This window comes from Burkholderia sp. Bp9143 (assembly GCF_003853645.1).
GTDB lineage: Bacteria > Pseudomonadota > Gammaproteobacteria > Burkholderiales > Burkholderiaceae > Burkholderia.
The window spans coordinates 112,174-168,749 of the sequence record NZ_QTPO01000007.1 but is presented as its reverse complement, the minus strand read 5'-3'; the positions used below and the strand labels follow the sequence as shown (position 1 = coordinate 168,749).

The 56,576-nt window shown below is 66.8% G+C and carries 52 protein-coding genes and 1 pseudogene (2 of these 53 only partly in view); 27 read left to right on the top strand and 26 right to left on the bottom strand.

What is annotated here, in order from left to right:
• From DIE23_RS07470 to DIE23_RS39435, 4 genes are all read right to left on the bottom strand, one after another.
• Window positions 1-490, bottom strand: the 5' end (the start) of a protein-coding gene (locus DIE23_RS07470; protein ID WP_124611517.1) for a methionine ABC transporter ATP-binding protein. 704 nt of this gene lie to the left of the window's left edge; only the first 490 of its 1,194 coding nucleotides appear in the window; it begins with the start codon at window positions 488-490; its stop codon lies beyond the left edge, outside the window.
• A gap of 18 nt (window positions 491-508) precedes the next feature.
• Window positions 509-1,927 carry an LLM class flavin-dependent oxidoreductase gene (locus DIE23_RS07465; protein ID WP_124611516.1) on the bottom strand — a complete coding sequence of 473 codons (1,419 nt, stop codon included), beginning with the start codon at window positions 1,925-1,927 and terminating at the stop codon, window positions 509-511.
• 10 nt (window positions 1,928-1,937) lie between these two features.
• Window positions 1,938-2,768 (bottom strand): MetQ/NlpA family ABC transporter substrate-binding protein, encoded by an 831-nt coding sequence (locus DIE23_RS07460; RefSeq protein WP_124611515.1) that lies wholly within the window; start codon window positions 2,766-2,768, stop codon window positions 1,938-1,940.
• 143 nt (window positions 2,769-2,911) lie between these two features.
• Window positions 2,912-3,169 (bottom strand): hypothetical protein, encoded by a 258-nt coding sequence (locus DIE23_RS39435; protein WP_185646401.1) that lies wholly within the window; start codon window positions 3,167-3,169, stop codon window positions 2,912-2,914.
• A gap of 21 nt (window positions 3,170-3,190) precedes the next feature.
• Between DIE23_RS39435 and DIE23_RS07455 the strand changes: the two genes are divergently transcribed.
• From DIE23_RS07455 to DIE23_RS07435, 5 genes are all read left to right on the top strand, one after another.
• Complete coding sequence (locus DIE23_RS07455) at window positions 3,191-4,555, top strand: 2-hydroxycarboxylate transporter family protein (protein ID WP_124611514.1); 1,365 nt, start codon at window positions 3,191-3,193, stop codon at window positions 4,553-4,555.
• A 131-nt stretch (window positions 4,556-4,686) separates the two neighbouring features.
• The gene (locus DIE23_RS07450) at window positions 4,687-6,582 is read left to right on the top strand and encodes an ATP-binding protein (RefSeq protein WP_124611513.1); all 1,896 of its coding nucleotides are present in this window, start codon (window positions 4,687-4,689) and stop codon (window positions 6,580-6,582) included.
• Window positions 6,572-7,933: a sigma-54 dependent transcriptional regulator gene (locus DIE23_RS07445; RefSeq protein ID WP_124611512.1), complete on the top strand. Its 1,362-nt coding sequence runs from the start codon at window positions 6,572-6,574 to the stop codon at window positions 7,931-7,933. Before DIE23_RS07450 ends, DIE23_RS07445 begins: the two co-directional genes overlap by 11 nt.
• 25 nt (window positions 7,934-7,958) lie before the next feature.
• The gene (locus DIE23_RS07440; RefSeq protein ID WP_124611511.1) at window positions 7,959-8,288 is read left to right on the top strand and encodes a DUF3579 domain-containing protein; all 330 of its coding nucleotides are present in this window, start codon (window positions 7,959-7,961) and stop codon (window positions 8,286-8,288) included.
• Between the two features lie 259 nt (window positions 8,289-8,547).
• Window positions 8,548-9,399: an alpha/beta fold hydrolase gene (locus DIE23_RS07435; RefSeq protein ID WP_124611510.1), complete on the top strand. Its 852-nt coding sequence runs from the start codon at window positions 8,548-8,550 to the stop codon at window positions 9,397-9,399.
• Window positions 9,400-9,493: 94 nt separating this feature from the next.
• On the opposite strand, the gene DIE23_RS07430 is transcribed toward DIE23_RS07435, so the two are convergent.
• Window positions 9,494-9,934 (bottom strand): PACE efflux transporter, encoded by a 441-nt coding sequence (locus DIE23_RS07430; RefSeq protein ID WP_124611509.1) that lies wholly within the window; start codon window positions 9,932-9,934, stop codon window positions 9,494-9,496.
• A gap of 98 nt (window positions 9,935-10,032) precedes the next feature.
• On the opposite strand from DIE23_RS07430, the gene DIE23_RS07425 reads away from it, so the two are divergent.
• From DIE23_RS07425 to DIE23_RS07405, 4 genes are all read left to right on the top strand, one after another.
• Window positions 10,033-10,923, top strand: coding sequence for a LysR family transcriptional regulator (locus tag DIE23_RS07425; RefSeq protein WP_124611508.1), 891 nt, complete (start codon window positions 10,033-10,035; stop codon window positions 10,921-10,923).
• 177 nt (window positions 10,924-11,100) lie between these two features.
• A complete protein-coding gene (locus tag DIE23_RS07420; protein WP_124611507.1) occupies window positions 11,101-11,346 on the top strand; it encodes an AbrB/MazE/SpoVT family DNA-binding domain-containing protein in 246 nt (81 codons plus the stop codon).
• A complete protein-coding gene (locus tag DIE23_RS07415) occupies window positions 11,343-11,741 on the top strand; it encodes a PIN domain-containing protein (protein ID WP_124611506.1) in 399 nt (132 codons plus the stop codon). Before DIE23_RS07420 ends, DIE23_RS07415 begins: the two co-directional genes overlap by 4 nt.
• Before the next feature lie 256 nt (window positions 11,742-11,997).
• Window positions 11,998-12,162, top strand: coding sequence for a hypothetical protein (locus DIE23_RS07405; protein ID WP_260435988.1), 165 nt, complete (start codon window positions 11,998-12,000; stop codon window positions 12,160-12,162).
• 91 nt (window positions 12,163-12,253) lie between these two features.
• Here DIE23_RS07405 and opcM read toward each other — a convergent pair whose 3' ends face one another.
• From opcM to DIE23_RS07385, 4 genes are read right to left on the bottom strand one after another with little or no spacing between them, the layout of a single operon-like run.
• Window positions 12,254-13,789 carry a multidrug efflux transporter outer membrane subunit OpcM gene (gene opcM / locus DIE23_RS07400; protein WP_124611505.1) on the bottom strand — a complete coding sequence of 512 codons (1,536 nt, stop codon included), beginning with the start codon at window positions 13,787-13,789 and terminating at the stop codon, window positions 12,254-12,256.
• Window positions 13,790-13,799: 10 nt separating this feature from the next.
• Window positions 13,800-17,015: a multidrug efflux RND transporter permease subunit CeoB gene (ceoB, locus tag DIE23_RS07395; protein ID WP_124611504.1), complete on the bottom strand. Its 3,216-nt coding sequence runs from the start codon at window positions 17,013-17,015 to the stop codon at window positions 13,800-13,802.
• A gap of 46 nt (window positions 17,016-17,061) precedes the next feature.
• Window positions 17,062-18,279 (bottom strand): multidrug efflux RND transporter periplasmic adaptor subunit CeoA, encoded by a 1,218-nt coding sequence (ceoA, locus tag DIE23_RS07390; protein WP_124611503.1) that lies wholly within the window; start codon window positions 18,277-18,279, stop codon window positions 17,062-17,064.
• Window positions 18,280-18,310: 31 nt separating this feature from the next.
• The gene (locus tag DIE23_RS07385; RefSeq protein WP_124611502.1) at window positions 18,311-19,171 is read right to left on the bottom strand and encodes an alpha/beta hydrolase; all 861 of its coding nucleotides are present in this window, start codon (window positions 19,169-19,171) and stop codon (window positions 18,311-18,313) included.
• Window positions 19,172-19,344: 173 nt separating this feature from the next.
• Between DIE23_RS07385 and ceoR the strand changes: the two genes are divergently transcribed.
• The 4 genes from ceoR (at window position 19,345) to DIE23_RS07365 (ending at window position 23,123) form a co-directional block, all read left to right on the top strand.
• Window positions 19,345-20,349 (top strand): putative multidrug efflux transcriptional regulator CeoR, encoded by a 1,005-nt coding sequence (gene ceoR, locus DIE23_RS07380; RefSeq protein WP_124611501.1) that lies wholly within the window; start codon window positions 19,345-19,347, stop codon window positions 20,347-20,349.
• 418 nt (window positions 20,350-20,767) lie between these two features.
• Window positions 20,768-21,064, top strand: a complete 297-nt coding sequence (locus DIE23_RS07375; protein ID WP_124611500.1) for a DUF4148 domain-containing protein — start codon at window positions 20,768-20,770, stop codon at window positions 21,062-21,064.
• 675 nt (window positions 21,065-21,739) lie between these two features.
• Window positions 21,740-22,351: a M35 family metallo-endopeptidase gene (locus DIE23_RS07370; RefSeq protein WP_260435987.1), complete on the top strand. Its 612-nt coding sequence runs from the start codon at window positions 21,740-21,742 to the stop codon at window positions 22,349-22,351.
• Between the two features lie 13 nt (window positions 22,352-22,364).
• The gene (locus tag DIE23_RS07365) at window positions 22,365-23,123 is read left to right on the top strand and encodes a hypothetical protein (RefSeq protein WP_124611499.1); all 759 of its coding nucleotides are present in this window, start codon (window positions 22,365-22,367) and stop codon (window positions 23,121-23,123) included.
• A gap of 111 nt (window positions 23,124-23,234) precedes the next feature.
• Here DIE23_RS07365 and DIE23_RS07360 read toward each other — a convergent pair whose 3' ends face one another.
• The 3 genes from DIE23_RS07360 to selD form a co-directional block, all read right to left on the bottom strand.
• Entirely contained in the window at window positions 23,235-24,314 is a 1,080-nt protein-coding gene (locus DIE23_RS07360; RefSeq protein ID WP_059599083.1) for a purine nucleoside permease, read from the bottom strand.
• A gap of 246 nt (window positions 24,315-24,560) precedes the next feature.
• Entirely contained in the window at window positions 24,561-25,151 is a 591-nt protein-coding gene (locus DIE23_RS07355) for a LysE family translocator (protein ID WP_124611498.1), read from the bottom strand.
• A gap of 71 nt (window positions 25,152-25,222) precedes the next feature.
• Window positions 25,223-26,287, bottom strand: coding sequence for a selenide, water dikinase SelD (gene selD / locus DIE23_RS07350; RefSeq protein ID WP_082750537.1), 1,065 nt, complete (start codon window positions 26,285-26,287; stop codon window positions 25,223-25,225).
• 115 nt (window positions 26,288-26,402) lie between these two features.
• Between selD and DIE23_RS07345 the strand changes: the two genes are divergently transcribed.
• Window positions 26,403-27,239 (top strand): DMT family transporter, encoded by an 837-nt coding sequence (locus tag DIE23_RS07345; protein ID WP_124611497.1) that lies wholly within the window; start codon window positions 26,403-26,405, stop codon window positions 27,237-27,239.
• A 96-nt stretch (window positions 27,240-27,335) separates the two neighbouring features.
• On the opposite strand, the gene DIE23_RS07340 is transcribed toward DIE23_RS07345, so the two are convergent.
• Complete coding sequence (locus tag DIE23_RS07340; protein ID WP_124611496.1) at window positions 27,336-28,844, bottom strand: PLP-dependent aminotransferase family protein; 1,509 nt, start codon at window positions 28,842-28,844, stop codon at window positions 27,336-27,338.
• 126 nt (window positions 28,845-28,970) lie between these two features.
• On the opposite strand from DIE23_RS07340, the gene DIE23_RS07335 reads away from it, so the two are divergent.
• Entirely contained in the window at window positions 28,971-30,254 is a 1,284-nt protein-coding gene (locus tag DIE23_RS07335) for a 4-aminobutyrate--2-oxoglutarate transaminase (RefSeq protein ID WP_124611495.1), read from the top strand.
• A gap of 99 nt (window positions 30,255-30,353) precedes the next feature.
• Entirely contained in the window at window positions 30,354-31,823 is a 1,470-nt protein-coding gene (gene gabD, locus DIE23_RS07330) for an NADP-dependent succinate-semialdehyde dehydrogenase (RefSeq protein WP_124611494.1), read from the top strand.
• A 116-nt stretch (window positions 31,824-31,939) separates the two neighbouring features.
• Here gabD and DIE23_RS07325 read toward each other — a convergent pair whose 3' ends face one another.
• Both DIE23_RS07325 and DIE23_RS07320 read right to left on the bottom strand, forming a co-directional pair.
• On the bottom strand, window positions 31,940-33,484 hold the full coding sequence (locus DIE23_RS07325; protein WP_124611493.1) for a PAS domain-containing methyl-accepting chemotaxis protein: 1,545 nt from the start codon (window positions 33,482-33,484) through the stop codon (window positions 31,940-31,942).
• Between the two features lie 403 nt (window positions 33,485-33,887).
• Window positions 33,888-35,432, bottom strand: a complete 1,545-nt coding sequence (locus tag DIE23_RS07320) for a PAS domain-containing methyl-accepting chemotaxis protein (protein ID WP_124611492.1) — start codon at window positions 35,430-35,432, stop codon at window positions 33,888-33,890.
• Between the two features lie 537 nt (window positions 35,433-35,969).
• Between DIE23_RS07320 and DIE23_RS07315 the strand changes: the two genes are divergently transcribed.
• Window positions 35,970-36,530, top strand: a complete 561-nt coding sequence (locus DIE23_RS07315; RefSeq protein WP_124611491.1) for a GNAT family N-acetyltransferase — start codon at window positions 35,970-35,972, stop codon at window positions 36,528-36,530.
• A gap of 93 nt (window positions 36,531-36,623) precedes the next feature.
• Window positions 36,624-37,124 (top strand): DUF523 domain-containing protein, encoded by a 501-nt coding sequence (locus DIE23_RS07310; RefSeq protein WP_409364224.1) that lies wholly within the window; start codon window positions 36,624-36,626, stop codon window positions 37,122-37,124.
• A gap of 101 nt (window positions 37,125-37,225) precedes the next feature.
• Here DIE23_RS07310 and pcaF read toward each other — a convergent pair whose 3' ends face one another.
• On the bottom strand, window positions 37,226-38,428 hold the full coding sequence (pcaF, locus tag DIE23_RS07305; protein WP_124611489.1) for a 3-oxoadipyl-CoA thiolase: 1,203 nt from the start codon (window positions 38,426-38,428) through the stop codon (window positions 37,226-37,228).
• Between the two features lie 227 nt (window positions 38,429-38,655).
• On the opposite strand from pcaF, the gene DIE23_RS07300 reads away from it, so the two are divergent.
• A complete protein-coding gene (locus DIE23_RS07300; protein WP_185646400.1) occupies window positions 38,656-39,444 on the top strand; it encodes an IclR family transcriptional regulator in 789 nt (262 codons plus the stop codon).
• Between the two features lie 273 nt (window positions 39,445-39,717).
• On the opposite strand, the gene DIE23_RS07295 is transcribed toward DIE23_RS07300, so the two are convergent.
• Entirely contained in the window at window positions 39,718-40,833 is a 1,116-nt protein-coding gene (locus DIE23_RS07295) for a succinylglutamate desuccinylase/aspartoacylase family protein (protein ID WP_124611487.1), read from the bottom strand.
• A gap of 45 nt (window positions 40,834-40,878) precedes the next feature.
• Window positions 40,879-41,661 carry a transporter substrate-binding domain-containing protein gene (locus tag DIE23_RS07290; protein ID WP_124611486.1) on the bottom strand — a complete coding sequence of 261 codons (783 nt, stop codon included), beginning with the start codon at window positions 41,659-41,661 and terminating at the stop codon, window positions 40,879-40,881.
• 136 nt (window positions 41,662-41,797) lie between these two features.
• Here DIE23_RS07290 and DIE23_RS07285 point away from each other — a divergent pair, with 136 nt between their 5' ends.
• Window positions 41,798-42,718, top strand: a complete 921-nt coding sequence (locus tag DIE23_RS07285; RefSeq protein ID WP_124611485.1) for a LysR family transcriptional regulator — start codon at window positions 41,798-41,800, stop codon at window positions 42,716-42,718.
• Between the two features lie 35 nt (window positions 42,719-42,753).
• Here DIE23_RS07285 and DIE23_RS07280 read toward each other — a convergent pair whose 3' ends face one another.
• The 5 genes and pseudogenes from DIE23_RS07280 to DIE23_RS07260 form a co-directional block, all read right to left on the bottom strand.
• Window positions 42,754-44,085 carry an MFS transporter gene (locus DIE23_RS07280; RefSeq protein ID WP_124611484.1) on the bottom strand — a complete coding sequence of 444 codons (1,332 nt, stop codon included), beginning with the start codon at window positions 44,083-44,085 and terminating at the stop codon, window positions 42,754-42,756.
• A gap of 57 nt (window positions 44,086-44,142) precedes the next feature.
• A complete protein-coding gene (locus DIE23_RS07275) occupies window positions 44,143-45,333 on the bottom strand; it encodes a M20 aminoacylase family protein (RefSeq protein WP_124611483.1) in 1,191 nt (396 codons plus the stop codon).
• Between the two features lie 690 nt (window positions 45,334-46,023).
• Window positions 46,024-46,343, bottom strand: a pseudogene (locus tag DIE23_RS40025) (hypothetical protein); the annotation flags it as partial.
• Window positions 46,344-46,389: 46 nt separating this feature from the next.
• Window positions 46,390-46,905 (bottom strand): YMGG-like glycine zipper-containing protein, encoded by a 516-nt coding sequence (locus DIE23_RS07265; RefSeq protein ID WP_124611482.1) that lies wholly within the window; start codon window positions 46,903-46,905, stop codon window positions 46,390-46,392.
• Between the two features lie 23 nt (window positions 46,906-46,928).
• The gene (locus DIE23_RS07260) at window positions 46,929-47,294 is read right to left on the bottom strand and encodes a hypothetical protein (RefSeq protein WP_124611481.1); all 366 of its coding nucleotides are present in this window, start codon (window positions 47,292-47,294) and stop codon (window positions 46,929-46,931) included.
• A gap of 809 nt (window positions 47,295-48,103) precedes the next feature.
• On the opposite strand from DIE23_RS07260, the gene DIE23_RS07255 reads away from it, so the two are divergent.
• The 5 genes from DIE23_RS07255 to DIE23_RS07235 all read left to right on the top strand — a co-directional run bounded on the left by DIE23_RS07255 (window position 48,104) and on the right by DIE23_RS07235 (window position 51,713).
• Complete coding sequence (locus DIE23_RS07255; RefSeq protein ID WP_124611557.1) at window positions 48,104-48,853, top strand: hypothetical protein; 750 nt, start codon at window positions 48,104-48,106, stop codon at window positions 48,851-48,853.
• Window positions 48,854-49,095: 242 nt separating this feature from the next.
• Window positions 49,096-49,734 (top strand): TetR/AcrR family transcriptional regulator, encoded by a 639-nt coding sequence (locus tag DIE23_RS07250; RefSeq protein ID WP_124611480.1) that lies wholly within the window; start codon window positions 49,096-49,098, stop codon window positions 49,732-49,734.
• Between the two features lie 45 nt (window positions 49,735-49,779).
• The gene (locus tag DIE23_RS07245; protein ID WP_124611479.1) at window positions 49,780-50,763 is read left to right on the top strand and encodes an MDR family oxidoreductase; all 984 of its coding nucleotides are present in this window, start codon (window positions 49,780-49,782) and stop codon (window positions 50,761-50,763) included.
• A gap of 85 nt (window positions 50,764-50,848) precedes the next feature.
• Window positions 50,849-51,427, top strand: coding sequence for a peroxidase-related enzyme (locus tag DIE23_RS07240; RefSeq protein ID WP_124611478.1), 579 nt, complete (start codon window positions 50,849-50,851; stop codon window positions 51,425-51,427).
• A 118-nt stretch (window positions 51,428-51,545) separates the two neighbouring features.
• Complete coding sequence (locus tag DIE23_RS07235; RefSeq protein ID WP_185646403.1) at window positions 51,546-51,713, top strand: hypothetical protein; 168 nt, start codon at window positions 51,546-51,548, stop codon at window positions 51,711-51,713.
• A gap of 117 nt (window positions 51,714-51,830) precedes the next feature.
• On the opposite strand, the gene DIE23_RS07230 is transcribed toward DIE23_RS07235, so the two are convergent.
• Together DIE23_RS07230 and DIE23_RS07225 are read right to left on the bottom strand one after the other, a co-directional pair.
• Complete coding sequence (locus tag DIE23_RS07230) at window positions 51,831-52,700, bottom strand: SDR family NAD(P)-dependent oxidoreductase (RefSeq protein ID WP_124611476.1); 870 nt, start codon at window positions 52,698-52,700, stop codon at window positions 51,831-51,833.
• Between the two features lie 188 nt (window positions 52,701-52,888).
• Window positions 52,889-53,467, bottom strand: coding sequence for a TetR/AcrR family transcriptional regulator (locus DIE23_RS07225; RefSeq protein WP_124611475.1), 579 nt, complete (start codon window positions 53,465-53,467; stop codon window positions 52,889-52,891).
• Window positions 53,468-53,670: 203 nt separating this feature from the next.
• On the opposite strand from DIE23_RS07225, the gene zwf reads away from it, so the two are divergent.
• Window positions 53,671-55,146, top strand: a complete 1,476-nt coding sequence (zwf, locus tag DIE23_RS07220) for a glucose-6-phosphate dehydrogenase (RefSeq protein WP_124611474.1) — start codon at window positions 53,671-53,673, stop codon at window positions 55,144-55,146.
• Window positions 55,147-55,248: 102 nt separating this feature from the next.
• Here the strand turns inward: zwf and DIE23_RS07215 are convergent, their stop codons facing one another.
• A complete protein-coding gene (locus tag DIE23_RS07215; protein ID WP_124611473.1) occupies window positions 55,249-56,190 on the bottom strand; it encodes a LysR family transcriptional regulator in 942 nt (313 codons plus the stop codon).
• Between the two features lie 109 nt (window positions 56,191-56,299).
• Between DIE23_RS07215 and DIE23_RS07210 the strand changes: the two genes are divergently transcribed.
• Window positions 56,300-56,576, top strand: partial view of an MFS transporter gene (locus DIE23_RS07210; protein ID WP_124611472.1) — the 5' end (the start) only. Its footprint extends 926 nt past the window's final position; the window shows 277 of its 1,203 coding nt (coding positions 1-277); the start codon lies at window positions 56,300-56,302; its stop codon lies beyond the right edge, outside the window.

Below are 56,576 nucleotides of genomic sequence, written 5' to 3'. Positions count from 1 at the left end.
GCGCCTCGGCCCTGCGCGTACGCTCGGCCTTCGGCACACCAGCGATCTTCAGCGGTAGCGCGACGTTCTCGAACACCGTCTTCGCCGACAGCAGGTTGAAATGCTGGAACACCATGCCAGTGCGACGCCGCAGCGCGACGAGCCCGTCCTCGTCGAGCGCGCCGACGTCGACGCCCTGCACGCGCACGGTGCCGGAACTCGGGCGTTCGAGGCCATTGACGAGCCTCAGCAGGGTCGACTTGCCGGCACCGCTGCGGCCGATGATGCCGAACACCTCGCCGCGCCGCACGTCGAGCGTCACGTCGCGCAGCGCGGCAGCCTGGCCGCGCGGCGTCGCGAACACCTTGCCGACGTGCGCGAGCGACACGGCGGTGCCGTCGGCGCGTGCGGCCGATTCGTCATGCGACTCATGCGCCTCTGCGCCAACACCGGCGCCGGCCCGCACGGCGGACGTCTCGATGAAACCCAGCGTATCGAACAATTGCGTCATCGCTTCGCTCCGTCACGTTCATGCATGCGCGGGATGCGCGGCTTCCGTCGCCGGCACGGCAGCCGGCCGGTGCCGCGCGCCCGTGTGCCAGGCCGGCAGCCGCGCGCCGGCGCCGAACAGCTTCTCGCGCAGCGTCGGTGCGGGGTCGTAGTCTTCCTTGTAGATGCCGCGGTTCTGCAGTTCGGGCACGACCCAGTCGACGAAATCCTCGAACGACTCGGGCATCACGGTGCGCGTCAGGTTGAAACCGTCGATGCCCGTCTCGTCGATCCACGACTGCAGTTCATCCGCGACCTGCGACGGCGAACCGACGATCGGCGCATAACGGCCGCCGAGCGACATCTGTTCGAGCATCCGGCGCACGGTCCACGTGCCGGTCGTGCTCTTGCGCGAGATCGCGTCGACGGCCGACTGGATCGAATCGGTCTTCACGTACGAGATCGGCTCGTCGAGGCCGTACTTCGCGAAGTCGATCCCGGTCGAACTCGCGAAATGCGCGAGGCCGGCTTCCGGGCTCGCGTAGCGCCGGTATTCGTCGAACTTCGCGCGCGCGAGCCGCTCGGTCTCGGCGGTCACGACGCTCACGCCCGCGAAGATCCTGATCGATGCCGGGTCGCGCCCCTGCCGTGCGGCGGCCGCGCGAATATCCAGCGCCGCCGCGCGCGCGGCGGTCTTGCTCTGTCCGTTCACGAACACGCACTCCGCATGCCGCCCCGCGAACTCGACGCCGCGCGCGGACGAACCGGCCTGGTACAGCACTGGCGTGCGCTGCAGCGACGGTTCGCTCAGGTGAATCGCGTCGACCGAATAGAACGGCCCGTCGTGCTTCACGCGCCGCACCTTGCCCGGCTGCGCGAACACGCGCGCCTGCGCGTCGCGGATCACCGCGTCGTCGTCCCAGCTCTGTTCCCACAGCTTGTAGACGACGTCCATGTAGTCGTCCGCGCGTTCGTAGCGGTCGTCGTGGCCGATCTGCTGTGCGAGGCCCATGCCGCGCGCGGCGCTGTCGAGATAGCCGGTCACGATGTTCCAGCCGACGCGCCCCTTCGTCAGGTGATCGAGCGTCGACATGCGGCGCGCGAACAGGTAAGGCGGCTCGTAGGTCAGGTTCGCGGTCACGCCGAAGCCCAGATGTTGCGTGACCTGCGCCATCGCGGGCACGAGCAGCAGCGGATCGTTGACGGGCACCTGCACCGATTCGCGCAGCGCGGCGTCCGGGCCGCCGCCGAACACGTCGTACACGCCGACGATGTCCGCGAGAAAGATCCCGTCGAACTTGCCGCGTTCGAGCGTCTTCGCGAGGTCGGCCCAGTAGTCGAGATCGGTGTAGTGCGCGGAGCGGTCGCGCGGATGCGTCCACAGCCCGTGGTTGATGTGCCCGACGCAGTTCATGTTGAACGCGTTGAGCAGGATCTTCTTGCGGTTCGCCGTCGTCATGTCGCCCCCGTCACCACGCGATCGCGTACAGCGAGCCGAACGCGTTGTCGAGCGCCTTGCGCACGGCCGGCGAGTGCTGGTAGATCGCGATGAACTTGCGGATGCGCGGATCGTTCACGCTCTCGGGCCGCACGACCCACTGGATCGCGAAGTTCTTGTTCTCGGTGCCGTCGAACAGCAGCGCGCTGTTCGGGTCGGTCGTGCCCGCGAGCTTGATGAAGCTCGGGTAGCCCTGCGCGAGGTCGACGTCGTCGAGCGAGCGCGCGAGCTGCGACGCCTCGAGCGGGATGATCTTCAGATGCTTCGGGTTGGACACGATGTCATGCGTCGTCGCGCGGTAATCGGTGCCCGGCTTCAGCGTGATGAGGCCCGCGCGCTGCAGCAGCAACAGCCCGCGTCCGCCGTTCACCGGATCGTTCGCGATCGCGACGCGCGCGCCGTCCTTCAACTCGTCGAAGCGCTTCACCTTCTTCGAATAGAGGCCGATCTTCATGATCGTGCCCGGCGCGATCGAGACGAAGTCGTAGCCGCCCTGCTTCTTCGCGTTCTCGAGAAACGGGATGTGCTGGAAGTAGTTGACGTCGATGTCCTTGTTCGCGAGCGCCGCGTTCGGCGTATTCCAGTCGGTGAACTCGACGATCCGCACGTCGAGGCCCTGCGCCTTCGCCTCCTTCGCGGCGATCTTCAGCGCGTCGATCTGCGGGCTCGTCGAGAGGCCGACCTTCAATGGCGCGGTGTCGGCGCGGGCGTCATTCAGCATCACGACGCCGAGCAGCGCCGCTGCCAGCAGGCGGGCCACGCGGCCGGAGCAAAAGCGGGCGGAAAAAACGGCATGCAGCATGGGAACCACTCTCCTGTCCAAAGACGGTATCGACGGATGAGCGACGCCGCGGCGAACGCGCGGGCGTTCTCCGGACAGTCGTCGTCGCATCGGAAAAGGTCAGCCGATGATAGAGAGCGGCGGGAGGGCGGTCTACGAAGCGATTATGCGAAGAAAATCGCGTGCGGCGATATGGCGCGCGATCCGATGCCCGGGCCGGTGCCGGCCGGCCGTTTGGCCGAAATCTCGGCCTGACCGACGGGCGGATTCCGAAATCTCGGCCAGCCGATCGCGGCAACCCTTTCCGCAGACGAAACAAATCCCTTATAAATCAATGCGTTGAAAATATTCCGCCAGGCCGGCTTCCTGGCACGGGGGTTGCGTAATAGACGGCACACGATGCCGCGAAGCCATGCAGGCATTCCAACATCAGGAGACACGTCTTGCAGACCTCTATCCATACCCAATCCCGTCCTGAGGCCATTGCCGAAGCCGGTCCCGCCACGCGCGAACGCTTCTGGCCGGAAGGCTGGTGGAAGCTCATGGAAATCCGTATCGGCATCATCCCGCTGCCGGTCTACGTGATCCTGTTCGGGCTGATCGTCGGTTTCGCGGTCACGGGCAAGGTGCCCGGCGAAATCTCGATGGCGATCGCCGTGCTCGCGTTCTTCGGCTTCACCTGCGCCGAACTCGGCAAGCGGCTGCCGCTGCTGCGCAACATCGGCGCGGCCGCGATCTTCGCGACCTTCGTGCCGTCGGCGCTCACCTACTACCACGTGCTGCCGAAGCCGGTGCTGAACCTGACGGTCGAGTTCACGAAGTCGACGAACTTCCTGTACCTGTTCATCGCGTCGATCATCGTCGGCAGCATTCTGAGCATGGACCGGCGCGTGCTGATCCAGGGCTTCGTGAAGATCTTCATTCCGCTCGCCGCCGGCTCGGTCGCGGCCGCGATCGTCGGCACGGCGGTCGGCACCGCGCTCGGCCTCGGCGCGCGCCACACGCTGCTGTACATCGTCGTGCCGATCATGGCGGGCGGCGTCGGCGAAGGCGCGATTCCGCTGTCGATCGGCTATTCGGAACTGATGCACCTGCCGCAGGGCGAGATGTTCGCGATGGTGCTGCCGCCGGTGATGCTGGGCAGCCTGACCGCGATCATCCTGTCGGGCGCGCTCGACATGCTCGGCAAGCGCCTGCCGCACCTGACCGGCAACGGCCGCCTGCAGGTCGGCGAAAGCGGCGACATGACGCCGGAAAACGAGGAAATCCGCGGCCACGTCGACGTCACGCACATCGCGGGCGCCGGCATCACGGCGATCACGCTGTACCTCGTCGGCCTGATGGCGCACAAGCTGTTCGGCCTGCCCGCACCGGTCGCAATGCTGTTCCTCGCGGTGCTGGTGAAGCTCGCGCGCGCGGTGTCGCCGCCGCTGCAGGAAGGCGCGTTCGTCGTCTACAAGTTCTTCTCGACCGCCGTCACGTATCCGCTGCTGTTTGCGATTGGCGTCGCGATGACGCCGTGGGACAAGCTGACCGCCGCCTTCACGATCGTCAACGTCGTCACGATCGTGTCGACCGTCGCGACACTGATGGGCACCGGTTTCGTGGTCGGACGCCTGCTGAAGATGTACCCTATCGACACCGCAATCGTGAACGCCTGCCACAGCGGGCAAGGCGGCACCGGCGACGTCGCGATCCTGACCGCCGCGAACCGGATGCAGCTGATGCCGTTCGCGCAGATCGCGACGCGCATCGGCGGCGCGATCGTCGTCACGGTGACGCTGATCCTGGTCGCGCACTTCGGATGACGCGCCGCTGCGCGCACCGTCGCGCAGGCTGCTTCGCACGCGCCGCCGCCGGCTCTGCCGGCGCGCGGCGCGCGTCGTTCCAGCGGGGCGGTCGCGGAGGGCCGGTTGCTGACGACCGGTTGCGGGCTTCGATGAGGGCGAACGTGCAGAAGAGCTTCAAGGGAATCCCGTGGTGGGGCTGGGCGTCGGCCGCCGTGCTGTATGTCGGCGTGGCGGGCGCGGCCGTCGATTTCGCGTGGGAACGCGCGATCGACGCGCTCGAGGAAACCGGCGCGCACCGGCTCGACCTGTATGCGTCGAGCCTGAAGAGCGAGCTCGGCCGCTTCGAGATCCTGCCCGGCCTGGTCGCGCGGCAGGACAGCGTCCGCGCGATGCTGAAGGCCGCACCGCACGACGCGCCCGATCTCGTCCATTCGGTCAACACCTATCTCGAAGCCGTGAACCGCGACGCGGGCAGCGGTGCCGTCGACGTGATCGACCTGCGCGGAGAAGTGATCGCCGCCAGCAACTGGAACGAGACGATCAGCTTCGTCGGCACCAACGTGTCGTACCGGCCGTACTTCAAGGATGCCCTGGCACACGGCAGCGGCCGCTTCTTCGGGATCGGCACCAATACCGGCGTGCCGGGCGTCTATTTCGCGAGCGCGGTGCGCGACGACGGCGTGCCGATCGGCGCGGCGGCGGTGAAGATCAGCGTCGACCCGCTCGAATCCGCGTGGCGCGCGCCGGGCGTCGCGGCGATGGTGGTCGACGGCAACGGCGTGGTCGTGATCTCGACCGAGCCGGCGTGGAAATTCACCGCGCTGCGCCCGATCACCGCGCAGCAGCAGCGCGACATCCAGGCGTCGCGGCAATACGCGGGCCGCACGGTCGACGTGCTGCCGTACCGCCACATCGGCGATCGCAGCGCCGCCGCGTGGTTCGGCACGTTCCCCGACCCGCGTCACGCCGGCCGCAACACGCGCTATCTCGTGATGTCGCGCCCCGCGCCGCAGGCCGGCGATTCGCTGATGGTGCTGCTCGACATCGCCAGCGCGCGGCGCCAGCAGCAGACCGCGTTCGTGTTCGTCACCGGCGCGTTCCTGATTGCCGCGCTGCTGGTCGGCTACGCGATCCAGCGCCGCCGGGCGATCGTCGCGCGGCTGAACGCGCAGGACGCGCTGCGCCGCGCGAACGACCAGCTCGAGCTGACCGTCGCGCAGCGCACGGCCGCGTTGACGGCCGCGAACGAGCGGATGCAGCGCGAGATCGCCGAACGCGAACGCACCGAGCAGCGGCTACGCGATTCGCAGCAGGAAGTCGTGCACGCCGGCAAGCTCGCGGTGCTCGGGCAGATGGCCGCCGGCCTCACGCACGAGCTGAACCAGCCGCTCGTCGCGATCCGCACGCTGTGCGACAACGCGCGCACGTTCTTCGAGCGCGGCCAGCCGGCACCGGCCTACGCCAATCTCGAACGGATCGGCAAGCTGGTCGACAGCATGGCCGTGCTCACCGGCGAGCTGAAGACCTTCGCGCGCAAGCCCGACGTCGAGCGCGTCGCCGTGTCGCTGAACGAGGCCGTCGCGCATGCGCGGCTCATCTACGACGCGCGGATCCGCGACGAAGGCGTGCAGCTCGACGTGAACATCGCGCCCGGCACCACGGTGTCCGCGGAATCGAGCCAGTTGCAGCAGGTGATCGTGAACCTGCTCGGCAACGCGCTCGACGCGGTGCACGGCGCGCCCGTGCGGCGCATCGTCATCGAAGCCGCCAATGCGGACGAGGCGGACGAGGCTGGCCGCGTGCGCTTCACGGTGGCCGACAGCGGCGCCGGCATCGCGCCCGAGGTGCTGCCGCACCTGTTCGAGCCGTTCGTCACCACCAAGCCGCGCGGCCAGGGTCTCGGGCTCGGCCTCGCGATCACGTCGCGCATCGTCGAGGCGTTCGGCGCGAAGATCGCCGCGACGAACCGCGACGCAGGCGGCGCGCAGTTCACCATCGAATTCGCGGCGGCGACGCCGCAACAAAGGACAGAGCATGGAAGATGAGATTCGCGTGCTGGTCGTCGAGGACGATGAAAACGTCCGGATCGGCGTCGAGCAGGCCGTCGCGCTCGCCGGGTTCCCGGTCGACGCATTCGCGTCGGCCGCCGACGCGCTCGCGCACGTCGCGCCCGGCGCCCCCATCGTGATCGTGTCGGACGTGCGGATGCCGGGCATCGACGGGCTGCAGCTGCTCGCACGCGTGATGGCCGTCGATGCGCAGATCCCGGTCGTGCTGATCAGCGGCCACGCCGACATTTCGACGGCCGTCGGCGCGATGCGGGACGGCGCGTACGACTTCATCGAGAAGCCGTTTTCGTCGGATGTGATCGCGGGCCGCGTCGCGCGCGCGGTCGAAAAGCGCCGGCTCACGCTCGAGGTGCAGGGGCTGCGCGCGGCGCTCAACAACTGGCAGGGCATCGAGGCGTTCGTGCTCGGCAAGTCGCCCGCGATGGCCGACGTGCGCAAGAAGATCCTGCGCCTCGCCGATACGTCGGTGTCGGTGCTGATCACCGGCGAGACGGGCACCGGCAAGGAACTGATCGCACGCAGCCTGCACGACTTCGGCGGCCGGCGCGACGCGCATTTCGTCGCGCTGAACTGCGGCGGCCTGCCCGAGCAGGTGTTCGAGAGCGAGCTGTTCGGCCATGAGGCCGGCGCGTTTACCGGCGCGATCAAGAAGCGCATCGGCAAGATCGAATGGGCGCACGGCGGCACGCTGTTCCTCGACGAAATCGAGACGATGCCGATTCCGCTCCAGATCAAGATGCTGCGCGTGCTGCAGGAGCGCGTGGTCGAACGGCTCGGCGCGAACGAGCTGATTCCGGTCGACTGCCGCATCGTCGCCGCGTCGAAGGCCGATCTCGCCGAACTCGCGGCCGAAGGGCGCTTCCGCGCGGATTTGCTGTATCGGCTCAACGTCGCGCAGATCGAGCTGCCGCCGCTGCGCGAGCGGCGCGAGGACGTACCGCTGCTGTTCGAGCATTTCGTGCTCGCGGCCGCGCGGCGCTTCGGCCAGCCGGCGCCGGTCGTCACGGCTGCGCAGGTGTCCGAACTGATGACGCATGCGTGGCCCGGCAACGTGCGCGAACTGCAGAACGTGGCCGATCGCTTCGTGCTCGGCCTGACCGGCGACAGCCTGCTGTCGTCCGGCGGCGAACCGGCGGCCGGCGGCACGCTTGCCGAGCAGATGGCGTATTTCGAGCGGATGCTGATCGAGGACATGCTGCGACGTCACAACGGCAACGTGGCGGACGCCAGCGTTGCACTCGGCATGCCGAAGAAGACGCTTTATCACAAGCTGCGCAACCTGCGGATTCCCGCGCGCGGCGACGCGGCGGCCGACGGCGGCGAATGACGCGAACGAGGATACGCACCCCAGCATGGATCGCATCGACATCACCGAACGCGGCCGTATCGACGGCCACCTGATCCGCGGCGTGACCCGCGCGCAGAAAACCTTCCGCCCGAGCGACTGGCCCGAACGGCTCGCGGGCGTCATCACGCTGTTCGTCGGCGAGCGGCGGCCCGGCTATCCGTGCGCGCTGTCGCGGCTCGCGATGCCGATCGTCGACGACGGCGCCAAATGCCTGTTCGTGTCGGACGAACTGCGCGACGTGTGCGCCGACGCGTTCGACTTCGCAATGCAGTTCGCCGCCGACAACGATCTTCCCGTCGAGCTTCAGACCGCGCCCGCGCTGGCGGTGCGGTGACGCGTGGGCCGCGTTCGGCAGCCTTTTCCCCTTTTCCCTCGCTCCCCGATGCGTGCGTGCGCAGGCATTTGCACGCGCTTTCAACTGCTGAATCAATCATCAGATGATTGAAGGGTGCGCCTCATCCCCACGCTGCGACAAGGGTTCTCAGCCGAGCCATCAATAAAATTGATCGTCACGATGAAAATTATGCGTTTTCCTTGCAGGTCGCCGTGATGCATAGTTGCGACGTGATGACGCACCCAACGAGTTTTCAGTCATGAACATGCGAATCGAGCCTTCGGTGCTCGCGAACCCCGACCTGCAATTTGCGACGCTTTCGTCAGGCATCAGCCTGCCGTATGTCGAGCGGGGCAGCGGCGCGCCGATGGTGTTCGTGCACGGATCGTTGTGCGACTACCGTTACTGGGATCCGCAACTCGCCTCGCTGTCGGCACACTACCGCTGCATCGCGCCCAGCCTGAGCCACTACTGGCCGGCAGTCGAAGCGGGCATCCAGGACGAGTTCGGCTGGCAGAACCACGTCGACGAGCTCGCCGAATTCATCGACGCGCTCGATCTCGGCCCCGTGCATCTCGTCGGCCACTCGCGTGGCGGCAGCGTCGCGTTCAACGTCGCGCGCCAGCATCCGCAACTCGTCGACACGCTGACGCTCGCCGATCCGGGCGGCCCGCTGCAACAGCCGGGCGTGCGCGAAGCCGCGCTGCCGGCCGCCGCGATCGCGCTGCGCACGAAAGCCGTGAACCTGATCGGGCAAGGCGAAGTGGAAGCCGGCCTCGAGATGTTCGTCGACTCGGTGAGCCTGCCCGGCGCATGGAAGAAGAGCACGTCGCGCTTTCGCACGATGGCGATCGACAACGCGAGCACGCTGCCGAAGCAACTGCAAGATCCGCTGCCCGCGTATTCGCAGCACACGGCGTCGGATATCGCGTGCCGCACGCTGCTGATCGACGGCCAGCGCAGCCCGAAGATGTTCCGCAACAACGTCGACACGCTGTCGCAGTGGATCGGCGATGCACAACGGCAGACCGTCGCCGGTGCGTCGCACGGGATGAACGCGGCGAGCCCCGCGGTGTTCAACCGTTACGTGCACGAGTTCGTCGCCGCGTAACGCTCGCGGGCGGCATGCGTTCCGCCCGTTACTCCCCTTTTCTTTCCTGGCGAAACGATGCGGGCTGTCCCGCATCGCTTCGTCTTCCTATGCGTTACGCGACTGGTTCGGGCTTGCGCGTCACCGCATCCGGCAATCCGAACACGCTGTCGAACGACCAGTTGTACGCGAACGTGAAGATCGGGAAGAACACGATCAGCACCGCGTCGTACAGGAACGCCTGCAGCAGCGACACGTCGAGCCACCACGCGATCAGCGGGATCAGGAACGTCACGAGCGCGACCTGGAATCCGATCGCATGCACGACGCGCCGCCCGACGGTGCGCGTGGTTTCCGCACGCCGCCGCTCCCACGCCTCGAACGCGAGGTTGTACAGGAAATTGACGGTGACGCCCGTCGTCGAGATCATCACACCCAATAGGCCGCTCGTCTCCGCGCTCGCGCCGCTCAGCATGCCAAGCACCGTCGACGCGATCAGGATGCCGAGCACCTCGAACATCACGACGTAAACTACGCGTCTCTTCCACCCCTGCATGAACCGCTCCCTTCGAATCGAACAAGGTGGCGAGACTAGCTGTGGGTACCCAATCCGCAAAAGTCAGGTCCTTTCAATTTTTCTGACAGGAGGCCGCGATGCTGACCAGCGACCACATCGACATGCTGCTGACTGTCATCGACCAAGGCTCGTTCTCGGCAGCCGCGCGTGCGCTCGGCCGCACGCCGTCGGCGGTCAGCATGGCGATCGCGAACCTCGAGGCCGAGCTGGACCTCGTGCTGTTCGACCGCGGCACGCGCGAGCCGACACCGACTGCCGCGATGGCCGCACTGCTGCCCGATGCGCGGTCGATCGCCGAACGGCTGCAGGCGCTGCGCGCGCATGCGCAGCATCTGTCGGAAGGCGTCGAGGACACGCTGCGGCTCGGACTCGCGGCGGAGCTCGACGGCGCACCCGTTGCGCGTGCACTGACGGCCGTCGCCGTGACGTATCCGGCGCTCGCGATCAGCATCGTCACCGCGCCGCAGGACGCGATCGTCGACGCGCTGCATCGCGGTGCCGTCGATCTCTGCATCGCGTACGGCGGGCTCGATCTTCATCCGCAGGAACAGATCCACGCACTGTGGACCGAGACGCTGATCGCCGTCGCCGCGCCCGGTCATCCGTCGATCGCCGAAGCCGCGCATCCCGAGGCGATCGAGCGCTTGTCGGGGTTCCGGCAGATCGTGATCGCCGATCCGGAACGGCCGCTCTCCGACGTGCGCCCCGTGATCGGCAACCGCACGTGGAAGGTGACCGACATGGCCACCGCGATCGCGCTCGTGAAGGCCGGGCACGGCTGGGCGAACCTGCCCGAATCGCTGATCGGCCGGCATGTCGCCGCCGGCGAGCTCGCGCCGCTCGTGTTCGCGAACATCCGCAACGGGCTGCCGCTGCCCGTGTATCTGCGCCGGCCGAAGCACGCGGGGCTCGGCAAGGCAGCCAGCGAACTGGTGCGGGCACTGCGGGCTGGAGGCGATGAAAATTAGAGGTATCCGTACTTGGCGACGGTGTCCGAACGCGAGCAGCTAGACGCTGTCGCCACTATCGACCTCGGCAAGTGACGCCTGCCAATCTCGGGGTTCATTGGACGACGATGCGTCTACGGCTCGACCTTGTCTTTTTTATCTCCTTACCTTAAAGTAAGGCATATTGGAGGTATTACTATGACCGCAGCAACTATCACTTCGAAGGGTCAGGTCACGATCCCCGTGGACGTGCGCAATCAGCTCGGCTTGCGGTCCGGCGACCGGATCGAATTCAGCTTCAACGAGACCACGGGCCGGTATGAGGTCTATCCGGCCACGCACTCGCTCGCGTCGCTCAAGGGCATCGTGAGGAAGCCCGCGAAACCGGTGTCGCTCGAGGACATGAACCGGGCCATTGCCGAGCAGGGGGCATCCGCACGATGATCGGACTGGATACGAACGTGCTGGTTCGTTACTTCGCCCAGGACGACGCCGTGCAGTCGAAGAAGGCGACGGCACTGATGGAGACCCTGTCGACCGAACGGCCGGGGTACGTTTCGCAGGTCGCTCTGGTCGAGGTCGTGTGGGTGCTCGGTCGCTGCTACGACGTCGAGCGTGAGCAGATGAAGGACATTATCGATTCGATGATCGCGACCAAGGAATTGGTCGTTGAAGGTGCGGACACGGTGCGAAAAGCGCTTCGCGCCTTCGTGGCATCTGCGAAGGCCGATTTCGCGGACTGCCTGATCGAGCGGTCGGGGCACGCCGCCGAGTGCGAGTACACGGCAACTTTCGACGTGATGGCCTCGAAGGTCGCCGGGATGCGTTTGATCAAGTGATCTTGGCGCGAGCCGACAAGCGCAACGTCGGTTGAACCGCGCCTGACTAGACGTGGCACAGCACCGTTCATCCACCGCATAGTACTGATCTTCCACGTTAACCGGCGTGGCGGCGACTGCCGCCACGCCGTCGGTCAATGCATGGCCGTTTGACCGTTAGTTGCGATTAGCGCGTCACCACCGCCCCCTTGATCGAATCGACCAGCGATGCGTTGTCGTAACGGCGTCCGGCAATGCCCCATCCGCCGTCAACCGCGTGAACGACGTTCACCCAGATCTGCTGCTGTCCGGCGGCGTCAGGCTCGCCCGCGCGGTGCGCGATCCCGTGCCGGCGGAGCGGATCGCTGCCGCGGTCGGCCGATACGCGGTGGTGATCGCCGAGCGCACGGATGTGCAGTCGGACCCGGAGCCGCGCGCATGAAAAACCCCGATCCGCGTCGCCACGGATCGGGGTTCTTCAATCAAGCACCGGTTTCGGTGACGCATGGCGAACCACGACGCGCACCGACGCCTCAACGCACGGCGACTTCCTGCTTGCCCGTCGCCGCATCGCCGACGGCGGCCGGCGCCGCGCCCCACCCGCCGCCGAGCGCGCGGATCAGGTTCACGGTCGACACCGCCTGCGCACCAGTCAACTGATTCGCCTGCAATTGCGACTGCAGCACCGACCGCTCGCTGTCGATCACGTCGAGATAGGCCACTTCACCTTCCTGATATTGCGTACGCGACAGCGTCGCCGCACGGCGCGACGCATTGACGGCCGCATCCTGCGCGCGAATCTGATCGTCGAGCAGGCGCAGATCGGCGAGATTGTCCTCGACCTCGCGGAACGCGACGAGCACCTGCTGCCGGTAGTTCGCAACCTGCTCGTCGTACTGCGCGCGCGCCTGCTGCACGCCGGCCGCACGCCGCCCGCCGTCGAACAGCGGCAGCGTCAGCGCGGTGCCGGCGAACGGCCCGAGCAGGAACGTGCGGCTCGACCACAGGAACAGGTTGCCGAGCGTCGACGCCTCATAGCCGAACGCGCCCGTGATATCGAGCTTCGGGAAATACGCCGACTTCGCGAGGCCGATCCGCGCGTTCGCGGCCGCCATCGCGCGCTCGGCCGCCGACACGTCCGGGCGGCGTTCGAGCAGCGCGGACGGCAGGCCCGCCGGGACCTTCACCGCGACCGGCACGATCGGCGTTTCCTTGAACGCGAAGTCCGCGGGCGCCTTGCCGAGCAGGATCGCAAGCGCATGCTCGGACGCCGCGCGCCGGCGCGCGACGCCGACCGCATCGGCCTGCGCGGTCGCCAGTTCGTTCTTCGCGCGCGACACGTCGAGCTCGCTGATGTCGCCTTCGTTGAAGCGACGTTGCACGAGCTTCAGCGCCTGGTCACGCAGTTCGACCGTGCGGCGGTACAGGTCCTGGTCCGAGTCGAGCTGGCGCAGTTCGAAGTAGTTCTGCGCGACGTCCGCCTGCAGCGCAAGCTGCACCGAACGGAACAGCGCTTCGCTCTGCGCCTGGTCGGCGCGCGACGCCTCGACGTTGCGGCTCACGCGGCCGAACAGGTCGGCCTCGTACGACACCGTGCCCTGCGCGCGCCACAGCGTCGCGGTGGTCGGGCCCGTGCCCTGCGGCTGGAACTGTGACGCCGACGACAGCCCCTCGCGGGTCGGCCCGAACCCGGCGCCGACCTGCGGGAACCACTGCGAACGCGCGGTACGCGTCGCCGCCCGCGCTTCCTCGACGCGCGCCGCCGCGGCCTTCAGGTTCTGGTTCGCGGCCAGCGCCTGCGACTCGAGCGAGTCGAGCACCGGATCGCCGAACACCTTCCACCATTCGCCGCGATGCTCGCCGTCCGCCGGTTCGGCGGTCTTCCATGTGCCGGCCTGTTCGCCGGCCGCGAGGGTCGGCGCTTCCTTGAACGCCGCGGGTGTCGACACATCCGGGCGCTTGTAGTCGGGCCCTACCGCGCACGCGGCGAGCAGCGTCGCGAGCAGGGTGCTCGCGGCCGCCACCTTCGCGAAACGCATCAGGCCATTCGAGTTGTGCATGTTGTCCATCTTGTTTTCCTCAAGCATCCGTAGCCGGCACGCCGGAAGCCGGCACGCCTGACGGCGACACGCCATAGCCTGCCGAGTCCTTGCCGGCGACGTGGATCTTGCCGCCCGCCAGCGTACGCAGCACGACGTAGAACACCGGCGTCAGCATCAGCCCGAACAGCGTCACGCCGAGCATCCCGAAGAACACCGCGATACCCATCGCATGCCGCATCTCCGAGCCCGCGCCCGTCGACGTGACGAGCGGCACGACGCCCATGATGAATGCGATCGACGTCATCAGGATCGGGCGCAGCCGCAGCCGGCTCGCCTCGATCGCGGCCTCGAGCGGCGTCCTGCCGTCATGCTCGAGTTCGCGTGCGAATTCGACGATCAGGATCGCGTTCTTCGCGGACAGCCCCACCAGCACCATCAAGCCGATCTGCGTGAAGATGTTGTTGTCGCCCTGCGTGAGCCACACGCCCGTCAGCGCCGACAAAATGCTCATCGGCACGATCAGGATCACCGCGAGCGGCAGCGTCAGGCTTTCATACAGCGCGGCGAGCACGAGGAACACGAGCAGCACGCTGATCGGGAACACCCACATCGCCGAATCGCCCGCGAGGATCTGCTGGTACGTGAGGTCGGTCCATTCGAACCGCACGCCGCGCGGCAGCGTTTCATGCGCGATGCGTTCGATCGCGGCCTGCGCCTGCCCCGACGAGAAGCCCGGTGCCGGGCCGCCGTTGATGTCGGCCGCCGTGTAGCCGTTGTAGCGCACGACCATTTCCGGGCCGAACGTCGGCGTCACCGTGACGAGCGACGACAGCGGCACCATCTCGCCACGGTCGTTGCGCGTCTTCAGCTGCAGGATGTCGTCCGCGCGCTGACGGAACGGCGCATCGGCCTGCACGCGCACCTGATACACGCGTCCGAAGCGGTTGAAGTCGTTCACGTACAACGAGCCGAGATACACCTGCATCGTGTTGAACACGTCGGTGACCGGCACGCCAAGCTGCTTCGCCTTCACGCGGTCGAGATCGACGTTCAACTGCGGCACGTTGATCTGGTAGCTCGTAAACAACGGGCCCAGTTCCGGCGCCTGCTGCGCGCGCTTGATGAAGTCGTTGGTCGCATCCGACAGCTTCGCGTAGCCGACCGCGCCGCGATCCTCGATCTGCATCTTGAACCCGCCGAGCGTGCCGAGGCCGAGCACCGGCGGCGGCGGGAACACCGCGACGAACGAATCCTTGATCGCACCGTACTGCTGGTTCAGCGCACCGGCGATCGCACCGGCCGACAGCGCCTTGCCGTGCCGTTCCGAGAACGGCTTCAGCGTGACGAACACGATGCCCGCGCTCGAGCTGTTGGTGAAGCCGTTCACCGACAGCCCCGGGAACGCGACCGCGCTCTCGACACCCGGCTGCTTCAGCGCGATCGAGCCCATGTCGCGAATCACCTTCTCGGTGCGGTCGAGCGACGCGCCGTTCGGCAGCTGCGCGAACGCGATCAGGTATTCCTTGTCCTGCGCGGGCACGAAGCCGCCCGGCACGACCTTCGACACGAGCACGGTCGCGCCCACCAGCACGAGGTACACGCCGAGCATCAGCGTCTTGCGCGACAGCACGCCGCGCACGCCGCGGCCGTAGTTCTCCGCGCCGCGATGGAACACCTTGTTGAAGCGCCTGAAGAAGCCGCCGAGCACGCGGTTCATCACGCGCGTGAGCCAGTCCTCCTTGTCGCCATGCCCCTTCAGCAGGATCGCGGACAGCGCCGGCGACAGCGTCAGCGAGTTGAACGCCGAGATCACCGTCGAGATCGCGATCGTCATCGCGAACTGCTTGTAGAACTGGCCGGTCAGGCCCGACATGAACGCGAGCGGCACGAACACGGCGACGAGCGTCAGCGCGATCGCGATGATCGGCCCGCTCACTTCCTGCATCGCCTTGTAGGTCGCCTGCCGTGCGTTCATCCCGCTTTCGATGTTGCGCTCGACGTTCTCGACGACCACGATCGCATCGTCGACCACGATACCGATCGCGAGCACCATCCCGAACAGCGACAACGCATTGATCGAATAACCAAAGCCGAGCAGCAGCGAGAACGTGCCGATGATCGACACCGGCACCGCGATCAGCGGAATCAGCGACGCGCGCCAGGTCTGCAGGAACACGATCACGACGATCACGACCAGCGCGATCGCCTCGAGCAGCGTGTGCACCACGGCCTTGATCGACGAACGCACGAACTGCGTCGGGTCATAGACGATCTTGTAGTCGACGCCGGCCGGCATGTCCTGCTTCAGCTCGGCCATCGTCTTGCGCACTTCGTCGGAGATCTGCAGCGAGTTCGCGCCCGGCGACTGGTTGATCGCCATCGCGACGGCCGGCTTGTTGTCGAGCAGCGAGCGCAGCCCGTACTCGGACGCGTCGAGCTCGATCCGCGCGATGTCGCGCAGGCGCGTGACGCCGCCGTCCGGCGTCGTCTTCACGACGATGTCGCCGAACTCGTCTTCCGTCTGCAGGCGGCCGCGCGCGTTCACCGACAGCTGCAGCGGCGTGCCGGGCAGCGACGGCGACGCGCCGATCACGCCGGCCGCGACCTGCACGTTCTGCTCGCGGATCGCCTGCACGACGTCCTCGGCGGACAGTCCGCGCTGCGCGACCTTCTGCGGATCGAGCCACACGCGCATCGCGTAGTCGCCCGAACCCCACAGCTGCACCTGGCCGACGCCCTGGATCCGCGACAGGCGATCCTTCACGTTGATCAGCGCGTAGTTGCGCAGGTAGGTCATGTCGTAGCGGTTGTCCGGCGAGATCAGGTGGACCACCATCGTCAGCGTCGGCGAGCTCTTCACCGTGGTGATGCCGAGCCGCTGAACGTCCTCCGGCAGGCGCGGCAGCGCCTGGTTCACGCGGTTCTGCACGAGCTGCGTGGCCTTGTCCGGATCGGTGCCGAGCTTGAACGTGACGGTGATCGTCATGTTGCCGTCGCTGTTCGCCTGCGACTGCATGTAGAGCATGTCCTCGACGCCGTTGATCTGCTCTTCAAGCGGCGACGCGACCGTCTCGGCGATCACTTTCGGGTTCGCGCCCGGGTACTGCGCCTTCACGATCACCGAAGGCGGCACGACCTCCGGATACTCCGAAATCGGCAGCAGGAACATCGCGATCACCCCGCCGAGCAGGATGATCACCGATAGGACTCCTGCAAAGATCGGCCGGTCGATAAAGAATTTGGAAATGTTCATGTGTGGCTCTGTCTGGTTGAACGCGGAAAACGTCGCGGCGTGCCGCTTACGATTCCGCCTTCGCCGGTGCGGCCGGCTTCGCGTTATCCGCGAGCGGCGCTGACGGCGCATCGCCGCCCGTCATCGGGACCATGTGCGGCTTCACCTGCTCGCCCGGCCGCACGCGCTGCGTGCCGTTCACGATCACGCGGTCGCCGGCGGAAAGGCCGCTCACGATCACGCGCCGGTTGCCGTGCTGCATGCCCTGCTGCACTTCGCGATACGACACGCGGCCCTGCTGGTCGACGACGAACACGAACTTCTTGTCCTGGTCGGTGTTGATCGCCGCATCGTCGACGAGCAGCGCCTGGTGCGGTGCGCTACCGCCCACCTTCACGCGGGCGTAGAGGCCGGGGACGAGCGTGCCGTCCGCATTGTCGAAGCGCGCACGCACGCGGATCGTGCCCGACGACGTGTCGAGCCGGTTGTCGACCGAATCGATCTCGCCGCTGCGCGAGTAGCCGGACTCGTTCGCGAGGCCGAGTTCGACCGGCACCTTGCGACCGTTGCGCGCGCCGTTGATGTATTGCAGGTAGGTCTGCTCGTCCGCGTCGAACGACGCGTAGATCGGCGACACCGACACCAGCGTGGTCAGCGGCGCGGCCGACGCGCCGGCCGACACGACGTTGCCGAGCGTGATCTCCGCGCGCGACACGCGGCCCGAGACCGGCGCCGTGATCCGCGTATAGCCGAGGTTGATGCGGGCCGTTTCCAGCGCGGCGTCGGCCGCCTTCAGGTTCGCATTCGCCTCGCGCGCGGCGTTCTGCTTCTCGTCGTAGTCGCGCTTCGCGATCGCGTTGTCGCCGATCAGCCGCTGCGCGCGCTGCCAGTCGCTCTGCGCGTAGCCGTTGCGGGCCTGCGCGGCGGCGAGTTGCGCGGCCGCGCGATCGACTTCCGCCTGGTACGGGCGCGGGTCGATCACGAACAGCACGTCGCCTTTCTTCACGAGCGCGCCGTCCTTGAAGTTCACCGCGACGATCGTGCCCGACACCTGCGGGCGCACGTCGACTTTCTCGACCGCTTCGAGGCGGCCCGAATAGCCTTGCCAGTCGGTGACGGTCTGCGGCACGACGGTCGCGACGTCGACTTCGGGCAGCGGCGCCGCCGCTTTCTCGGGCGCGTTCGCGTTCACGCGCATCGCGCCGAACGTGCCGAGGCCGACGACGGCGAGCGTCACGATCGCCGCGGTCGCGATTCGGGAACGGGAGGTGCGTAGGATGGCCATGTGGATCTCCAATAAGCGTGGATTGGTCTGGTTATTCGGAACGGTTCGGCAGGCGCGCCTGGAAGCGGCACTGGAAGAAGCGCACGGCTTCCTCGAGCGCGGCTTCGTGCGTCGCGAGCGCCGCGTGCGTGACGTCCGGGTAGCGGATCACCTGCGTGAGCACGCCCGACGAAATCAGGCAGCCCGCATATTTCTCCGCTTCGACGTGCAGCACGTCGTTCTGCGCGGTGACGACGAGCGTCGGCGGCAGGCCCGCGAGGCGCACCGATTCGAGCGGCGCCGCATACGGGTGCATGCGCTGCGCCGCCTGCGGCAGATAGGCGCGATAACAGGCCGCGCATTCGCGCGCGGTGATGTCCGACGACAGGCGTTCGGCGTCGCCGATGCGCGTCATGCTCGGGTCGAGCATCGGCCCGAACAGTGCCTGTGCGGCAATCGACACTTCGCCGCGATCGCGCGCGATGAACGCGAGGCAGTTCGCGAGCTGGCCGCCCGCATCGTGCCCCGCGACGCCGATCTTCTTCGGATTGCCGCCGAACGCGCGGGCGCGCGTCGCGGCCCATACGGCGGCGCGATACGCATCCTCCGGCGCGGCCGGAAAAGGAAAGGCCGGCGCGAGCGAATAATCGACCGACACTACGAGAGCTGGTAAGCGTTCTGCTAAAAAGCGCGCGGCGAAGTCCGCGTCGTCGAGCGTGCCGCGCACGAAACCGCCGCCGTGGAAGTAAAGCACTACCGGCAATCCGGTCTTGTCCGCGCGCCGGTAGAGACGCAGCGCGATGTCCTGCGCGTAGCCGGGGATTTCCACCTCCGCGACCGTCAGTGCCGCGCCGGCTCTGGCTTCGGCGGGCAACGCGGCTTGCAGGAATTTGCTGAATTCAGAAGCGTCCATGACGATGCAGCATCCATTTCGAGATGGAACGAATTCTGGGTCCGGCAGACATCGGGATAAATGCCTATAATCCGGCAACACAATTCAACGCCCCCGAACAATCCCAGGCTGCGTCGCCTACAAAGCGGCGCAGCCTCTTTGTTCCTGAGGCTCATTAGATCGTGGAGGTTGTGATGGACCGGCTTCAGGCCATGCAGGTGTTTACTCGCGTCGTCGATACAAGCAGCTTCACCAAGGCAGCAGAAACGCTCAGCCTGCCGCGGGCGTCCGTCACGACGATCATCCAGAATCTCGAAGCATTCCTCGGCGTGCGCCTGATGCACCGGACCACGCGCCGGCTGTCGCTCACGCCGGACGGTGCCGCGTACTACGAACGCTGCGTGCGGATCCTCGCCGATGTCGAGGAAACCGAAGCAAGCTTCCAGAACAACAACCGGAAGCCGCACGGAAAGTTGCGTATCGACATGCCGGGCTCGATCGGGCGGCTGCTCGTGATTCCGTCGCTGTGCGAATTCCACACGCGCTATCCGGACATCGACCTGCAGCTCGGCCTGTCGGACCGACCGGTCGACCTGCTGCAGGAAGGCGTCGACTGCGTGATCCGCGTCGGTGCGCTGCAGGACTCGTCGCTCGTCGCGCGCCGCGTCGGCCTGTTCGAAGGTGTGACGGTGGCCGCGCCGTCGTATCTCGAACATCACGGCGAGCCGCAGACGATCGAGGACCTGAGCGACCACAAGGCCGTCAATTATTTCTCGAGCCGCACGGGCCGCACGATCGACTGGTCGTTCCTGATCGACGGCAAGGAAACCGAGATCAAGATGAACAGCATCGTGTCGGTCAACGATGCGGATGCGTACGTGACCTGCGGCGTCGAGGGCTTCGGGCTGATCCAGCCGCCGCTGTTCATGGTGCTGCCGCACCTGCGCGAAGGCCGACTCAAGGAAGTGCTGCCGGGCATCAAGCCGCTGCCGATGCCGATCTCGGTCGTGTATCCGCACAGCCGGCACCTGTCGCCCAAGGTGCGCGTGTTCGTCGACTGGATCGCCGAAGTGTTCGACCGCTGCCCGCTGCTGAGCGGCAAGGGCAGCCTCGACGCGACGTGCAGCAAGCGCACGTTCGAGGAAGCCGAGCGCGCGCCGGCACTCGACACGCCGGTCATCAACGAGTGGGTCGCGTGATCGTCTGAATCGCGGCGCGCGGGCTGTCAGGCTCGCGCGCCGTCCCGTCTGCGTGCCGCATTGGCGTCACCTGTGTGCCACCTTCCCCGCCGCGCACAGCGTCTTTCCCGAATCCGCATCACACCTTTGCGCCGCGTGCGGCAATCGGTTATGCGCGTGATCGCGCGTGCCGTGTCGTATCGCCGCGAGCCCCGCTGCAGGCGGCTGTGCACGATTTTCGAGTACCCCTGCCGACGGTGCGGATCGCGATTGTTCCTCCATCACGACAAATCAATTCGCGTCTGCCGCATTTATCGCGCCCGGACAGATACCTAGAGTAAACCCTGTCGCGCACCTCGTTGCGCATCGAACAGATCCCGCTTGATGGGACCGGAGCAAGCGCTGAAGCGCTAACTCATATCGACACAGGAGTCATGCCATGAACAGCCGCCACCTTCTCTCCGCCGTTGCCCTCGCACTCGCCGTGTCCGCACCGGCCTTCGCCGATACGAACACCCCGCACGCCGGCGACTACGGCAACACGTCGTGGTACACGCAGCACAACAACGGCCCGCGCACCCGCGCCGAAGTCAGCGCGGAAGTCGAGCAGGCCCGCCGCGACGGCACGCTGGCCTGGCTGCGCAAGGCGAATTCGTATCCGCAAGGGCTCGAACTCGCGCAAGGCCCGTATCGCCCGACGCCGGAAGGCAACCAACTCGCCGGCGCGGGCCGGTAAACGTGCAACGCCGCGCAGCGGATGATCCGCCGCGCGGCGTCGTGATACCGCCGTCGAACACTCGATTAGTCAGTTAGTTGCAGGAGCCTGTGATGAACGATCAACTTCCTTCGCCGCTCGATCATTGGGACGACACCACGCCGGTGTGGACGCCGTTCCGTTCCATGCCGCAATCGCACTGACCCGTGCGTTGACCCGTCGACGGGATCGTCCGGCCATCAACGGCGCGGCACCCCGTCGCGCCATTCGCTCCAGTGCGTGACGATGTCCTGTGCCAGAGGCGATGCCGCCGGCCAGTACGGCGTATCGTGCGTTAGTTGCAGCAATGGGCGTAGCGACACAATTGTCAACGTTCTCCGAAGTAAATCCGGTGGACGAGTCCCATCAGGGACGGTCACATCGATTGACACCGGCCAATAACTCTGGCGCGTCGCGCTCGCCATCATTCCCGATGTTTCATTGGCCGCCGTGGCCCAAGCTGTTTCAATCCCGATCGTCACGCCGGTTGAGCAGGCGCAAGAACAGGTGTGCGCCACGAGAAACCGCGGCCTTTCCCACCTCTCCTTCACACTTCCCAATATTTGCTCGTTCCGTCGACCGCAATTGGGTGCATCATCGGTCCGCTTCGGACACTTAGCATCGGCACTCCAAATGATGTCCTTATGGAGCGTGCCTATGAATGCGTCGCCACAGCTCGATGTATCGCTCGACGAACCGCCAATCTGCCCGAACATGACGGATTCTGCGTTCAGGAAACGGATGCTTGAATTACGGGACGAAGCCGTCGAGATCACAGTGCAACGGCGCCGGGAACTGATGCGATGGAATCCGGCCACCGAAGCTCGAGTCGTCGAGTGGTTCGGCTCGGCAAACATGGATACACGACGCAAACTCACGACGGGGCTCGACGCCCTTGCCAGAATAATGGCTCGCCTCGACCCAAGGAACTTCGTCCGCGTCGGTTCCGATGCCGACCGGGCAACAGAATGTCTGCCGAACATGGAAAATGTCGACATCGAGGTTGCGCACGTCTGTCGCCCCGACACTGCAACTCATACGATCGCCATCAATCTCCCGTTCTGCTCGCTACCAGAGCGATCGGCTGGAAGCCTCTCCTCGCAGCAACTAACGATTGTTCACGGATGCGCTCATTTTGCGGACACCTTCGACGCCGGAGATCACCCGGCGGCATACGGTCGCCGGGCCTGCGCCCAGTTCGCCAAACGCTATCCGAGCATGGCAATCGGCAACGCGGACAACATCGCGTGGTTCATTCTGGCGCGGTGAACTGGAGCGACCGATGAGACATGCCCTCGCCGTCATGCTCGGCGCCTTCCTGTCACTTCCGATCCAGGCCGATGCGTGCAAGGTCTTGTTGACCGACAGCGTCGAACTGCCACTGAATTCGACCGAGATCGCCAATAGCGACAGGCTCGCCATCGCCAGGCACTACCTGACCGCCCGAGAATGGACTCGCGAAGGGGCGACGGCCTCGATCGACGCGGCCGCCTACGATTGGGAAAACCGGCCCAAGCATCTCGCGCGACAACGCGGTGCGCAGATGAAATCCTTTCTCGTGCAACTCGGCATGTCGCCCGATGACATTTATGTCGACGAGCGAATCGTATCGGGCAGGAACGGCAGGCTCGATCCCGACGACAAAAAGCCGCTTTGGATCCAGTTCGTCCCGAAATGCTCGCCAGCAGGCTGTCAATATCTCTGCGACTCGGCAGGTACACCGGGTGTCGCGAGTCATGCACTGACACCCGCAACGCCCGGGCCTGAGCCCGACTCGATCCGCTTTTCGTGCGGCGACATCCGAGAGCCCGCACCGGCACGTTTTGTGACGATAGAACGCTGGACTGCACGCACACGCAATCAGACGTTGCTTTTTCGTGATCGAGACCGGAAGCCGTTGATGCACACCTGCTACCGGATCAGCACCAGTGCAACGCAATACATCGGCATGACGGACGAGCACGGCGAAACGGCGACCATGCAGTTATTGGGCCCCGAATACACGCGCATCGAACTCAAGCTGGCCCAACCCGGGCCGTGATCCTCAGCACGGTTCCCACAAGCCTCAATCCGATCGCTCCGGGCAATATCGACGCGCCCGGAGCCCCGCTATGCGTGGATGACGGAATAACTTCGGCGCGTCGCCACACCGTTACCGGCGCGGCACGCCGTCGCGCCATTCGCCCCAGTGCGTGACGATGTCCTGCACGAGCGGATTGCCCGCGCGGTACAGGTTTTCGGTCGCCGGGGCGAAGCCGCCCTGGTCCGCGTAGTTCAGCAGGTTGTCGGCACTCGTCTGCCCCGCATACGGCCGGTCGAAATCGGAGCCCGTGCGCAGCACCGCGACGCGCGACAGGTCGACCCGCTTCACGCTCGCCGCGCGCTTGAGCGCTTCATACGTCGCGTTGTCTTCCTGCGCGGTCATGCAGTAGGTGCCCTTGCCGTCGGTCAGGATCTTCGTCCACTGGCGCGCGCGCTCGCCGATCAGCGTGCCGGAGAACCACGTATTGCCCGATGACGTGTCGCACTGGATCACCGTCGGCGGCCGGTTCGCCGGCGCATACGTGAACTTCGCGCGTGCGGCCTGTGCCTGCGCGCTGTCGGCGAGCACGACGTTGCGCGACAGCGCATACGCGGCATCGGTCAGCTGCGGGTTGAGCTGGAACACTTCGGTGCGGTAGTCGAGCGGCGGCTTGTCGTTCGGGCTCTTCGTATTGATGCCGAGAAAACCGGTGTTCCAGCCGGCCGGAATCTCGCGCGCATCGAGCTCCCACTGCAGGCTGAAGTCGACCAGGTATTTCGACCAGGCGGCGGAACCGACCGTGCCTTGCGCGGGGTCGACGCCCGCGATGCCCGACACGAGGAAGTACGTGCGGCGCAGGTCGAAGCGCTGCGAGAACGTGAGCGCCATGATCGTCGCGGAGGCGTTCGCGTAACCCATGCCGGTCGTCACCACGCACACGTCCTGCTTGTTGCAGTGAACGGCCGGATAATCCGGCGACAGGCCGGGCACGGTGATGTCGCGCCACGGGCCGAGCCGGTCGAGCCATGCCTGGCCCTCCGGACCGAACATCGTGATGATCATGACCTTGACCGGGCGGCCCTGTGCACCGGTCTCGGCGAATGCAGCGTTGCCCGCGTCGTTGCCCTGGTTGTCCTGCGCGATCGACGGCGCGGTCGCACAGGCGGCAAGCGAGAATGCAGCTGCGGAAAGGATGGAGCGAGTCAGCATCGGCGTTCCTTGTTTCGGTGATGTTGGGTGAGAACGGCTCTCGGAGACTGCGCGAGGGAGTATAGAACGCGCGTCCGCGATGCGGAACCCGACTACGAAACGGCCGGCGGTGTTCGGTAGCGCGATTTTTGTGGGCCGGGTTCGCACGCCGCGTGACGCAAAAGATCAGGAATGCTACTCGGTTGATCGGTACGACATCGCCACATCTGGCGTCACTGATCGCGACCGACGACGGTGCCTGAACCGCTAAACACGGAGCATCCCCGCCACGCCATAACCGAGCACGACCAGCGCGGTCACGACATGACTCGCCACGAGCCATCGCGGCGACTTCACGATGCGCCCGATCGCGCTGCCGCCGAACGCGAACACGAGCTGCCCGGTGAGGCTGCCGGCAAACACGCACGCGGCGCCGAGCAGCCAGTGCCGATGCGCACCGGCCGCGGCTGTGGCGTAGCCATAGAACAGCAGGATGGTCAGCGGATTCGCGAGCGTGACGAAGAACATCGACGTGAACGGGCTTGTGCCCGGCGGCGGCGCGGCGCCATCCAGCGTGCGGCGCCGGTCCTTCAGCGCCTGCCACAGCATGCGTGCGCCCATTGCGAGCAACACGAGTGCGCCGACGAAACGGAACAGCGGCAGGTGCGACGCGAGCGTGCTCGCGAGCATCGCACCGATCGTGAACGCGACGACCGCATAGCAGCCGTCGGCCGACGCCACGCCCACCGCCGCGCGCACGCCGCTGGCGGTACCGGCGCGCATCCCGTAGTTCGCGATCATCAGCGCGACGGGCCCGACCGACAGCGCGATCATCAGCCCGAACAGGAAATCGTTCATCGGTCGTCGATACCTTCGAAGGAAGGCATCGATTCTAGCGACCGACAGCGATCCGCCGTAAAAAAACCGCGTCAGGCGACGTCGACGCGCGCGGGCCCGTCCACCATCTCGCCGATCACGGCCGCGCGGTCGAAACCATCGGCGCGGAAGCACGCGAGCACGTCGTCGACTGCATCCGGCGCGCATGCGACCAGCAGGCCGCCGGACGTCTGCGGATCGGTCAGCAGGGCCTGCGCGACCGTCGGCAGCCCGTCGGCAAGCCGTACGTCGGCGCCATATGCGGCCCAGTTGCGGCCCGATGCGCCGGTGAACACGCCGTCGGCGACGAACGCCTCGACGCCCGCCAGCCACGGCAGCGACGCGTAATGCACGCGTGCGGTGAGGTTCGCGCCGCGTGCGAGCTCGAGCGTATGGCCGAGCAGCCCGAAGCCCGTGACGTCGGTCAGCGCATGCACGCCCGGCAGCGCGGCGAGTTCGGCGCCCGGCCGGTTCAGTTTGGTGGTCGTCGCGACCATCTGTGCGTAGCCCGCGTCATCGAGCTGGTTCTTCTTCAGCGCGGCCGACAGCACGCCGACGCCGAGCGGCTTGCCGAGCACGAGCACGTCGCCCGCCCGCGCAGCCGCGTTGCGCTTCACGCGCGACGGATGCACGACGCCGATCGCCGCGAGCCCGTAGATCGGCTCGACCGAATCGATCGAGTGGCCGCCCGCGACCGGAATGCCGGCATCCGCGCACACCGATTCGCCGCCGCGCAGCACGGCCGCGATCGTCTCGTGCGGCAGCACGTTGATCGGCATCCCGACCAGCGCGAGCGCGAGGATCGGCTTGCCGCCCATCGCGTAGACGTCGGACAGCGCGTTGGTTGCCGCGATGCGGCCGAAGTCGAACGGGTCGTCGACGATCGGCATGAAGAAGTCGGTCGTCGCGACGATCGCCTGCTCGTCGTTCAGCCGGTAGACGGCCGCGTCGTCGGAGGTCTCGGTGCCGACCAGCAGGTCCGGAAACAGCGCCGGCGGCGTCGCCCGCTTCAGCAGCTCGGACAACACGCCCGGCGCGATCTTGCAGCCGCAGCCGCCGCCGTGCGACAGGCTCGTGAGGCGCGGAACGGCGGGCGGGGTGAGGGTGGCTTCGGTCATCGTCGGCATCCGGTGAATAACAACGTTCTATTATCGACAATTCCGCTCGAGCGCGCCCGATACCCACATAATTGACCGCGCTTGCCCGTTCCAGCCTTCGTCCGCGCCTTCATTGATGGATCACCTCTTCATCGGCCTCGTGCTGTGCTCCGCGCTGCTGCACGCGATCTGGAACGCGTTCCTGCATGTCAGCGAGGACCGGCTCGTCCAGCTCGGCACGATGTCGCTGCCGTATCTCGCGTTCGGCATCGCGAGCGTCGCGCTGCTGCCCGCGCCGGCGCCCGCGGCCTGGCCGTACGTCGCGGCGTCGGCAGTGCTCGAGGTCGCGTACTGCTTCACGCTCGCACGCGCCTACCGCAGCGGCGAGTTCGGGCAGATCTACCCGATCGCGCGCGGGATGTCGCCGCTGCTCGTGTCGGTGCTCGCATTCGCCGTGCTGCACGAGCGGCCGACGCCGTTCGGTTTTGCCGGCATCGCGCTCGTGTCGTTCGGCATCATGTCGCTCGCGCTGCGGCGCGGCTTCCGGTTCTCCGGCGAAGGCGTGCCGTACGCGCTGCTCACCGGCGTGTTCATCGCCGCGTATTCGATCTGCGACGGGATCGGCTCGCGCGTGTCCGGCAGCGCGCTCGGCTACATCGCGTGGGTGTACCTGCTGTGGAGCGTGCCGCAGCTCGTGCTCGTCTGCGCGTTGCGCGGGGGCCCGCGCGCGGTGCTCGCCTCGCGCACCGCACTCGCGCAAGGCGCGATCGCCGGCACGATCTCGCTCGCTGCGTACGGAATCGTGATCCTCGCGTACCGGCACCTGCCGGTCGCGACCGTGTCGGCGCTGCGCGAGACGAGCTCGATCTTCGCGGTCGCGATCGGCTGGTTCGTGATGCGCGAGCGGCCCGGCGCGCAGCGGCTCGCCGCGTGCGCGCTGGTGGTCGCGGGCGCGGTGTTGATCCGGCTGTAACGCACGCGAGCATTGAGGCCATAAGGGGAAAACGATCATTCGCCCCCTCTGCGGCGGCCTGCCTCGCCGAGCGTACATGCTGCCGCCCCGTTCCCGTCAAACCGTCGCGACGACCTTGTCGAATGCGCGCTCGTCGATCGCCTCGGCCAGCGTCGCGAACGCCGTCGGAATCTCGTCCTCCGGCACGCACGCATAGCCGAGCAGCAAGCCCGACGCCGCGCGTTCACGCTCCGCGTAATAACCGGACAGCGGCCGAACGACGATGTTGCGTTCGAGCGCGGCCTGCGCGACCGCTCGATCGTCGACACCATTCGGCAGCCGCGTGACGAGATGCAGCCCCGCATCGCTGCCGAGCGCGTGCAGCGTGTCGCCATAGCGGCGCGCGACTGCATCGAGCAGTACCTCGCGGCGCTGCCCGTACAGCGTGCGCATCTTGCGGATATGCGACACGAAGTGGCCTTCCGCGATGAACTCGGCGAGCACCGCCTGCTGCAGCAGCTGACCCTCGCGATACAGCTCGGCGCTCGCGGTCGCGAAGCTCTCCGCGAGCGGTTCCGGCGCGACGAGATATCCGACCCGCAACCCCGGGAACAGCGTCTTGCCGAAGCTGCCGACATAGATCACCTGCCCGGCCGTATCGAGCCCCTGCAGCGACGCGAGCGGCCGGCTGCCGTAGCGGAATTCGCTGTCGTAGTCGTCCTCGATGATCCAGCAGCCGTGCTGGCGCGCGTACTCGAGCAGCATCCGGCGCCGCGCGAGGCTCATCACCATCCCGAGCGGATACTGGTGCGACGGCGTGACGAGCATCAGCTTCGGCGGCTCCGCGAGATCGGCGGCCGACGGCGCGATCCCTTCGTCGTCGACCGGGATCGGCCGCGTGGTCAGCCCCGACACGTTCAGCACGCTGCGCACGCCCCAGTAGCACGGGTCCTCGGTCCAGATCGCGTCGCCCGGATCGGTCAGGAGCCGCACCGCGAGGTCGATCGACTGGTGGATCCCGGTCGTGATGACGATCTGCTCGGGCGTGCAGCGCACCGAACGCGACGTGCGCAGGTAGTCGGCCAGCGCCTCGCGCAACAGCGCGAGCCCGCCGCCCGGCGCGTAGGTCAGCAGGTCCGGGCGCAGGCGCCGCCAGTACTTGTTGTGCAGCCGCGTCCACACGCGCGCCGGAAAGCGCGACACATCGGGCACGCCGGGCATGAACGCGCCGCCCTGGCGCTTCGACACGCCCGCACCCTCGACGAGCCGCGTGCCGCGCGTGGACAGCCGCCGCGCGGACGATGGCACCACCGCCGGGCCGGCGGCCGGGTCGGGCGGCACGCCGACGATCTCGTCCGGCGCGCTGTCGGCGACGAACGTGCCCCGCCCCGTCGCCGAGTTCACATAGCCTTCGAGCGCAAGCTGTTCGTAAACCTGCGTGACCGTGTTGCGGGCGATCCCGAGCTCGGCCGCCAGCAGCCGCGACGACGGCACGCGCGTGCCGGCCGGCAGTTCGCGCGACAGGATCGCCTGCTGCAGCAGCCGGTGCAGCTGCCGGTAGATCGGCTGCTCGCCGCCGCGCACGAGGCGCTGCGCCAGCCAGTCCGACAACACGCTTGCGCGCATGATTGGCTCCTGATTATTTATTGAAATGGCTCTGATTGTCAGAGCCAAATGTGATTATAGTCGCCTCCATGGGCTGCCAATGCGGCCGATTTTTATCCCACCGGACAGAACATCAAGGAGATGACCGTGAAGAATGCCGACCTGCAGGCCCGCAAGAACGCCGCCACCCCGCGCGGCGTCGGCGTGATGTGCGATTTCTACGCAGCCCGCGCCGAGAACGCGGAGCTGTGGGATGTCGAAGGCCGCCGCTTCATCGATTTCGCCGCCGGCATCGCGGTGCTGAACACGGGCCACCGCCACCCGAAGATCGTCAAGGCGATCGCGGACCAGCTGAACAACTTCACGCACACCGCGTACCAGATCGTCCCGTACGCGTCGTACGTCGAGCTGGCGGAAAAGATCAACGAACGCGCGCCGGGCGACTTCCCGAAGAAGACCGCGTTCTTCACGACCGGCGCCGAAGCCGTCGAAAACGCGATCAAGATCGCCCGCGCCGCGACCGGCCGTCCGGGCGTCATCGCGTTCTCGGGCGGCTTCCACGGCCGCACGATGATGGGCATGGCGCTGACCGGCAAGGTCGCCCCGTACAAGCTGAACTTCGGCCCGTTCCCGGGCGACGTGTTCCACGCTCCGTACCCGAACGCGCTGCACGGCGTGACGACGGCCGACTCGATCAAGGCGATCGAGATGCTGTTCAAGGCCGACATCGATCCGAAGCGCGTCGCCGCGATCATCTTCGAACCGGTCCAGGGCGAAGGCGGCTTCAACCCGGCGCCGGCCGAATTCGTGCGCGCGCTGCGCAAGATCTGTAACGAGCACGGCATCCTGCTGATCGCCGACGAAGTGCAGACGGGCTTCGCGCGTACCGGCAAGCTGTTCGCGATGCAGCACTACGACGTGCTGGCCGACCTGATCACGATGGCGAAGAGCCTCGCGGGCGGCATGCCGCTGTCGGGCGTCGTCGGCCGTGCGGACGTGATGGACGCGGCGGCGCCCGGCGGCCTCGGCGGCACCTACGCGGGCAACCCGCTGGCCGTCGCGTCGGCGCACGCGGTGCTCGAGATCATCGACGAAGAGAAGCTGTGCGAGCGCGCGACGCAACTCGGCGACGTGCTGAAGGCGAAGCTGAATTCGCTGCAGGCCGACGTGCCGCAGATCGCCGACGTGCGCGGCCCGGGCGCGATGATCGCGGTCGAGTTCCTGAAGCCGGGTTCGGGCGAGCCGGACGCGGAATTCACGAAGCGCGTGCAGACGCGTGCACTCGAGCGCGGGCTGCTGCTGCTCGTATGCGGCGTGTACTCGAACGTCGTGCGCTTCCTGTTCCCGCTGACGATTCCCCAGGCCGTGTTCGACGAAGCGCTCGTGATCCTCGAGGAAGTGCTGAAGGAAACGGTCGGCGTGCCGGCCTGAGTTCCCGTCCACTTCAACTGAATGCGCCGCCGCCGTCTTCATGACGGCGGCGGCCGTTTCATCCGTCCTTACCCGTCCTTTTCAAAGCAGGCGATTCATATGAGCACCGTTCAGGAAACCCTGGCACTGAAAGATCCGTCGCTGTTCCGCCAGCAGGCGTACGTCAACGGCGAATGGCAAGGCGCGGCGAACGGCGAGTCGTTCGAAGTCCGCAACCCGGCAACCGGCGGCCTGCTCGGCACCGTGCCGGCGATGGGCACGGCCGAGACGCGTCACGCGATCGAGGCCGCGAACGCCGCATGGCCGGCGTGGCGCAAGAAGACCGCGAAGGAACGCGCGGCGATCCTGCGCAAGTGGCACGACCTGATGATGGAAAACGCCGACGACCTCGCGCTGATCCTGACCACCGAGCAGGGCAAGTCGCTGGCCGAGGCGAAGGGCGAGATCGGCTACGCGGCGTCGTTCCTCGAGTGGTTCGCGGAGGAAGGCAAGCGCGTGTACGGCGACACGATCCCGACGCCGGCGAGCGACAAGCGCATCGTCGTGACGAAGGAAGCGATCGGCGTGTGCGCGGCGATCACGCCGTGGAACTTCCCGGCGGCGATGATCACCCGCAAGGTCGGCCCGGCGCTCGCGGCAGGCTGCCCGATCGTCGTGAAGCCGGCTGAAGCCACGCCGTTCTCGGCACTCGCGATGGCCGTGCTGGCCGAGCGCGCGGGCGTGCCGGCCGGCGTGTTCAGCGTCGTCACGGGCGACCCGAAGGCGATCGGCGGCGAACTGACGTCGAACCCGATCGTGCGCAAGCTGTCGTTCACCGGCTCGACGCCGATCGGCCGCCTGCTGATGTCGCAATGCGCGGCGACGGTCAAGAAGGTGTCGCTGGAACTCGGCGGCAACGCGCCGTTCATCGTGTTCGACGACGCCGATCTCGATGCGGCCGTGCAGGGCGCGATCGCATCGAAGTACCGCAACAGCGGCCAGACGTGCGTGTGCACGAACCGCTTCTACGTGCACGAAGCCGTCTACGACCAGTTCGCGCAGAAGCTCGCGGCGGCGGTCGGCCAGCTGAAGGTCGGCCGCGGCACGGAGCCGGGCGTCACGCAGGGTCCGCTGATCAACGAAGCGGCCGTGCTGAAGGTCGAGGCGCACATCGAGGACGCGCTCGCGAAGGGCGCGACCGTCGTGACGGGCGGCAAGCGCCACGCGCTCGGCCACGGCTTCTTCGAGCCGACCGTGCTGACCGGCGTCACGCCGGCGATGAAGGTCGCGAAGGAAGAGACGTTCGGGCCGCTCGCGCCGCTGTTCAAGTTCAGCAGCGACGACGAGGTGATCCGCCTCGCGAACGACACCGAGTTCGGTCTCGCCGCGTACTTCTACAGCCGCGACATCGGCCGCGTGTGGAAGGTTGCCGAGGCGCTCGAGTACGGGATGGTCGGCGTGAACACGGGCCTGATCTCGAACGAAGTCGCGCCGTTCGGCGGCGTCAAGCAGTCGGGCCTCGGCCGCGAAGGCTCGCACTACGGCATCGACGACTACGTCGTGATCAAGTACCTCTGTCTCGCCGTCTGACGGTTCGGGGCCCGTCGCTTCAGTGACAGGCCCTGACCGCCCGGCCGGAACCGGGCGGTCACGACGCGGGCCGGTGCCCCTCTCCGCCGTGCCCGCGTCACCTCCCCTCCCCGCCTTCAACGAAACACATTCACCGCATCCACGAGCCGCGTCGCCTGCTGCTTCAGGCTTTCCGACGCCGCCGCGCTCTGCTCGACCAGCGCGGCATTCTGCTGCGTGATGTTGTCCAGATGCACGACCGCCTGGTCGACCTGCGCGACCCCGGTGCTCTGCTCGGCCGTCGACGAGCTGATCTCCGCGATCAGGTCCGACACGCGCTTCACCTGCGCGACGATGTCCTCCATCGTCTTGCCCGCGCCGTCGACGATCCGTGCGCCCGATTCGACCCGGTCGACACTTGCGCCGATCAGCGTCTTGATTTCCTTCGCGGCATTCGCGCTGCGCTGCGCGAGCGCCCGCACCTCGCCCGCGACCACCGCGAAACCGCGACCCTGATCGCCCGCGCGCGCCGCTTCGACCGCCGCGTTCAGTGCGAGGATGTTGGTCTGGAACGCGATCCCGTCGATCACGCCGATGATGTCGGAAATCTTGCGCGAACTCGCCGTGATGTCGTTCATCGTCGTGACGACTTCGCTCACCGCCTGTCCGCCACGTTCGGCCGCCTCGCTCGCCGAAACCGACAACTGGTTCGCCTGCAGCGCCGTCTCCGCATTGCTCGACACGGTAGCCGTCATCTCGGCCATCGACGCAGCCGTCTGCTGCACGCTGGTCGACGCCTGTTCGGTCCGCGCGCTCAGGTCGTTGTTGCCTTGCGCGATCTCGTTGCTCGCGCGCTGCACGTTGTGCACCTGTTCGCTGACGTCGTCGACGAGCCAGCGGAACATCAGCCCGAGCTGGTTGATCGTGCGCAACGTCATGCCGATCTCGTCGACCCGGTTCATTGCCACGCCGGTGCGGCTCTCGTCGGTGGCAACGCGCAACGCCTGGTCACGTAACTGAATCAGCGGACGCACGATCTGCGCATCGAGCCACAGGCCGGCCGCCACCGACACGCCGGCCGCCACGGCGGCAAACGCCGCGAGCCCACCGCCTGTCAGCCCGCACGCCCACCCCGCGCCGACGACGGCCGGCACCAGCACGCACAGCGTCGAATGAACGCGCGCGCGCACCGACATCGTCTGGAACAGCGACGCGACACGCATCAGCCCCGTACGGACGATCAGCCCCTTGTGAAAACGGCGGTTGCCGGCCTTGCCTTCGCGGAACGCGCGGTACAGCGCGTCGGCCGCCGCGATCTCGTCGCGCGACGCCTTCGTGCGCACCGACATGTAGCCCGTCGGCTGCCCGTTGCGCATCACCGGCACCGTATTCGAACGGACCCAGTAGTGATCGCCGTTCTTGCGGCGGTTCTTCACGAGCGCAGTCCACGGTTCACCGTTCTTCAGCGTCGCCCACATATCGGCGAATGCCTCCTTCGGCATGTCCGGATGCCGCACGACGTTGTGCGGCTGGCCTTCGATCTCCTCGGGAGAAAATCCGCTGACCTGGATAAACGCGGCATTCGCGTACTTGATGTAACTGTCCGCGTCGGTGGTCGACATCAGCGTCGCGTCGTCGGGAAATTCGAATTCGCGTTGCGTGACAGGCTGGTTATTGCGCATGGTGTGGAGTTCCGGGTTGCGGATCTTGCGCCCGCTTGTGGATTGGATCGAGACCGTACGCATCGCGGCCGTCCCGCATGCGTTCGATCACACTCCTGCGCTTTCGGCAGATTTGGCGAAAACATTATGCCGACGTCGCGCAAATATGCATTAATTTTGCATCATCTTGATTCAGCCGAATATTTTGTTTATATGTGAATCAAGAATCCAGTTTTATCCAATACTCGAGCTTCGATTACCTGATTATTCGAAGCATTCATTCCGACGGGATTGGCGGATAAAACCGGAATCATGAATGCGAATCCCTCTCGTTTAATCCATTAGAACCGAATCGGAAATCGGAGATTTCGCCGCCTCGCCTCGCAGCAACGGGACGGGACGCGCAAACGCGCGCCCCCGCCGATTACCGAAACACATTCACCGCATCGACGAGCCGCGTCGCCTGCTGCTTCAGGCTTTCCGACGCCGCCGCGCTCTGCTCGACCAGCGCGGCATTCTGCTGCGTGATGTTGTCCAGATGCACGACCGCCTGGTCGACCTGCTCGACCCCGGTGCTCTGCTCGGCCGTCGACGAGCTGATCTCCGCGATCAGGTCCGACACGCGCTTCACCTGCGCGACGATGTCCTCCATCGTCCTGCCGGCATCGTCGACCCGTCGCGCGCCCGACTCGACCCGGTCGACGCTCGCGCCGATCAGCGTCTTGATTTCCTTCGCCGCGTTCGCGCTGCGCTGCGCGAGCGCCCGCACCTCGCCGGCGACCACCGCGAAACCGCGCCCCTGTTCGCCCGCACGCGCCGCTTCGACCGCCGCGTTCAGCGCGAGGATGTTGGTCTGGAACGCGATCCCGTCGATCACGCCGATGATGTCGGCAATCTTGCGCGAACTCGCCGTGATGTCGTTCATCGTCGTGACGACTTCGCTCACCGCCTGCCCACCGCGCTCGGCCGCTTCGCTCGCGGACACGGCGAGCCGGTTCGCCTGCAGCGCGGTCTCCGCATTGCTGTCGACCGTGGCCGTCATCTCGGCCATCGACGCGGCGGTTTCCTGCACGCTCGACGCGGCCTGTTCGGTGCGTGCGCTCAGGTCGTTGTTGCCCTGCGCGATCTCGTTGCTCGCGCGCTGCACGTTGTGCACCTGTTCGCTGACGTCGTCGACGAGCCAGCGGAACATCAGCCCGAGCTGGTTGATCGTGCGCAGCGTCATGCCGATCTCGTCGACGCGATTCATCCGTACGCCGCGGCGGCTTTCTCCGGTCGCGACGTTCAGCGCCTGGTCGTGCAGCCGTTTCAGCGGGCGCACGATCTGCGCATCGAGCCACAGGCCGGCGGCCACCGACACGCCGGCCGTCATGGCGGCAAACGCCGCGAGCCCGCCGCCTGTCAGCCCGCACGCCCACCCCGCGCCGACGACGGCCGGCACCAGCGCGCACAGCGCCGAATGAACGCGCGCGCGCACCGACATCGTCTGCGGCAGCGACGCGATGCGCAGCAGCCCGGTTCGGATGATCAATCCCTTGTGGAAACGGCGCTGGCCGGCGTTGCCTTCGCGGAACGCGCGATACAGTGCATCGGCGGCCGGGATCTCGTCGCGCGGCGCCTTGGTGCGCACCGACATGTAGCCGTGCGGCACGCCGTTGCGCACCACCGGCACCGCGTTCGCGCGCACCCAGTAGTGATCGCCGTTCTTGCGGCGGTTCTTCACGAGCGCGGTCCACGGTTCGCCGTTCCTCAGCGTCGCCCACATGTCGGCGAACGCCTCCTTCGGCATGTCCGGGTGCCGCACGACGTTGTGCGGCTGGCCGACGAGTTCGTCGGTCGAGAAGCCGCTCACGTACGCGAACGTCGTGTTCGCGTACGTGATGATGCTGTCGGCATCGGTGGTCGACATCAGCGTGACGTCGTCGGGAAATTCGAATTCTTGTTGGGTAACAGGCTGGTTGTTGCGCATGCAGGGCTCCGAAAGGCGGATCCGGATGTGGGATCCGCGCGGCGCGGAAATCACGCTCAGTAGCCGAAAAACGGTTTATCGCTTTACGACAGTCTCGTTCCTGCTGTCGGCAACCTCCGGAAAAACCTTAATCCGGAAGCGCATAAAATATCGATTTCGGTCATCGGCATGATTTCGATCAAGCAATCCCGCGATAATCATGTCCGACTCTTTGCGGATACGGCCCGATGCTTGACGAGATTGTGTCAGGCGACGCATCAGTCAAGACAGTCGTTTCACGCGGCGAGACGATTCAGCCTGGCCAACTCCATTCAACCGGCATTCGAACTCGATGAAAAGGACCCGCCGCCAATTGAATCGACTGCCCCGAAATCCGGCACTGGCCGCGCATGACGGCGATAAACACGATCAGGCCGCCCTTTTCCGTAATCGCGACGCGATGCGCGTTCCGCAAACGCGCAACATACGCGGCGACGTAGCCAGCACGCGGCCGCACACATCCAGCCACACACAATGCGCCACACACCGGACCACCACATGACACGCCGCGCCGCCACCGAACGCGACGCACTGTCGGCACGCCTGCTCACCTGCGACGAACTGCCGCTCGTCTGGACCATCGACCGGCGCGAGATCATCCATCATCTTTACACGCTGCGCGACGGCGAGCTGCAGCTCGTCCCCGACTTCTACGATGTGCGCGGCTGGCCCGACGGCGAAGCCGAACACTACACGCCGATCCTGCTCGACTGCCACGATCGCGGCGGCTGGTGTCTCGGCATGTTCGACGGCACACGGCTGGTCGCGGCGGTCATCGTGGACAACGATCCGCTCGGCCCGCGACGCGACATGCTGCAACTGAAGTTCCTGCACGTGAGCCGGGACTGGCGCGGTTGCGGGCTCGGCGAGCATCTCTATCGCACGGCCCGCGCGCAGGCTCGGGCGATGGGCGCCGAACGGCTTTACGTGTCCGCGACGCCGTCGCGCCGCACGATCGACTTCTACCTGCGCGTCGGCTTCGCCGTCAGCGCGTCGCCCGACCCGGCGTTGTACGCGCTCGAGCCGGAAGACATTCATCTGGAAGCGCCGACGGCCTGACGCGCGCGAACGCAACCCGCGCGTACAATTTCCGCTCGCTCGACATCGCCGGCACGGAGAACGACATTGCAGAACGCACCGCAGCCGCCGGCCATGCCGAAGATCCTCGTCAGCATGTGCGTGCTCGGTCACCCCGTCCGTTACAACGGCTCGGCGAAGACCGCCGTGCATGACACGCTCGCACGATGGCAACGCGAAGGGCGCCTGGTGCCCGTATGTCCGGAGCTGGCAGGCGGATTGAGCGTGCCGCGTCCGCCCGCCGAAATCGCGGACGGCGAATCGGGGCAACGCGTGCTGGCCGGTGCCGCGCGCATCGTCGACGTGCATGGAATCGACGTGACGGCGCCGTTCGTCGACGGCGCGCAGGCCGCGCTCGCGCTGGCACGCGCGCACGACTGCCGCTTCGCGATCCTGGCGGACGGGAGTCCGTCGTGCGGAAGCAGCTTCATTTACGACGGGAGTTTTACGGGCCGGCGGCATGCCGGCGCCGGTGTGACGGCGGCGTTGCTGCGCCAGCATGGCGTCGAGGTGTTCGCGGACACCGAGATCGACACGCTCGCCGCGCGCCTCGCGCAATATTCGCAGGCTGAATGACGATGTGGCCGGCACGAAGAGCTTCTCGTGCCGGCCACATCGTTTGGAAAGGGAACACGGTGAAGCCGCGCGCATTCCGCGCGCTTCACCGCATCACGCGATCAGACGCGCTCGATCGCGATCGCGATGCCCTGGCCGACGCCGATGCACATCGTGCACAGCGCGAAGCGGCCGTTGGTGCGATGCAGCTGGTACATCGCGGTCGTCACGAGACGCGCGCCCGACGCGCCGAGCGGATGGCCGAGCGCGATCGCGCCGCCGTTCGGGTTCACGCGAGGATCGTCGTCGGCGACGCCGAGCATGCGCAGCACCGCGAGACCCTGCGACGCGAACGCTTCGTTCAGCTCGATCACGTCGAACTGGTCGATCGTCATCCCGAGCCGCGCGAGCAGCTTCTGCGTGGCCGGCGCGGGGCCGATGCCCATCACGCGCGGCGCGACGCCGGCCGTCGCGATGCCGAGCACGCGCGCACGCGGCGTCAGGCCGAAGCGCTTCGCGGTGGCCTCGTTCGCGAGCAGCAGCGCGGCGGCGCCGTCGTTGACGCCCGACGCGTTGCCGGCCGTCACCGAGCCATCGGGGCGCACGACGCCCTTCAGCTTCGCGAGCGTCTCGAGCGACGTTTCGCGCGGATGCTCGTCACGCGAAAAGACGACCGGATCGCCTTTCTTCTGCGGAATCGTCACCGGGACGATTTCCTCGGCGAGCGTGCCGTCCTGCTGCGCACGCGCGGCCTTCTGCTGGCTGCGCAGCGCGAACAGGTCCTGGTCGGCGCGGCTGATGTTGTAGTCGACCGCGACGTTTTCAGCCGTCTCGGGCATCGAATCGACGCCGTGCAGCTGTTTCATCAGCGGATTGACGAAACGCCAGCCGATCGTCGTATCGTGGATGTCGGCCTGGCGCGCGAACGCGCTGGCGGCCTTGCCCATCACGAACGGCGCGCGCGTCATGCTTTCGACGCCACCGGCCACCATCAGCGCGGCCTCGCCCGACTTGATCGCGCGCGCGGCCACGCCGACCGCGTCCATCCCGGAACCGCACAGGCGGTTGATCGTCGAACCCGGCACGCCCTCCGGCAGGCCCGCGAGCAGCGCGGACATGCGCGCGACGTTGCGGTTGTCCTCGCCGGCCTGGTTCGCGCAGCCGTAGATCACGTCGTCGATCGCCGTCCAGTCGACGTCGCGGTTGCGCTCGACGAGCGCCTTGAGCGGCACCGCGCCGAGGTCGTCGGCGCGCACGCCGGACAGCGCGCCGCCGTAACGGCCGATCGGGGTACGAATCGCATCACACAGAAAAGCTTCGGTCATCAGTGTCTCCGGTCTCATGCAAGGCTGGGAAGTGATTGAAACGCGCCCCTTGCATTGCCCGCCGGGATGCGCTTAAATGTTCTATATACGAACATAAGATCGTGTATCGAACGTTCAACGCATCATAGGGAGTGCGGGGACGACCTGTCAAGCGCCCGGTCCGCGGTGCGGTTGGCGTGTCAGGCCCCATGCGCTATCTTCTCGGCTGCACGACAATCCGACCGTTCATGACAACCGAAGACATCCAGACGAAACCGGGCGACTCCTATGTGCAGTCGTTCGCGCGCGGCCTCGCCGTGATCCGCGCGTTCGACGCCCAGCGCCCGGAGCAGACGCTCACCGAGGTCGCCTCGGCCACCGGGCTCACGCGCGCCGGCGCACGCCGGATCCTGCTGACGCTGCAGACGCTCGGCTACGTCGAGGCCGACGGCCGGCTGTTCCGGCTCACGCCGAAGATCCTCGAGCTCGGCTTCGCGTATCTCACGTCGATGCCGTTCTGGAATCTCGCCGATCCGGTGATGGAGCAGTTGTCCGCGCAGATCCACGAAAGCTGCTCGGCCGCCGTGCTCGACCGCACCGAGATCGTCTACGTGCTGCGCGTGCCGACCCACAAGATCATGACGATCAACCTGTCGATCGGCAGCCGCCTGCCCGCGTACTGCACATCGATGGGCCGCGTGCTGCTGTCCGCGCTCGACGACGCGGCGCTCGACGAAACGCTCGCGCAAAGCGGCATCCGCGCACACACGCCGCGCACGATCACCGACATCGGCGAGCTGAAGGCGACGATCGCGCAGGTGCGCCGGCAAGGCTGGGCCGTGGTCGACCAGGAACTCGAAGTGGGCTTGATGTCGATCTCCGCGCCGATCCGCAACCGGCGCGGGCAGGTGATCGCCGCGATGAACATCAGCGGCAACGCGCAACGGCACACCGCGAAGCAGATGGTGAAGGAGTTTCTCGGGCCGCTGCAGCAGGCCGCGCAGACGGTGTCGGAACTGGTGGCACGGCGCGGATGAGGGGCAGGCCGGCGGATCAGCAGCCGGCGGCTGCGCGTTCCCCCAAACCGGAGCGCCGCGGCGTCAGCTTCGATTGTCGTGTCGGCGACACGACGATTCACGCATAAAAAGACGGGCGGCACCTGGCCGCCCGCTCAACTCTGACTCTGCTGTAACGCCTTCTCACGGAACGCGGAGCGAACTCCGCACCGCTTAATTTAGTGACGCGGCAAAGCCCGGTCAATTTGACGAGAACGAAATTGCACGGCGCCTCTCGGACACCGTCCCCGCTGCTCACGCGCCGAGCAGCATGCCCTTGCGCACCGGAACCGTCCCCGTCACGCGGCCGAGCGGCGCGCCAGCCGTCACGAAGCGGATCGCGCGGCGCATGTAGAACACGCCGTCGGTGCCGCTCGACACCGTCGTGATCGCGTCGGTCAGCGGATCGACGATGTCGAACAGCGGATCGCCGGCGCGAATCGTCGCGCCGATCGCCGCGCGGTGCACGAGAATCCCGCTCACCGGCGCATGGAACTGCTCGCTGCCCGCAAGCGGCGTGGCCGGCGCGGCGAGCGGCGGTAGCGGCGCGCGCTCGCCACGCACCGCGCCGCACCACACCAGATAGTCGACGAGCGCATCGGCGTCTCGCGCCGCGTATTCGTGCGTCACGTCGCGCTGGCCGCGGCATTCGACGGTCACGGCCACCGTGCCCGCCGCCATCGGCGTGCGTTCCGGCAGATACTGCCGCAACTGCGTCCACAGCAGGTGATGCGCATCGTCGAACGCGTGGCCGCCCGAATCCTCGGCGAGCAGCGACACCTCGGCGCCGAGATAGCGCGCGAGCGGCTCGACCTGCGGCCACGCGGTCTCGCTCGTGTACAGATGCATCACGGCTTCGAGCGAGCAATGCAGGTCGATCACGACGTCGGCGTCATGCGACAGCTTCAGCAAGGCAAGCTGCAACGCGTCGAACTCGGTGCGCGGCGCGATCTCGTCGAGCGCCGCGCCGACGCATTCGCGCACGATCGCGCGATTGCGTTCGGGATCCGCGCCGAGCCGGTCGCGCGCCCGCGCGGCGATATCCGCGAGCGGCAGGAAACCGCGATTGAAATTGCGTCCGCTCGCGAGATCGAACCGCCCGATGAATTGCCCGAGCAGATGGTGATTGAGCCCGACCGGGTTCGCGACCGGCACCAGCACGACCTCGGCTGCGAGCCGGCCGTCCGCGTCGAGTTGCGCGAGCCGCTGCTTGAGCGCGACGGCGGCGAGCATCGCGGGCGTCTCGTCCGCGTGCAGCGCGGCCTGCAGGTAGATCTTGCGGCCGGCGTCGGGCGGCCCGAAATGGAAGCTCGTCAGCGTGCGCTGCGTGCCGATCGACGGCGACAGGAGCGGCGTGGTGCGAATCTGCATCGATGGTCTCGAATGAAAAATGCGGGGAAGAACGGGGCGCGCGGCTCAGTCGCCGTACGGGTTGAAATCGAAGTACTGCTTCGCGATGCGGTCGTACGTGCCGTCCTTCAGCATCGACGCGATCGCGCCGTCGATCGACGCCTTGAGCGCCGTGTCCGACTGGCGCATCCCGATGCCGACGCCGCGATCGCCCAGGTCGAGCGGCGCGCCGACGAACGCGAAGCCCTTGCCCTTCGGCTGGCGCAGGAAGCCGTAGTCGGCTTCCACCGTGCCGAGCAGCGCGGCGTCGAGCCGGCCGTTGACGAGATCGGCGAACACGTCGTCCTGGCTCTTGTACGGCACCACGCCGACGCCGGCCGGCGCCCAGTGCGCGAGCGCCCACGATTCGAACTGCGTGCCCGACTGCACGCCGACGCGCTTGCCGGCCAGCGACGCGGTCGTGCTGCCAAGCCCGCGCTCGGGCCGTGCGACGAGCCGCGACTTGAAGCGGAACAGCTTCAACGAGAACAGGATCTGCTTCTCGCGCTTCTCGGTGATCGCCATCGACGACAGGATCGCGTCGATCTTGCGCGCCTGCAGCGCCGGAATCATCCCGGAGAATTCGAGCTCGACCCACTGGCAGCGCAGTTGCGCACGGCGGCAGATCTCGTTGCCGAGGTCGACGTCGAAGCCCTTCAGGCTGCCGTCGGGCGCCTTCGCGTCCATCGGCGGATAGGTTGGATCGATGCCGAGGCGCACCACGTGCGCGTCGAGCGCGTGCGCGGACGTCGCCGCGAAGCCGATGCACAGGGAAACCAGCGTAACGAAGAAGCGGCGGAAGCGTTTCATGGTCGACGAAAGGCGGGAAGAGGGACAAACGGCATGGGCCGGACTGCCTGCGATCGTAGTGCGCGCGCGTCGCCGCCGGAATTGCCCGCTGTCTTATCATGATCAGTATTTCCGATCACCGGCCTCGCGCTCGACCATGGCGTTCACGCTGTCCCAGCTTCGCATCTTCCAGGCCGTCGTCGAACACGGTAGCCTGCGCGCCGCCGCACGCGCGCTCGATCTCGCACAGAGCGGCGTGACCCAGCAGTTGCAGAGCCTCGAGGCGACGCTCGGCGCGACGCTGTTCACGCGCACCAATCGCGGGATCGTGCCGACGGCCGTCGGCCAGCGGCTGCTCGCACGCTCGGGGGCGATCCTCGGCGAATGCGAGCAGGTCGAGCACGAGATCCGCCAGCTGAGCGGCGCGTACGAAGGCACTGTCACGCTGGGCCTCGTGACCGAACCGCTGATCGATGCGTTCGCACCGGTGCTGACCGCGTTCCGCGCACGCTTCCCGAAGGTCGACGTGCACCTGCGCACCGGCACGTCGCGGATGATGATCGGCTGGCTGCGCGAAAACGCGGTGGATTTCGCGATCGCGCTCGTCGCGAAGCAGACCGACACGACCGATCTCGCGGTCACGCCGCTGCATGCGTCGGCGCCGGTGGTCGTGTGCCGCGGCGGCCATCCGCGGCAGCATGCGCAATCGCTTGCCGAGCTGGCCGACTACGCGTGGGTGTCGACGCGCTCGCCGAACCTGAGCGCCGATCCGGTCGTCAACCGGCTGCTCGCGTATTTCGACGCGCACGGCCAGCCGGCGCCGAAGATCATCGCGACCGTCGAAGGGATGTTCGAGACGCTGCAGCTCGTCACGCAGACCGATTGTCTCGCGCTCGAATCCGAAGCCGTGACGCGGCACGGGCCGTTCGCGGGCGCGCTCGCGAAGGTGCCGGTGCGCGAGCAGGCGGAATCGCAGGACGTCTGCCTGCTGCAGCGCGCGGCCGTGCCGTTGACGCCGGCCGCGCAGGAACTGGCGACGATGCTCGCGTCGTATCTGAGGACCGTGCGCGGGCGGTAATCCAGGCACGGATCACCGCGCCGCGGCGCGGCACGTCAGTCCATCGACTCGCGCGCCGTCTCGCGCAGCATCGCGACCGCGATCAGCGACAGCACGACGCACGCGGCCACGTAGCCGGCCGGCGCGAGCTTGCTGCCGGTCGTCTTCACGAGCCAGGTCGCGATCAGCTGCGCGGTGCCGCCGAAAATCGTCACCGCGAGCGCATAGGCGATCGAGATGCCGGTCGCACGCACATGGCGCGGCAGCGATTCGCACATCAGCGCCATTTCCGATGCCGATCCAAGCGAATAGAACAGCAGCATCAGCGCGGTCAGCGGCAGGATCACCGACAGCGTCGGATGATGGTTCATCAGCCAGAACGCCGGGAACAGCAGCAGCACGAGCACGCCGCGCCCGACGAAGATCGGCATGCGCCGGCTGCCGAGTCGGTCCGACAGCCAGCCGAACAGCGGACACGTCACCAGCATCACGCAGCCCGACGCGACACCGACGAACATCGACAGCTTCATCGGCAGGCCAAGCGTATGGATCGCATAGGTCGGCATGTAGAAGGTCAGGATATAGGTCGACACCGTGCCGCCCATCACCGTCAGCATCAACAGCAGCACCGTGCGCGTGTGCCGCGAGAACAGCTCGCGCAGCACGCCGCGTTCGATGCCGTGATGGCTGTCGCCGGGCGCATCGTCCGCGAGCCGGCGGCGCAGGAACATGCCGACCGGCGCGATCAGCACGCCCACGAGGAACGGCAGGCGCCAGCCCCAGCCCTCGAGCGCGTCCTTCGTCAGCGTGTTCGACAGCAGCGCCGCGAAGCCCGAGCCCATCAGCGCCGCGCCGCCCTGCGTCGCGAGCTGCCAGCTCGCGCGGAACGCACGGTGCGACGTGCCGCCCTGCTCGATCAGCGTGGACGTCGCCGCGCCGAACTCGCCGCCCTGCGAGAACCCCTGCATCAGCCGCGCGCAGACGACCAGGATCGGCGCGGCCACGCCGGCCTGCGCGTAGGTCGGCGCGATCGCGATCAGGCCGGTGCCGAGCGCCATCAGCATGATCGTCAGGTTCAGCGCGGCCTTGCGGCCCTTGCGGTCCGCGTAGACGCCGAGCACGACGCTGCCGAGCGGCCGCGTGAAGAAGCCGGCGGCGAACGTCGCCACCGACAGCAGCAGCGACGTGGTCGGGTCGCTCGACGGGAAGAACAGCTTGCCGATCAGCACCGCGAAGAAGCCGTACACGGTGAAGTCGAAGAACTCCAGCCAGTTGCCGATCACGGCCGCCGCGATCGCGCCGCGCTTGGTGACGGCCGGCACGCCGCGCGTATCGGTTTCGGCGACCTCCGTCGACGCGGGGTGCAGCGCGAGATGGTCTTTCTGCATCGTTCGTATCTCCTCTCAATACGGCCGGAAGCGCCGGCCGCGCGCCGCTGCGGGGGGTTATTGCCCGAGGTAGCGCTCCACGAGACGCGTCCAGAACGCCGCGCCGATCGGCAGGTTGCGATCGTTGAAGTCGTACTTCGGGTTGTGCACCATGCAGCCGTCCTCGCCTTCGCCGTTGCCGAGCCGCACGAACGAGCCGGGCCGCTGCTGCAGCATGAACGCGAAATCCTCGCTGCCCATCAGCAGGTCGGCCTGCTCGACGACGTGCGCGTCGCCGACCAGCTCGCGCGCGACCTGCGCGGCGAAATCCGTTTCGGCATCCGTATTGACGACGACCGGATAGCCTTCGATGTACTCGACGTGCGCGGTCGCACCATAGCTCGCGGCCTGCGACTCGGCGAGCTCGACGATGCGGCGCTTGAGCAGCGCGCGCACGTCGGGGCTGAACGACCGCACGCTGAGTTCGAGGCGCGCGCCGTTCGGGATCACGTTGTTCGCGGTGCCGGCGTGCATCGAGCCCACCGTGACGACCGCCGGCTGCGACGGATCGACGTTGCGCGCGACGATCGTCTGCAGCGCCATCACGATGCTCGCCGCGACGACCACCGGGTCGACCGTCAGGTGCGGCCGCGCCGCGTGGCCGCCGACGCCCTCGATCGAGATGATCGCCTTGTCGCCGGCCGACATGAACGGGCCGCGCCGCGTGAGGAACACGCCGGGCGCCGCGCCCGGATGGTTGTGCATGCCGAACACCGCATCGCACGGAAAGCGCTCGAACAGGCCATCGTCGATCATCTTCTTCGCGCCGCTGTCGACGCCGTGCTCTTCCGCCGGCTGGAAATACAGGTGCACGGTGCCGGAGAAGTTGCGCGTCTTCGCGAGGTGCTGGGCCGCGCCGAGCAGCATCGTCGTGTGGCCGTCGTGGCCGCATGCATGCATCTTGCCGTGCGTGCCGCTCGCATACGGCAGGCCGGTCGCCTCGAGGATCGGCAGCGCGTCCATGTCCGCGCGGATGCCGATGCTGCGCTTGCCGTCACCTACCCGCAGCGTGCCGACGACCCCTGTCTTGCCGACCCCGCGCGTCACCCGCCAGCCCCATTGCTCGAGCTTGTCCGCGACGAGCGCGGCCGTCTCGTGCTCCTCGTACGCGAGTTCGGGGTGGTGGTGAATGTGGTGGCGGATCTCGCGCAGCCCGCCGGCGGCGGGCATCAGATCCTCGATTTCGGTGAATCGGACGTCGGTGGTCATCAAGCGGCTCCTGCTGATCGTCAGCGTGTCAGCCGCACGCGGATGGTTGCGTGCGGGAAAGCGAGCCACTATAGCGAGCCGAAATCGGTTCAATAAGATGCGGAATTTTTCACCGCGATAAGGTTTATTAATCAGGGTTAATACGGGTAAAGGTCGACGGCGTGTAGCTTTCGATTAGATGCGGATACGACCTTCGGTCAGATGTGGATATCGTCACCTGGAGCATCGCTGGAACGCCCGCGGCATAAGGCGTATTCGCATCCAATCGGAAGTGGCATATGGAGCCCGCTCGGGAGGAACCGCACGTAGTCGCGCACACGTCAATGGCCGATTCGGGGTGCCCGGATGAAGGTATTTCGCAAGAACCCCAAGCGCCTCGAGGCAGGGTGAGGTGACGGATTGGCGTTCTTCCGCACCGATCAATGGCCGACAAGTGCGCGAGACGCTGGCCGCGCTGAGGCTGTATGGCCTACAGATCTGGTACGACAGAACCGGCTGGGGCCATCGCGGCTTCCATCATTTCCACACGAGGGTCTTCATCGGCTCGGGTTTTGCCTTCGGCTATCCCTATCCATTCGGCTACCCCGCCTACTATCCGCCCGAAGTGGTAGCAGTGCCTACCTCGCCGCCCGAGTATATCGAGTGCCGACGAGTCATCGCTGAAGGCAAGAGTGCGGCGGGCCAGCGCGCTTATCCGGGCTTCATCACGCACAGCACCGGTTGGCCACCAACAACTTTCAGTGGGAAGTACGACCGGTGTATAGCGGGGTCGACTGCGACGACATGCGCATTCGGCTCGAGGCGGCCCTCGCCGATTTTGGTGACAATTGAACCTTTGGCGCCAAACGTCGAACCGATGCCTGCTTCGCCGCAACATAGAGGGTGCCCATCGACGAATCGAACGCAAGTACATTGGGGGCGCTGCCGATATCGAACGATTGGACGGCGCGCTGTGCGCGCATATCAAAGACGAGAAGCTTGTCGTTGTCCTCGCACGCGATGACGGCGATACCGCGACACTAGTCCGCCGGACACTTGCAATTCGCGCTTGCAACGCTATTGCACAGGGCCGGGCAGGCTCCGGGGAGGCGGCGGTGGAACGTGGGCATTGGGCTGTCCAAACCGCGGCGCAGCGACCATATGGCCATAAATCGGCACACGGTGCCCCCGCGCATACATGCACTGCACGTAGGCCATATCGTAGCGGCGCTGCACGTCATGACCAGCGTATTGCGCGTTGCTGGCGCCAACTGCGGAGCCGGTTAGCAGCCCTACGCCCGCTCCCACTGCGGCGCCCGAACCACCGTTGAAGGCTGCGCCAGCCGCCGCGCCCACCGCGGTGCCGACCGCCGCGCTGCCTACCGCGCTTTGCGTGCTCGCCTGCGCCGCGCTGACGCCTCCAATTTGGCCGAGCGCATACTGGCGGCAGCCGGCGTCATCGACCCGAAACTGATCAAAGCTCTTGCCGGTACCGGGCAGCGCCATCACATCGGGACCCGTCGGCACGGCCGTACAGGCGGCAAGCATCAGCGCGGCCAGGGAAAGAAAGGATGGGGAAGCAAAGGCTTGCATGATCACACCTGACCCTTCGGCAGTCAGTCCTTGACCGGCGGCTGTGCCGGGACTTCGAGCCAGCCGCCCGGACACGCCTGGACATAAGGGTAATACCCTTCGGGCTGACTGCATCGATACCAGTAATTCTGCTGCGCCACGTCGTCGGCCTGCTCGACATACTCGGGCGGCGAGGTAGGCACTGCTACCACTTCGGGCGGATAGTAGGCGGGGTAGCCGAATGGATAGGGATAGCCGAAGGCAAAACCCGAGCCGATGAAGACCCTCGTGTGGGAATGATGGAAGCCGCGATGGCCCCCGTGGAAATGAGGATGATCGGCCAGCGCCGCACCGGTCCCCATGATTGCGGCCAGCACCAGTGCCAGCCGGCACAAGGTTCGCCCGTTCATAATTGCTGTCCTGATCCAAATCATGCCCGCCCCGCTCTCGAACCGGGCTATTTCCATTGAATACCAAACCGCGGCGGGACGCAGCGGGATGCGCGCACGATGAAACGCGGTGTTACTGCTGTTACTTCCAAGACGTGCCGGCAAGCGGATGTAATCTTTCCCAAACCCTTCGAGGGGTGCCGCGGCCGTGTCAGCGCGCCCTGACTGACGCGATCGCTTTGTAAGTAGTCGTCCTTATCACCTTGGACCGGATCCGCGTCAACAGACTTGACGTCTAATCGGTCATGCCGTCGCGGCAAGATCTCGGATCCCTCTATGGTTTGGCCGTCGGAATGCGACCAGCAGCGATAGGTCATACGCGATCTTCAGCGCACCGCATGCGACCAGCGGCGCACCGAGCCAGCCAAGACTGAACAGAGCGCCCGCCAGCGTCGGCGCGACCACTCGGCCGCGGTCACGCCGACGCTGGCGGGCGGCATTTCGAAGAGGCGGTGGGGTACAAGTCGGAGGCAGCGTTTCAGCGCGTGTTCATGATGCACACGGGCTTGAGCCCAGCGCGGTGGCGGGCTCAACGGGAGACGACGCCGGCGCGCGCCCAAACTGCCGGTGGTACGCCGCAGGACTCGTCATCGCCACACGCCGGGCAACTCGAGCGGCCCGTGAAAGTGATGATCAGAGGAGTAACGGGTTGGATCGACGAAGGGTTTGCGCTCGTCAAAGCAACGTCGACGGAATCTGCGGGTGCCTGGAATAAACGCTGTCGGCAATACGTTTACTCGTTGTATTCGACCACCCTCCGGCAGACTCCCATGGATGCTCGACTCCGCTCTCTCCCCCGCGCTGGCAGCGCGCTCTTGCTGGCTGCGTCTCTCGCACTGCTCGTCGCGTGCGGAGGCGACGGGGGCGGCGGCTCGGGCGCGGCGGCGCCGTCCGTCTCGATGTCGGGCACGGCCGCCACCGGCAGGGCGCTCGCAAATGCGACGATCAGCATCACTTGCGTACTGGGATCGTCGAGCACGACCACCGACGCGGGCGGCAACTACCACGCGACGCTCGGCGCGCGTTTGCCGTGCCTTATCACTGCCACCTCGGGCTCGACCGTGCTGCATTCGATCGCGTTCGCCGGCGGCACCTTCAACGTCACACCGGAAACGGATCTGCTGCTGGCGTACATGGCGGCGCAGCTCGGCACGACGGAAGGCAGCCTCATCGTGAGCTTCACTGCCAACGCACAGTTTCAGCTGGCGCTCGGGAACCCGATCGACGTGCTGAACGCGCAAACGGCCGTGGGCCAGGCGCTCGATCAGCGATTCGCGCTCACGCTCGCCGTGCCGAACTTCCTGACGACGCCGTTCGCCGTCGGACAGCCCGGCGTCGACACGGATCTCACGGCACTCGCGCACGCCGGCGCGATCGACTCGAACGGCGAGCCGGACCCTGTCGCCACCGCGCTCATGGCAACGGTGGGTGCCCAGCATCCCCTGCCCGTGCTCCCGGCCCCCCCGACAGGCGGCGGCCCCGGCGGCACCGGAACGGGAAGCGGCGGAGGGATGATGTAAATCCGGTGTCCCCCACGTTCGCACGTTCGCTTTGACAAACCGCTTCTGGCTGCGTCCGGACCGACGATGTGGTTGGGTCTGCTCACAGCCGTTTGACACAGGAATGCCAACGCCAGTAGACGTTGCGCAATTCAAAAGAAGGTCGTATCCGCATCTAATCGAAAGTGATACGGCGTGTGCTCGCCCGACTCGCCCGGCACACGAGCCCTTGATTTCCGAGACGAACGGTCTATTATTCGCCCATGGACGTTCGAACTGATCCGCCTCGCCGCCGCGGCAGGCCACCGAAGCAGCACGAAGACCTCGTCGCGACGCGTGACATGCTGTTGCGCACCGGGCTGGAATTGCTCACCGAAAAGGGTTTTTCCGCCACCGGGCTCGACGAGATCCTCGGTCGCGCCGGCGTGCCGAAGGGCTCGTTCTATCACTACTTCGACAACAAGGAAGCGTTCGGCCTCGAGCTGATCGATCGCTACGCCGAGTTCTTCGCGCGCAAGCTGGACCGCCATTTCAGCCAGACCGAACAGTCGCCGCTCGCGCGCGTGCGCGCGTTCGTCGACGATGCGCGCGACGGCATGGCCCGCTACGAATACGGCCGCGGCTGCCTGATCGGCAACCTCGGTCAGGAAATGGGCGCGCTGCCCGAAAGTTTCCGCGCGCGTCTGCGCGCGACGTTCGAGGACTGGCAGCGCCGTCTGGGCGACTGCCTGGTCGCCGCGCAGCAGGCCGGCGAACTGGCGGCCTCGGCCGACCCTGCCGAGCTGGCCGCGTTTTTCTGGATCGGCTGGGAAGGCGCCGTGCTGCGCGCGAAGCTCGAACGCAGCGACGTGCCGCTCGCGCTGTTCGCGCAGTTTTTCTTCAATGGATTGCCTCGCCGCTGAGTTTTTTTACCATTAACTAGACGATCGGTCTAGAAAGGAGGACGGATGTTCCAGGGCATCGTGATCGACAAGGACGAAACCGGCCAGCACGCGCGTCTGCAGACGCTGGACGACGCGCAACTGCCCCCGGGCAACGTGACGATCCGGGTCGGCTATTCGACATTGAACTACAAGGACGGGCTGGCGATCACCGGCAAGAGCCCCGTGGTCCGCAAGTTTCCGATGGTGCCGGGCATCGACCTCGTCGGCGAAGTCGAGCACAGCACGCATCCGGATTACCGCGCAGGCGATCGCGTCGTGCTCAACGGCTGGGGTGTCGGCGAGACGCACTGGGGCGGCCTGGCCCAGAAGGCGCGCGTCGACGGAGACTGGCTGGTGCCGCTGCCGTCCGCGTTTTCGCCGCAACAGGCGATGGCCATCGGCACGGCCGGCTACACCGCGATGCTGTGCGTGATGGCGCTGGAACGGCATGGCGTGCGCCCGGACGATGGCGAGATCGTGGTGACCGGCGCGGCAGGCGGCGTCGGCAGCGTCGCCACCGCCCTCCTCGCGCGGCTCGGGTATCGCGTCGTCGCCGTGACCGGCCGCCCGGCCGATGCCGACTACCTGCGGCAGCTCGGCGCGGCGGAGATCCTCGACCGGTCGCAATTCAGCGCACCCGGCAAGCCGCTCGGCAAGGAACGATGGGCCGGCGCGGTCGACGTCGCGGGCAGCCACGTGCTCGCCAACGTGTGCGCGACCACGCGCTACCGTGGCGTGGTGACGGCCTGCGGCCTGGCCGCCGGCATGGACTTCCCCGCCACCGTCGCGCCGTTCATCCTGCGGGGCGTGACACTCGTCGGCATCGACAGCGTGATGTGCCCGCACGCCGAGCGGCTGGAGGCATGGCGCCGGCTCGCTTCCGATCTCGATGTCGAGAAACTGGGCACCATCAGTCACCAGGTCGGCCTCGCGGACGTCATCCCGCTCGCCGAGGAACTGATCGGCGGCAAGGTGCGCGGCCGCATCGTCGTGGACGTCAACGCATGACGCCGGCAACGGCAACCCGTCGTTTGATACTCGGCCAGCGGCGCGCGCATCGCGTTCGCCCATGCCACTTGATCCAGGAGACCTCATGACCGCTGCAGACAACGCGCCCGTCAGCCGCTTTCCGGTGCCGACGCTCGAAGACCTGCCCGACGATATCCGCGAACGGATCGCGGCCGTCCAGGAAAAGTCAGGCTTCATCCCGAACGTATTCCTCACGCTCGCGCATCGCCCGGACGAGTTTCGCGCGTTCATGGCGTACCACGACGCGCTGATGGACAAGCCGGGCAACCTCACCAAGGCCGAACGGGAAATGATCGTCGTGGCCACCAGCGCCGTGAACCAGTGCCAGTACTGCGTCATCGCGCATGGCGCGATCCTGCGCATTCGCGCGAAGGATCCGCTGATCGCCGATCAGGTCGCGACCAACTACCGCAAGGCCGACATCACCGTCCGGCAGAAGGCGATGCTCGACTTCGCGATGAAGGTTTCGCAGACCGCGCACCAGGTGGGCGAAGCGGATTTCGACACGCTGAAGTCGCACGGCTTCACCGAAGAGGACGTCTGGGACATCGCATCGATCTCGGCGTTCTTCGGGATGTCGAATCGCATCGCGAACGTGACGAACATGCGGCCCAACGCGGAGTTCTACGCGCTGGGGCGTTGAGGGCAGCGCGGTCACGCAGGCGGCACGTGGCAGCGCTACCGGCGCCGGTGTGCGACACCCTCACCCGGCTCCGTCGCCGCCGCGGCCGCGACGTCGAAGCGCTTGCGCGATCGGCTGCTTGTTTTTCGCCGCCCACGGCTATCTGAAGCATCTGCTCGGATTTATCGGCCTGACCGACATCAGCGAGTTGCGCGTGGAAGGCGTTGCTCAGGGCGCCGACGCGGCGCGCGCGGCGATGGCGAAGGCCGGGCAGGCATTGCACGCACTCGTGGAACACGCTGCGTAAGACCAGAGCAGCGCCCGTCGATCGGGCGGGCGCTGCCGGCCACTACCGCAAGCAAACGCCGCCCCGGCCTGCCGCTCGACCTGCATCGCCGGCAAGCGGGTGACGGCCAGCGCTCACTTACACCTTCAACGCCTGCAACCCGTCCGGCAGCTTCGCATCCGGGAACATCGTGGACAGCGTCGCATTGCGCCACCGTGCCGCCTCTTCCGCACGCTGCGTTTCCGCCTGCTCGCACACGAACAGCGCATCGCCGCCGAGCAGCAGGCGCATCGGCACGTCGTCGCGACGCGACAGTTCGACGATCAGCGCCGCGATCCGTGCGGGATCGCCGACCTCGTGGCCGCCGTACGCGCCGAGCAATTCGAAAAACTTCCCGACCGACGGCTGATAGTCGGGCAGCAGGCCGTCGACGTCGCGCTTCGCCTGCGCGGCCCATTCGGTGCGCATCCCACCCGGCTCGAGCGTGCAGACGCGCACGCCGAACGGCGCGACTTCCTTCGACAGCACGTCGCTGAATCCGCCGACCGCCCATTTCGCGGTCTGGTACGCGGACAGGCCGGGCGTCGCCGTGCGCCCGCCGACCGACGACACCTGGAAGATGTGGCCCGCGCGCTGCGCGCGCATCGTCGGCAACACCGCGCGCGTCAGGTTGACCACGCCGAACAGGTTCGTTTCGATCTGGTCGCGGAAGTCGTCGGCGCCCATTTGCTCGAATGGCGCCGTATGGCCGTAGCCCGCGTTGTTCACCAGCACGTCGATGCGGCCGAACGCATCGCGGGCGGCCGCCACCGCGTGTGCGGCCGCCGCTTCGTCGGTCACATCGAGCTCGACCGGCAGCAAGCGGTCGCCGTACTGTTCTTCCAGATCCGCGAGCCGCGCGGGATCGCGCGCACCGGCTACCAGCCGGTCGCCCGCCGCCAGCACCGCTTCCGAGATGGCGCGCCCCAAGCCGCGTGCGGCCCCTGTCACCAACCAGACTTTCGACATTTTCCACTCCTCGACAAAGTTGAAACCACTAAAATGAATGATTACTCACTCATTAATATGGGCGATGAACCGATCGTTTTCACAGTTCGTCGCCCTGCCTGAAACCGCCTTCCATCGCCGCAGCGGCGCCCGAACCGAATGCGCCGCCGATCCAGCCGACTTCAGCTGTCCGTTATGCCGGCGCCCGCTCACACCGCGTGCAGCACGGCCCACAGCGCGCGAAACCCGGCTTCCCGGTACACATCGGCCTGTGCCGGATCGCGCGCGATCGACTCCATCGCCGTTTCCGCGATCGACGTGAACAGCGCGGCGCGGAACGCCTGTGCGTCGCCGGCCTCGAGCCCGCCCGCCGCCGCGACATGCTCCCGCAGCAGCGCATGCACCGCACCGAACCCTTCGGCGCCGGCCGCGCGATGCGCGTCGTCGATGCGGCCGCTCACGCAGAGTTGCTGCAGCGCGCGCCGTGCGTCCGGATTCGCCACGCCCCACGACACATAGCCGGTCCACGTATGCCGCATCGCCTGCTCGGCCGGCGCGTGCTCCGGAAACCCGGTCATCATTGCTTCGCGCATCCCGGCCTTCAGGCTCAGGTACAGCGCGTTCATCAATGCATCCTTGGTCTCGAAATAGGTGAACACCGTGCCTTCCGCGACGCCGGCAAGCCGCGCGATGCGCGCGGTGGTCGCGCCCGGGCCGTCCTCCGCGAGCGCGCGGGCCGCAGCGGCGAGGATGGCGTCGTGCTTGTCGGGACTGCGCGGTCGGGCCACGTTCGATTCCTTTAATGAGTGAGCGCTCAATCATAATCGTGCCGACGTGCGGAATGCAAGTCCTGTTACATACGGGGAACCCACACGCAATTGATCAAAAGCGTGCACTATTAGCGTTTTCACGTACTGGCGCGCCAACGCACCGGCGCCCGGCGCTTCGACGTTCGTTCCACGCTCACACCGCTTCAGACCGCGAACCACTCATGACGAATAAGCCCAACCAGACCGAAGCCGACCAGCCCGTCGACATGATCATCTTCGGCGGCGGCGGCGACCTGGCCGCCCGCAAGCTGTTGCCCGCGCTGTACATGGCGCACCTGCACTGCAACCTGCCGCCCGAGACGCGCATCATCGCGGTCGGCCGGCGCGACTGGGGCATCGACGGCTACCGCAAGTTCATGGACGAGCAGTCGCGCCCGTTCATCGACGAGAAGGCGTTCAACGCCGACGCTTGGGCGCGTTTCCTCGACCTGTTCAAGTACGTGCTGATCGACGTGAACGCGCCGGAAGACTATGCGCGGCTCGCCGAAGCGGCGCGCAGCGACGCCATCCGCGTGTTCTACCTGTCGACGTCGCCGGAGCTGTTCACGACGATCTGCGACAACCTGTCGGCCGCGCATCTCGTCGATGCGCGCTCGCGCGTCGTCCTCGAAAAGCCGCTCGGCCACGATCTCGCGTCGGCGAAGGCGATCAACGATGCGGTCGGCAAGCATTTCGCGGAATCGCAGATCTACCGGATCGACCATTACCTCGGCAAGGAGACCGTGCAGAACCTGATGGTGCTGCGCTTCGGCAACCCGATCTTCGGGCCGCTGTGGCAGGCACCGAGTATCCGCAGCGTGCAGATCACGGTGGCGGAGACGGTCGGCGTCGGCAGCCGCGCGGGCTTCTACGACCATACCGGCGCGCTGCGCGACATGGTGCAGAACCACCTGCTGCAACTGCTGTGCATCGTCGCGATGGAGCCGCCGGTGTCGCTCGACCCGGACGCGGTGCGCGACGAGAAGCTGAAGGTGCTGCGCTCGCTGCGCCCGATGGCGCTGTCGGACGTCGCGCGCGACACGGTGCGCGGCCAGTACACGGCCGGCGCGGTCGACGGCCAGCCGGTGAAGGGCTATCTCGAGGAAGACAACGTGCCGGCAGACAGCCACGCGGAAACCTTCGTCGCGCTGCGCACGTACATCAACAACTGGCGCTGGGCGAACGTGCCGTTCTTCCTGCGCACCGGCAAGCGGCTGCAGCGCCGCCAGTCGGAAATCGTGATCGAGTTCGCGGACATGCCGTTCTCGATCATCCCGAGCGGCCCGCGCCACTACAGCAACCGCCTCGTGATCCAGCTGCAGCCGGAAGAGTCGATCCAGCTGCAGATGCTCGCGAAGGAGCCGGGCAGCGGGATGAAGATGGTGCCCGTGAGCCTGAACCTCGACCTGCAGCAGGCGATTCCGGAACGACGCGCGGAAGCGTACGAACGGCTGCTGATCGACGTGATCCGCGGGCGCCTCACGCACTTCATGCGTCGCGACGAACTCGAATCCGCGTGGTCGTGGGTCGAGCCGATTCTCGACGGCTGGGAACAGCTCGGCGACCGCCCGCGCCTCTACACGGCCGGCACGTTCGGGCCGGCGGCATCGTCGGCGCTGCTGGCGCGTGACAACATGTCGTGGTCCGAAGAAGCGTAACCCCGGCACGCCGGCATGCCCGCGGCGCAAGCGCCGTGCGGCATGCCGGATCACACCGGGCGCCCGCCGCCGGGCGCCCGCCTCCCTTCCGGTACTCCACCGTTACAGCGGCCCCATCCACGCAGCCTTGCGCCGCGCCGGCGCGTCGTTGCCGCTCCCGCCGCCCAGCACCTCGATCATGTAATCGACGAACGACGCGATCCGCGACGAAATCGCGGTGTTCCGGTAATACACCGCGTTGATCTGCTGCTCGACGTCGAGCGTCTGCCGCGCGAGCACCTGCACGAGCCGGCCGGCCTCGCGATCCTGCGCGGTCATGAAATCCGACAGGCACACGATGCCCGCGCCCTCCAGCGCGAGCTGCCGCAGCGTCTCGCCGCTCGACGACCAGATGCCGGGCTCGATGCGGTTCGGCTCGCCGTCCGCGCCGAGGATCGGCCATACGTTCAGCGATTCGGGCTGCGTGAAGCCGAGCAGCGTGTGTTTGTCGAGATCCTCGACCTTGCGCGGCTGGCCGTGCGCCTCGAGGTACGCGGGGCTCGCGAGGATGCGCAGCCGGCTGTTGCCGATGCGCCGGCTGTGCAGCGTCGAATCCTTGAGCCGGCCGATCCGGATCGCGACGTCGGTGCGCCGTTCGAGCAGGTCGATGATCCCCTCGTTGCTGTTCAGTTCCAGTTCGACCTTCGGGAACCGTTCGCGGTAGCCGCGCACGAGCGGCACGATCACGTGCAGCATGAACGGCGTCGCGGCGTCGACGCGCAGCCGCCCCGACGGCATCTCGCGCCGCGCGAGCATCTGTTCCTCGGCGTTCTCGACCGATTCGATGATCGCGCGCGCGTCCTGCAGGAATGCGCGCCCTTCCTCGGTCAGTTCGAGCCGGCGCGTGGTCCGGCGCAGCAGCGTGGTCTTCAGCTTCTCCTCGAGCCGCGCGAGCGTGCGGCTCGTGGCCGACACGGTGAGGTCGAGCTGCTGCGCGGCAGCGGTGATCGAACCGGAGTCGACCACGGCGGCAAAGGCCTGGAGTTCGTCGAGCGTAATCTTCATTGCTGCATTCTTGATCTGAAATCAAAACAATTTGATTTATAGACGCGTTTTTCCGCAAAAGTAAAGTCGGCACACTGCGATCCATCCTTATCGGAACCTGGATCCCATCATGCCACTCGCCCTGCTTGCGCTGACCGTCAGCGCGTTCGCCATCGGCACGACCGAATTCGTGATCGTCGGGCTGATCCCGACGATCGGCGCCGATCTCGGCGTCAGCCTGCCGTCGGCCGGCCTGCTCGTCAGCCTCTACGCGCTGAGCGTCGCCATCGGCGCACCGCTCCTCACCGCGCTCACCGGCCGCGTGCCGCGCAAGACGCTGCTCGCCGCGCTGATGGCGCTGTTCACCGTCGGCAACCTCGTGGCCTGGCAGGCGCCGGGCTATGAAT

Bases quoted from the DNA above. Each gene is read 5' to 3' on its own strand.
- DIE23_RS07385 (WP_124611502.1), bottom strand. From the start codon at position 19,171: ATGGACGCTTCTGAATTCAGCAAATTCCTGCAAGCCGCGTTGCCCGCC.
- DIE23_RS07465 (WP_124611516.1), bottom strand. From the start codon at position 1,927: ATGACGACGGCGAACCGCAAGAAGATCCTGCTCAACGCGTTCAACATG.
- DIE23_RS07370 (WP_260435987.1), top strand. From the start codon at position 21,740: ATGAATGCGTCGCCACAGCTCGATGTATCGCTCGACGAACCGCCAATC.
- gabD (WP_124611494.1), top strand. From the start codon at position 30,354: ATGAGCACCGTTCAGGAAACCCTGGCACTGAAAGATCCGTCGCTGTTC.
- DIE23_RS07375 (WP_124611500.1), top strand. From the start codon at position 20,768: ATGAACAGCCGCCACCTTCTCTCCGCCGTTGCCCTCGCACTCGCCGTG.
- opcM (WP_124611505.1), bottom strand. From the start codon at position 13,789: ATGGACAACATGCACAACTCGAATGGCCTGATGCGTTTCGCGAAGGTG.
- DIE23_RS07445 (WP_124611512.1), top strand. From the start codon at position 6,572: ATGGAAGATGAGATTCGCGTGCTGGTCGTCGAGGACGATGAAAACGTC.
- DIE23_RS07440 (WP_124611511.1), top strand. From the start codon at position 7,959: ATGGATCGCATCGACATCACCGAACGCGGCCGTATCGACGGCCACCTG.
- selD (WP_082750537.1), bottom strand. From the start codon at position 26,287: ATGACCGAAGCCACCCTCACCCCGCCCGCCGTTCCGCGCCTCACGAGC.
- DIE23_RS07300 (WP_185646400.1), top strand. From the start codon at position 38,656: ATGACAACCGAAGACATCCAGACGAAACCGGGCGACTCCTATGTGCAG.
- DIE23_RS07240 (WP_124611478.1), top strand. From the start codon at position 50,849: ATGACCGCTGCAGACAACGCGCCCGTCAGCCGCTTTCCGGTGCCGACG.
- DIE23_RS07280 (WP_124611484.1), bottom strand. From the start codon at position 44,085: ATGCAGAAAGACCATCTCGCGCTGCACCCCGCGTCGACGGAGGTCGCC.
- DIE23_RS07315 (WP_124611491.1), top strand. From the start codon at position 35,970: ATGACACGCCGCGCCGCCACCGAACGCGACGCACTGTCGGCACGCCTG.
- DIE23_RS07250 (WP_124611480.1), top strand. From the start codon at position 49,096: ATGGACGTTCGAACTGATCCGCCTCGCCGCCGCGGCAGGCCACCGAAG.
- DIE23_RS39435 (WP_185646401.1), bottom strand. From the start codon at position 3,169: ATGCCTGCATGGCTTCGCGGCATCGTGTGCCGTCTATTACGCAACCCC.
- DIE23_RS07285 (WP_124611485.1), top strand. From the start codon at position 41,798: ATGGCGTTCACGCTGTCCCAGCTTCGCATCTTCCAGGCCGTCGTCGAA.
- DIE23_RS07450 (WP_124611513.1), top strand. From the start codon at position 4,687: ATGAGGGCGAACGTGCAGAAGAGCTTCAAGGGAATCCCGTGGTGGGGC.
- DIE23_RS07275 (WP_124611483.1), bottom strand. From the start codon at position 45,333: ATGACCACCGACGTCCGATTCACCGAAATCGAGGATCTGATGCCCGCC.
- DIE23_RS07320 (WP_124611492.1), bottom strand. From the start codon at position 35,432: ATGCGCAACAACCAGCCTGTTACCCAACAAGAATTCGAATTTCCCGAC.
- pcaF (WP_124611489.1), bottom strand. From the start codon at position 38,428: ATGACCGAAGCTTTTCTGTGTGATGCGATTCGTACCCCGATCGGCCGT.
- zwf (WP_124611474.1), top strand. From the start codon at position 53,671: ATGACGAATAAGCCCAACCAGACCGAAGCCGACCAGCCCGTCGACATG.
- DIE23_RS07265 (WP_124611482.1), bottom strand. From the start codon at position 46,905: ATGCAAGCCTTTGCTTCCCCATCCTTTCTTTCCCTGGCCGCGCTGATG.
- ceoA (WP_124611503.1), bottom strand. From the start codon at position 18,279: ATGGCCATCCTACGCACCTCCCGTTCCCGAATCGCGACCGCGGCGATC.
- DIE23_RS07435 (WP_124611510.1), top strand. From the start codon at position 8,548: ATGAACATGCGAATCGAGCCTTCGGTGCTCGCGAACCCCGACCTGCAA.
- ceoR (WP_124611501.1), top strand. From the start codon at position 19,345: ATGGACCGGCTTCAGGCCATGCAGGTGTTTACTCGCGTCGTCGATACA.
- DIE23_RS07420 (WP_124611507.1), top strand. From the start codon at position 11,101: ATGACCGCAGCAACTATCACTTCGAAGGGTCAGGTCACGATCCCCGTG.
- DIE23_RS07460 (WP_124611515.1), bottom strand. From the start codon at position 2,768: ATGCTGCATGCCGTTTTTTCCGCCCGCTTTTGCTCCGGCCGCGTGGCC.
- DIE23_RS07290 (WP_124611486.1), bottom strand. From the start codon at position 41,661: ATGAAACGCTTCCGCCGCTTCTTCGTTACGCTGGTTTCCCTGTGCATC.
- DIE23_RS07340 (WP_124611496.1), bottom strand. From the start codon at position 28,844: ATGCGCGCAAGCGTGTTGTCGGACTGGCTGGCGCAGCGCCTCGTGCGC.
- DIE23_RS07355 (WP_124611498.1), bottom strand. From the start codon at position 25,151: ATGAACGATTTCCTGTTCGGGCTGATGATCGCGCTGTCGGTCGGGCCC.
- DIE23_RS07295 (WP_124611487.1), bottom strand. From the start codon at position 40,833: ATGCAGATTCGCACCACGCCGCTCCTGTCGCCGTCGATCGGCACGCAG.
- DIE23_RS07310 (WP_409364224.1), top strand. From the start codon at position 36,624: ATGCCGAAGATCCTCGTCAGCATGTGCGTGCTCGGTCACCCCGTCCGT.
- DIE23_RS07245 (WP_124611479.1), top strand. From the start codon at position 49,780: ATGTTCCAGGGCATCGTGATCGACAAGGACGAAACCGGCCAGCACGCG.
- DIE23_RS07255 (WP_124611557.1), top strand. From the start codon at position 48,104: ATGGATGCTCGACTCCGCTCTCTCCCCCGCGCTGGCAGCGCGCTCTTG.
- DIE23_RS07415 (WP_124611506.1), top strand. From the start codon at position 11,343: ATGATCGGACTGGATACGAACGTGCTGGTTCGTTACTTCGCCCAGGAC.
- DIE23_RS07425 (WP_124611508.1), top strand. From the start codon at position 10,033: ATGCTGACCAGCGACCACATCGACATGCTGCTGACTGTCATCGACCAA.
- DIE23_RS07360 (WP_059599083.1), bottom strand. From the start codon at position 24,314: ATGCTGACTCGCTCCATCCTTTCCGCAGCTGCATTCTCGCTTGCCGCC.
- DIE23_RS07325 (WP_124611493.1), bottom strand. From the start codon at position 33,484: ATGCGCAATAACCAGCCTGTCACGCAACGCGAATTCGAATTTCCCGAC.
- DIE23_RS07260 (WP_124611481.1), bottom strand. From the start codon at position 47,294: ATGAACGGGCGAACCTTGTGCCGGCTGGCACTGGTGCTGGCCGCAATC.
- DIE23_RS07365 (WP_124611499.1), top strand. From the start codon at position 22,365: ATGAGACATGCCCTCGCCGTCATGCTCGGCGCCTTCCTGTCACTTCCG.
- DIE23_RS07230 (WP_124611476.1), bottom strand. From the start codon at position 52,700: ATGTCGAAAGTCTGGTTGGTGACAGGGGCCGCACGCGGCTTGGGGCGC.
- DIE23_RS07215 (WP_124611473.1), bottom strand. From the start codon at position 56,190: ATGAAGATTACGCTCGACGAACTCCAGGCCTTTGCCGCCGTGGTCGAC.
- DIE23_RS07430 (WP_124611509.1), bottom strand. From the start codon at position 9,934: ATGCAGGGGTGGAAGAGACGCGTAGTTTACGTCGTGATGTTCGAGGTG.
- ceoB (WP_124611504.1), bottom strand. From the start codon at position 17,015: ATGAACATTTCCAAATTCTTTATCGACCGGCCGATCTTTGCAGGAGTC.
- DIE23_RS07345 (WP_124611497.1), top strand. From the start codon at position 26,403: ATGGATCACCTCTTCATCGGCCTCGTGCTGTGCTCCGCGCTGCTGCAC.